The organism is Brachybacterium rhamnosum, assembly GCF_039526185.1.
Classification (GTDB): domain Bacteria; phylum Actinomycetota; class Actinomycetes; order Actinomycetales; family Dermabacteraceae; genus Brachybacterium; species Brachybacterium rhamnosum.
In genome coordinates, this window is sequence record NZ_BAAAIS010000003.1 from 229,431 (window position 1) to 285,918 (window position 56,488).

General features: G+C 73.8%; 50 protein-coding genes (2 of these 50 only partly in view). 26 read left to right on the forward strand and 24 right to left on the reverse strand.

Annotated features, from left to right (window positions below):
* The 3 genes from ABD080_RS11130 to ABD080_RS11140 all read left to right on the forward strand — a co-directional run.
* Positions 1–112, forward strand: partial view of a transglutaminase-like domain-containing protein gene (locus tag ABD080_RS11130; protein ID WP_343904923.1) — the end only. It extends 815 nt beyond the left edge of the window; the window shows 112 of its 927 coding nt (coding positions 816–927); its start codon lies beyond the left edge, outside the window; its stop codon occupies positions 110–112.
* A gap of 31 nt (positions 113–143) precedes the next feature.
* On the forward strand, positions 144–722 hold the full coding sequence (locus ABD080_RS11135) for a CG0192-related protein (RefSeq protein ID WP_343904925.1): 579 nt from the start codon (positions 144–146) through the stop codon (positions 720–722).
* Positions 723–791: 69 nt separating this feature from the next.
* Positions 792–1,406: a GNAT family N-acetyltransferase gene (locus ABD080_RS11140; protein WP_343904927.1), complete on the forward strand. Its 615-nt coding sequence runs from the start codon at positions 792–794 to the stop codon at positions 1,404–1,406.
* Between the two features lie 69 nt (positions 1,407–1,475).
* Here ABD080_RS11140 and ABD080_RS11145 read toward each other — a convergent pair whose 3' ends face one another.
* Positions 1,476–2,207 (reverse strand): DinB family protein, encoded by a 732-nt coding sequence (locus tag ABD080_RS11145; RefSeq protein ID WP_343904929.1) that lies wholly within the window; start codon positions 2,205–2,207, stop codon positions 1,476–1,478.
* Positions 2,208–2,242: 35 nt separating this feature from the next.
* Here ABD080_RS11145 and ABD080_RS11150 point away from each other — a divergent pair, with 35 nt between their 5' ends.
* The 5 genes from ABD080_RS11150 to ABD080_RS11170 all read left to right on the forward strand — a co-directional run bounded on the left by ABD080_RS11150 (position 2,243) and on the right by ABD080_RS11170 (position 7,095).
* Entirely contained in the window at positions 2,243–2,437 is a 195-nt protein-coding gene (locus ABD080_RS11150; RefSeq protein ID WP_343904931.1) for a hypothetical protein, read from the forward strand.
* A gap of 197 nt (positions 2,438–2,634) precedes the next feature.
* Positions 2,635–3,561, forward strand: coding sequence for an endonuclease/exonuclease/phosphatase family protein (locus tag ABD080_RS11155; RefSeq protein ID WP_343904933.1), 927 nt, complete (start codon positions 2,635–2,637; stop codon positions 3,559–3,561).
* 235 nt (positions 3,562–3,796) lie between these two features.
* On the forward strand, positions 3,797–4,723 hold the full coding sequence (locus ABD080_RS11160) for a carbohydrate ABC transporter permease (protein ID WP_343904935.1): 927 nt from the start codon (positions 3,797–3,799) through the stop codon (positions 4,721–4,723).
* Positions 4,720–5,649 carry a carbohydrate ABC transporter permease gene (locus tag ABD080_RS11165; protein WP_343904937.1) on the forward strand — a complete coding sequence of 310 codons (930 nt, stop codon included), beginning with the start codon at positions 4,720–4,722 and terminating at the stop codon, positions 5,647–5,649. The genes ABD080_RS11160 and ABD080_RS11165 overlap by 4 nt, the downstream gene beginning before the upstream one ends.
* A gap of 84 nt (positions 5,650–5,733) precedes the next feature.
* On the forward strand, positions 5,734–7,095 hold the full coding sequence (locus ABD080_RS11170) for an ABC transporter substrate-binding protein (protein ID WP_343904939.1): 1,362 nt from the start codon (positions 5,734–5,736) through the stop codon (positions 7,093–7,095).
* 91 nt (positions 7,096–7,186) lie between these two features.
* Here the strand turns inward: ABD080_RS11170 and ABD080_RS11175 are convergent, their stop codons facing one another.
* The 3 genes from ABD080_RS11175 to ABD080_RS11185 all read right to left on the reverse strand — a co-directional run bounded on the left by ABD080_RS11175 (position 7,187) and on the right by ABD080_RS11185 (position 9,639).
* On the reverse strand, positions 7,187–7,936 hold the full coding sequence (locus tag ABD080_RS11175; RefSeq protein ID WP_343904941.1) for a queuosine precursor transporter: 750 nt from the start codon (positions 7,934–7,936) through the stop codon (positions 7,187–7,189).
* 34 nt (positions 7,937–7,970) lie between these two features.
* Complete coding sequence (locus tag ABD080_RS11180) at positions 7,971–8,777, reverse strand: GH25 family lysozyme (RefSeq protein ID WP_343904943.1); 807 nt, start codon at positions 8,775–8,777, stop codon at positions 7,971–7,973.
* Between the two features lie 205 nt (positions 8,778–8,982).
* Complete coding sequence (locus tag ABD080_RS11185) at positions 8,983–9,639, reverse strand: TetR/AcrR family transcriptional regulator (protein WP_343904945.1); 657 nt, start codon at positions 9,637–9,639, stop codon at positions 8,983–8,985.
* A 185-nt stretch (positions 9,640–9,824) separates the two neighbouring features.
* Here ABD080_RS11185 and ABD080_RS11190 point away from each other — a divergent pair, with 185 nt between their 5' ends.
* Positions 9,825–12,644: an MMPL family transporter gene (locus ABD080_RS11190; protein WP_343904947.1), complete on the forward strand. Its 2,820-nt coding sequence runs from the start codon at positions 9,825–9,827 to the stop codon at positions 12,642–12,644.
* Positions 12,641–15,841, forward strand: coding sequence for a YhgE/Pip family protein (locus ABD080_RS11195; protein WP_343904949.1), 3,201 nt, complete (start codon positions 12,641–12,643; stop codon positions 15,839–15,841). The genes ABD080_RS11190 and ABD080_RS11195 overlap by 4 nt, the downstream gene beginning before the upstream one ends.
* A gap of 13 nt (positions 15,842–15,854) precedes the next feature.
* Here ABD080_RS11195 and ABD080_RS11200 read toward each other — a convergent pair whose 3' ends face one another.
* From ABD080_RS11200 to ABD080_RS11210, 3 genes are read right to left on the reverse strand one after another with little or no spacing between them, the layout of a single operon-like run.
* Positions 15,855–19,301, reverse strand: coding sequence for an error-prone DNA polymerase (locus ABD080_RS11200; protein ID WP_343904951.1), 3,447 nt, complete (start codon positions 19,299–19,301; stop codon positions 15,855–15,857).
* 29 nt (positions 19,302–19,330) lie between these two features.
* A complete protein-coding gene (locus tag ABD080_RS11205) occupies positions 19,331–21,097 on the reverse strand; it encodes a DNA polymerase Y family protein (protein ID WP_343904953.1) in 1,767 nt (588 codons plus the stop codon).
* A complete protein-coding gene (locus tag ABD080_RS11210) occupies positions 21,097–22,158 on the reverse strand; it encodes a hypothetical protein (RefSeq protein ID WP_343904955.1) in 1,062 nt (353 codons plus the stop codon). Before ABD080_RS11210 ends, ABD080_RS11205 begins: the two co-directional genes overlap by 1 nt.
* Before the next feature lie 515 nt (positions 22,159–22,673).
* On the opposite strand from ABD080_RS11210, the gene ABD080_RS11215 reads away from it, so the two are divergent.
* From ABD080_RS11215 to ABD080_RS11235, 5 genes are all read left to right on the forward strand, one after another.
* A complete protein-coding gene (locus tag ABD080_RS11215; RefSeq protein WP_343904957.1) occupies positions 22,674–23,417 on the forward strand; it encodes a methyltransferase domain-containing protein in 744 nt (247 codons plus the stop codon).
* Position 23,418: 1 nt separating this feature from the next.
* Positions 23,419–24,078, forward strand: a complete 660-nt coding sequence (locus tag ABD080_RS11220; protein WP_343904959.1) for an HAD family hydrolase — start codon at positions 23,419–23,421, stop codon at positions 24,076–24,078.
* 95 nt (positions 24,079–24,173) lie between these two features.
* Entirely contained in the window at positions 24,174–25,373 is a 1,200-nt protein-coding gene (locus tag ABD080_RS11225; protein ID WP_343904961.1) for an MFS transporter, read from the forward strand.
* A gap of 43 nt (positions 25,374–25,416) precedes the next feature.
* A complete protein-coding gene (locus tag ABD080_RS11230) occupies positions 25,417–26,832 on the forward strand; it encodes an MFS transporter (protein ID WP_343904963.1) in 1,416 nt (471 codons plus the stop codon).
* Positions 26,829–27,515: a flavodoxin gene (locus tag ABD080_RS11235; protein ID WP_343904965.1), complete on the forward strand. Its 687-nt coding sequence runs from the start codon at positions 26,829–26,831 to the stop codon at positions 27,513–27,515. The genes ABD080_RS11230 and ABD080_RS11235 overlap by 4 nt, the downstream gene beginning before the upstream one ends.
* A 42-nt stretch (positions 27,516–27,557) precedes the next feature.
* Here ABD080_RS11235 and ABD080_RS11240 read toward each other — a convergent pair whose 3' ends face one another.
* Complete coding sequence (locus ABD080_RS11240) at positions 27,558–28,442, reverse strand: helix-turn-helix domain-containing protein (RefSeq protein ID WP_343904967.1); 885 nt, start codon at positions 28,440–28,442, stop codon at positions 27,558–27,560.
* Between the two features lie 140 nt (positions 28,443–28,582).
* Here ABD080_RS11240 and ABD080_RS11245 point away from each other — a divergent pair, with 140 nt between their 5' ends.
* On the forward strand, positions 28,583–29,317 hold the full coding sequence (locus ABD080_RS11245) for an SDR family oxidoreductase (protein ID WP_343904969.1): 735 nt from the start codon (positions 28,583–28,585) through the stop codon (positions 29,315–29,317).
* 31 nt (positions 29,318–29,348) lie between these two features.
* Here the strand turns inward: ABD080_RS11245 and ABD080_RS11250 are convergent, their stop codons facing one another.
* Both ABD080_RS11250 and ABD080_RS11255 read right to left on the reverse strand, forming a co-directional pair.
* The gene (locus tag ABD080_RS11250; RefSeq protein WP_343906086.1) at positions 29,349–30,146 is read right to left on the reverse strand and encodes a TrmH family RNA methyltransferase; all 798 of its coding nucleotides are present in this window, start codon (positions 30,144–30,146) and stop codon (positions 29,349–29,351) included.
* Between the two features lie 82 nt (positions 30,147–30,228).
* Positions 30,229–31,050 carry an ABC transporter ATP-binding protein gene (locus tag ABD080_RS11255; RefSeq protein WP_343904971.1) on the reverse strand — a complete coding sequence of 274 codons (822 nt, stop codon included), beginning with the start codon at positions 31,048–31,050 and terminating at the stop codon, positions 30,229–30,231.
* A gap of 131 nt (positions 31,051–31,181) precedes the next feature.
* Here ABD080_RS11255 and ABD080_RS11260 point away from each other — a divergent pair, with 131 nt between their 5' ends.
* The gene (locus ABD080_RS11260; protein ID WP_343904973.1) at positions 31,182–32,666 is read left to right on the forward strand and encodes an RNB domain-containing ribonuclease; all 1,485 of its coding nucleotides are present in this window, start codon (positions 31,182–31,184) and stop codon (positions 32,664–32,666) included.
* Complete coding sequence (locus ABD080_RS11265) at positions 32,663–33,451, forward strand: hypothetical protein (protein ID WP_343904975.1); 789 nt, start codon at positions 32,663–32,665, stop codon at positions 33,449–33,451. The genes ABD080_RS11260 and ABD080_RS11265 overlap by 4 nt, the downstream gene beginning before the upstream one ends.
* Positions 33,452–33,476: 25 nt before the next feature.
* Here the strand turns inward: ABD080_RS11265 and glgA are convergent, their stop codons facing one another.
* Entirely contained in the window at positions 33,477–34,664 is a 1,188-nt protein-coding gene (gene glgA / locus ABD080_RS11270; RefSeq protein ID WP_343904977.1) for a glycogen synthase, read from the reverse strand.
* A 94-nt stretch (positions 34,665–34,758) separates the two neighbouring features.
* Here glgA and glgC point away from each other — a divergent pair, with 94 nt between their 5' ends.
* Positions 34,759–35,997 (forward strand): glucose-1-phosphate adenylyltransferase, encoded by a 1,239-nt coding sequence (glgC, locus tag ABD080_RS11275; RefSeq protein ID WP_343904979.1) that lies wholly within the window; start codon positions 34,759–34,761, stop codon positions 35,995–35,997.
* Positions 35,994–36,653 carry a phosphoserine phosphatase SerB gene (gene serB, locus ABD080_RS11280; protein WP_343904981.1) on the forward strand — a complete coding sequence of 220 codons (660 nt, stop codon included), beginning with the start codon at positions 35,994–35,996 and terminating at the stop codon, positions 36,651–36,653. The genes glgC and serB overlap by 4 nt, the downstream gene beginning before the upstream one ends.
* Positions 36,654–36,738: 85 nt before the next feature.
* On the opposite strand, the gene ABD080_RS11285 is transcribed toward serB, so the two are convergent.
* Positions 36,739–37,266, reverse strand: a complete 528-nt coding sequence (locus tag ABD080_RS11285; protein WP_343904983.1) for a SixA phosphatase family protein — start codon at positions 37,264–37,266, stop codon at positions 36,739–36,741.
* 66 nt (positions 37,267–37,332) lie between these two features.
* Entirely contained in the window at positions 37,333–38,055 is a 723-nt protein-coding gene (gene fabG, locus ABD080_RS11290) for a 3-oxoacyl-ACP reductase FabG (RefSeq protein WP_264450911.1), read from the reverse strand.
* Positions 38,056–38,201: 146 nt separating this feature from the next.
* Between fabG and ABD080_RS11295 the strand changes: the two genes are divergently transcribed.
* The 5 genes from ABD080_RS11295 to ABD080_RS11315 all read left to right on the forward strand — a co-directional run bounded on the left by ABD080_RS11295 (position 38,202) and on the right by ABD080_RS11315 (position 42,932).
* A complete protein-coding gene (locus ABD080_RS11295) occupies positions 38,202–40,043 on the forward strand; it encodes a hypothetical protein (protein WP_343904985.1) in 1,842 nt (613 codons plus the stop codon).
* Positions 40,040–40,531: a hypothetical protein gene (locus ABD080_RS11300; protein WP_343904987.1), complete on the forward strand. Its 492-nt coding sequence runs from the start codon at positions 40,040–40,042 to the stop codon at positions 40,529–40,531. Before ABD080_RS11295 ends, ABD080_RS11300 begins: the two co-directional genes overlap by 4 nt.
* Positions 40,528–41,562, forward strand: a complete 1,035-nt coding sequence (locus ABD080_RS11305) for an SURF1 family cytochrome oxidase biogenesis protein (protein ID WP_343904989.1) — start codon at positions 40,528–40,530, stop codon at positions 41,560–41,562. Before ABD080_RS11300 ends, ABD080_RS11305 begins: the two co-directional genes overlap by 4 nt.
* Positions 41,537–42,343, forward strand: a complete 807-nt coding sequence (locus ABD080_RS11310) for a glycerophosphodiester phosphodiesterase family protein (RefSeq protein ID WP_343904991.1) — start codon at positions 41,537–41,539, stop codon at positions 42,341–42,343. The genes ABD080_RS11305 and ABD080_RS11310 overlap by 26 nt, the downstream gene beginning before the upstream one ends.
* A gap of 238 nt (positions 42,344–42,581) precedes the next feature.
* The gene (locus tag ABD080_RS11315) at positions 42,582–42,932 is read left to right on the forward strand and encodes an RNA polymerase-binding protein RbpA (RefSeq protein WP_137770789.1); all 351 of its coding nucleotides are present in this window, start codon (positions 42,582–42,584) and stop codon (positions 42,930–42,932) included.
* A gap of 111 nt (positions 42,933–43,043) precedes the next feature.
* Here the strand turns inward: ABD080_RS11315 and ABD080_RS11320 are convergent, their stop codons facing one another.
* From ABD080_RS11320 to ABD080_RS11360, 9 genes are all read right to left on the reverse strand, one after another.
* Entirely contained in the window at positions 43,044–43,616 is a 573-nt protein-coding gene (locus tag ABD080_RS11320; RefSeq protein ID WP_343904994.1) for an FxsA family protein, read from the reverse strand.
* Between the two features lie 39 nt (positions 43,617–43,655).
* Positions 43,656–44,411, reverse strand: coding sequence for a polyprenol monophosphomannose synthase (locus ABD080_RS11325; protein ID WP_343904996.1), 756 nt, complete (start codon positions 44,409–44,411; stop codon positions 43,656–43,658).
* A 1-nt stretch (position 44,412) separates the two neighbouring features.
* Positions 44,413–46,089: an apolipoprotein N-acyltransferase gene (lnt, locus tag ABD080_RS11330; RefSeq protein WP_343904998.1), complete on the reverse strand. Its 1,677-nt coding sequence runs from the start codon at positions 46,087–46,089 to the stop codon at positions 44,413–44,415.
* The gene (locus tag ABD080_RS11335) at positions 46,086–46,877 is read right to left on the reverse strand and encodes a hypothetical protein (protein WP_343905000.1); all 792 of its coding nucleotides are present in this window, start codon (positions 46,875–46,877) and stop codon (positions 46,086–46,088) included. Before ABD080_RS11335 ends, lnt begins: the two co-directional genes overlap by 4 nt.
* Positions 46,878–46,912: 35 nt before the next feature.
* The gene (locus ABD080_RS11340) at positions 46,913–49,885 is read right to left on the reverse strand and encodes a DEAD/DEAH box helicase (protein ID WP_343905002.1); all 2,973 of its coding nucleotides are present in this window, start codon (positions 49,883–49,885) and stop codon (positions 46,913–46,915) included.
* Positions 49,882–50,865 carry a diacylglycerol/lipid kinase family protein gene (locus tag ABD080_RS11345; RefSeq protein WP_343905004.1) on the reverse strand — a complete coding sequence of 328 codons (984 nt, stop codon included), beginning with the start codon at positions 50,863–50,865 and terminating at the stop codon, positions 49,882–49,884. The genes ABD080_RS11340 and ABD080_RS11345 overlap by 4 nt, the downstream gene beginning before the upstream one ends.
* Positions 50,862–51,734, reverse strand: coding sequence for a twin-arginine translocase subunit TatC (tatC, locus tag ABD080_RS11350; protein WP_343905006.1), 873 nt, complete (start codon positions 51,732–51,734; stop codon positions 50,862–50,864). Before tatC ends, ABD080_RS11345 begins: the two co-directional genes overlap by 4 nt.
* Before the next feature lie 77 nt (positions 51,735–51,811).
* The gene (gene tatA, locus ABD080_RS11355; protein WP_264450900.1) at positions 51,812–52,123 is read right to left on the reverse strand and encodes a Sec-independent protein translocase subunit TatA; all 312 of its coding nucleotides are present in this window, start codon (positions 52,121–52,123) and stop codon (positions 51,812–51,814) included.
* A 135-nt stretch (positions 52,124–52,258) separates the two neighbouring features.
* Positions 52,259–54,322, reverse strand: coding sequence for a WYL domain-containing transcriptional regulator (locus tag ABD080_RS11360; RefSeq protein ID WP_343905009.1), 2,064 nt, complete (start codon positions 54,320–54,322; stop codon positions 52,259–52,261).
* 57 nt (positions 54,323–54,379) lie between these two features.
* Here ABD080_RS11360 and ABD080_RS11365 point away from each other — a divergent pair, with 57 nt between their 5' ends.
* Positions 54,380–55,510: a DUF3866 family protein gene (locus tag ABD080_RS11365; RefSeq protein WP_343905011.1), complete on the forward strand. Its 1,131-nt coding sequence runs from the start codon at positions 54,380–54,382 to the stop codon at positions 55,508–55,510.
* A gap of 36 nt (positions 55,511–55,546) precedes the next feature.
* On the opposite strand, the gene ABD080_RS11370 is transcribed toward ABD080_RS11365, so the two are convergent.
* Positions 55,547–55,996, reverse strand: a complete 450-nt coding sequence (locus ABD080_RS11370; RefSeq protein WP_343905013.1) for a PH domain-containing protein — start codon at positions 55,994–55,996, stop codon at positions 55,547–55,549.
* Positions 55,997–56,014: 18 nt separating this feature from the next.
* Positions 56,015–56,488: the 3' portion of an ATP phosphoribosyltransferase gene (gene hisG, locus ABD080_RS11375; protein ID WP_343905015.1), read on the reverse strand. Its footprint extends 384 nt past the window's final position; 474 of the gene's 858 nt are visible here — the last part of the coding sequence; its start codon lies beyond the right edge, outside the window — the gene reads right to left on this strand; it ends in the stop codon at positions 56,015–56,017.

A 56,488-nucleotide genomic window follows, 5' to 3' on the forward strand; every position in this document is an offset into this window, starting at 1 on the left:
GGAGGCGGAGCTCCATGCGCTCTACTCCTCCGACGCCCGTCTCCACCCGGGGGCCGAGGTGGTCCGCCACTCTCCCGTCACCGACGAGGCCGTGACGGTGCGCCTGCGGTGACGGCGCGCCGCGCGCCCCGTACCGTGGGGGCATGGCGATCATCCATCGGGCCGATCTGAGCCCCACCAAGCCCGAGATCCTGCACTCCTTCCTCTCCGACCGCAGCTGGGGCGACGGCGGCGAGATCACCGTGCTGGGCGCCTACCGCTTCGACGATCCGACGGGCGAGGTGGGCGTCGAGTGCCATCTCGTGCAGGCCGGGGACTCGGTGTTCCACCTGCCGCTCACCTACCGCGCCGCGCCCCTCGACGACGCCGAGGACGCCTTCGTGGGCACCATGCAGCATTCGGTGCTGGGGGAGAGGTTCGTCTACGACGGCCTCGGCGACGAGGTCGCGATCGACTGCTTCGCCCGCGCGCTCGCCGGGGAGCAGCAGCAGGCAGAGCTCGACGTGTACGACGGCGAGACCCTCGTCGAGCACCGTCCCCAGTCCGTGCTGCTGCACCTCGAGACCGACGAGGGCGAGGAGGCGCCGAGCCTCACCGCGCTCATGGAGGACGGCGAGCCCTTCACCGTGGCGCGCACGGTGGGTGGCCTCGACGGCGCGGTGCGGCTGGTCGCCACCTGGAGCGGCGAGCACGCCGGCAGCGGCGTCGTCGCCTCCTGCTGAGCGGGCCCCCGGACGCCGTGATCCCCGGACCCTGGAACGCAGGGTCCGGGACGGAGTAGCGTCGCCCGCATGGCCACCGTCGACCCGGGTCCGACGACGATCCGCCCGCTCTCCGTCGAGAGCTGGGAGCTGTTCGACGCCCTCGTGGAGCGGCACGGTGGGATCTTCGGGGGCTGCTGGTGCACGTACTTCCATCCCGATGACGGGGAGCGTGCACCGGGCGCCGAGGGGAACCGGGAGTTCAAGCGCAGGCTCGTCGAGGAGGGTGTCGCACGTGCCGCGCTCGTGATCCGTGAGGACGCGGGCGGTGAGGAGGCAGTCGCCTGGGCCGAGTACGGGACGCCGGGGCAGCTCCCCGGCCTGCATCATCGCCAGCAGTACCTCACCGACCTCGAGAATGCGGGGGAGTCCGAGCCTGACTATCGCGTGACCTGCATCTTCGTTGATCGACGCTTCCGACGGCACGGACTCGTGACCCGGGCGCTGGACGGGGCGCTCGCCCTCATCGCCCAGGACGGCGGAGGGGTGGTCGAGGGGTACCCGCACGTGCCGCGGGAGAAGAAGGTCTCCGCCTCGTTCCTCTACAACGGCACGCAGAGCGTCTACGAGCGCGCCGGCTTCGACTTCGTGAGGCCCAAGGGGAAGTTCAACACGGTCATGCGGCGGGTCGTCGCCCCGGCCTGAGGGCGGGATCGGGCACGCGCTGCGTCGAGGTGCGCCGGCCCGGGTGCGGGATCAGGCCAGGTCGCAGCATCAGGACAGGAGCGCGAGGTCGCGGCGCACGTAACGCAGGTGCGCCCACTCCTCCTCGAGGATCGTCCGCAGGCAGTCGCCGACGGTGGGTCGCCAGAGGGTCGAGCCCCACGGGTCCGCCCGCTCCTCGTCGAGCTGAGCGGGGGAGACGCTCTCGAGGAAGCGGGTGACCCGCCGCTGGTGCTCGGCCCGCACGGCGAGGATCTCCTCGAAGGAGGGGGTGTCGGCGCGGAACATGGAGGTGCCCACGCCCATCTCGGAGGCGCCCGTGAAGAGCAGGCCGATCTCGTGGAACGGCTGCTCCTCGCCAAGGATCCCGCCGCCCAGCCAGGCGTCGGTCGCGAGGATGAGGTGCCGCAGGGTCTGGGCGAGGGACCATTCGTCCGGGACGTGCGCGTCGACGAGCTCCGGGGGAGTGGCCTCGAGCGTCGCCTGCCAGGCGTCCTGCACCGCGGCCCAGCCCTCGCGCAGCCCGTCCGGCGTGCGGGATCGGGACAGGGCGCGGCCGGGGAACAGTCGGTCCAGCTCCGCCTCGACGAACGGCACGACGTCGACGCCGTTGACGAGCAGCGTGCCGAGCGCGAGGTCGTGGCTGTCGAGGTCGAGCCCGTTCAGCTCGGTGCCGCGCACGGTGACGTCGCTGATGTCGCACCCGCGCAGCGTCGCCCCGCGGAAGCTCGTGCGGAGGAATCGCGCGCCCGTGAACTCGCGGCTGTTCTCGATGGTGCTCATGGTGCCGCCTCGTGTGGTGCCGGGCAGGATCCTGCGTGGTCGCGTCCAGCCTCGTCACGCGCCGTGGGAAGGTCAAGGGACGGAGGATGATCCGTCGTGGCGTCGTGGCGTCGTGGCGTCGTGGCGTCGTGGCGTCGTGGCGTCGTGGCGTCGTGGCGTCGGCGAGGGGAGCCCTCTTCTTCACTCAACTTTACATAACGTACATTATCGGCGTTACTCACGAGGGGTGAGAAGCGGTGAACGGGCTGCGGCGGCTCCCGGGGTGGCACGGCTCCTTACGCCGGATCCTGCGGAACTCGCCGTCCCGTCGTCCCACGTGGGACATGATCGGTGCACGCCCCGTTCACCACCGCTCGTCAGGGTCGACGGGCTCGGCGTCGCGACCGACCGTGACGCGCACCCGCTCTGACGGAACCGGAGACCAAGGATGACCACCCTCATGCGCCGCACCCTGCTCACCACCGCGACCGCCGCCGGCCTCGCCGCCGTCGCCGTCCCCGCCGAGGCCGCGCCGTCGGGCTCCGGCAAGGCGCTGATCGGCAAGGCCCGCAAGGACCAGCTCCACGTGATGACCTTCAACATCCGCATGGACAACTCCTCGAACACCCAGTCGGGCGACGCCGACCACTGGCCCGAGCGTCGGCCGCTGCTCGTGGAGCTCCTCGAGCGCGAGCAGCCCACCCTGCTCGGCGTCCAGGAGGCGAAGTTCTCCCAGCTCGGCGCCCTCGAGGAGGCGCTGCCGAAGCACCGCATGATCGGCTACGGCCGCCAGGGCGGCAGCCGCGACGAGTACTCCGCGATCCTCTACGACGCCACGCGACTCGAGGTGCTCGCCTGGGACCAGTTCTGGCTCTCCGACACGCCGGACGTCATCGGCTCCGCCACCTGGGGCAACACCGTGACCCGCATCGTCACCTGGGCGCACCTGCGCGATCTGCGCAGCGGCACCGAGCTCGTGCACGTCAACACCCATTTCGACCACCGATCCGAGGAGGCGCGGATCCGCAGCGGCGAGGCGATCTCGGCGCTGCTGGAGGACGAGGAGCTCGCCGGGCTTCCGCTGATCCTCACGGGCGACTTCAACTCCCCCGCCCAGGACTCCGGCGCGTACACGACTCTCGTGACCGACGGTCCGCTGCTGGACACCTGGGACAGCGCCGAGGAGCGGCTCACCCCGGCCTGGGGCACGTTCCCCGGCTACGAGGACCCGGTCGAGGGCAACGACCGCATCGACTGGATCTGCACGAGCGACGGCGTGCGCGCCCTGCGCACGGCGATCAACGTGTGGCGGGACGCCGACGGCCGCTACCCCTCCGACCATGCGCCCGTGCAGACGCTGATCGCCCTCCCCTGATCCTCGCCCGCCGCTCCTCTGCCCGCCGTGACCTGTCCGTGACCTGCAATTTCTCAGACACCCGCCCTCGAAGCGGGGCATGGTGTCAGACTCCTCACAGGTGGACGGCGTGGTTCATCGGACGTTCCCGTCCCGGTCCCTTCCCGGTCGACAGGCCGTCCCGATCCGGTCATTCCCGTCACCTGTGATGGCGAACGGCCGCCGATCGGGCGGCCCCGGACGGAACGAGGAGCGGATGTCGAGCACGACCACCGGTCAGGGGGCGCCACCGCGGCGCCGGGGACTCACGGCCCGAGGACGCCGCGACGCGATCTGGTTCCTCGCCCTCGCCCTGCCCAACATCGTGCTCATCGCACTGTTCACCTACCGGCCGCTGCTGACGAACGTGTACTACTCGATGCTGGACTGGACGCTCGGCTCCGCGAACGCGACCTTCATCGGGCTGGGCAACTACGTCGAGTTCTTCACCTCGCCGGCGGGCCATGCGAGCATCCGCATCACCGTGGTCTTCACGCTCGTCACCGTGGGCGGGTCGATGGTGCTCGGGCTGCTGCTGGCGCTCGCGCTGAACGCGCGGATCCCGGGCACCGCGATCGCCCGCTCCGCGGCCTTCGCGCCCTACGTGCTCTCCGGCGTGGGCGTGGGCCTGGTCTGGCTGTTCATCTTCGATCCCGACTTCGGCGTGCTCGCGTGGTTCCTCCGCCAGCTCGGCCTGAGCAGCCCCGAGTGGATGAACGATCCGACGATGGCGCTGGTCATGGTCATGGTCGTGTACATCTGGAAGAACCTCGGCTACTGCGCGATCGTCTACCTCGGCGGCCTGCAGTCGCTCCCGCAGGACGTGCTCCAGGCCGCCGCGCTCGACGGCGCCGGCCCCCTGCGACGGTTCTGGTCGATCAGCCTGCCGCTGCTCTCCCCCACCACCTTCTTCCTGCTCATCACGACGATGCTCAGCAGCCTCCAGGCCTTCGACATCCTCCGGATCATGACGCCCACGGGACGCGGCACCAACGCCCTCATCTTCGAGAGCTACCTGCAGGCCTTCGGCGGCTACTCGCGCGCCGGGTACTCCGCGGCGATCTCCGTGGTCCTGTTCCTCATGCTCATCGTCATCACGGTGGTGCAGGTCCGGTTCGTCGAGAAGAAGGTGCACTACGCATGAGCGCCCCCGCCACCACCTCCCCCGGCGCCGTGACCCCGCCCGTCGGCGATCCGCCGCCCAGACCGATCCGCCGCCGCGGCGGCCCCTTCTCCCGCGAGAACCTCGCCGCGACGATCCTCACCGGCTACGTCCCGCTGATCCTCGCGACCGCCGTGGTGGTGCTGCCGCTGCTGTGGATGATGATCAGCTCGTTCAAGTCCCCGTCGGAGATCCTCACGACGGACCTCGTGGTGCTCCCCTCGGATCCGACGCTGCACAACTACCGGGTCGCGATGACCTCCGTGCCGATCCCCCGGTTCTTCCTGAACTCCGTGATCGTCACCGTCATCGGGGCGACCCTCAAGGTCACCCTCGCGATCATGACGGCCTATGCGCTCGTGTTCGTGCGCTTCCCCGCCAAGCGGATCATCTTCGTGGGCATCCTCGTGGCGCTCATGGTGCCGCCGCAGGTCGCGATCCTGCCCAACTACGTGCTCATCGCCGGATGGGGCGGGGTCAACACCTACTGGGGCATCATCCTCCCGGGCCTCGGCACCGCCTTCGGCACCTTCCTGCTGCGCCAGCACTTCCTCACGATCCCGCCCTCGATCCTCGAGGCCGCGAGCCTCGACGGCGCGGGCCACTGGGGCAGCATCTGGCGGATCGTCGTGCCGATCTCCCTGCCCTCGATCGCGACGGTCGCCCTCGTGACCGTGGTCAGCGAGTGGAACGACTACATCTGGCCGCTGATCATCACCACCGACTCCTCGATGATGACCCTCCCCGTGGGCCTCACCGCCCTGCAGAACTCCGAGGGGAACACGGGGTCCGGCTGGGGGATCCTCATGGCCGGCACCGTCGTCGTCATCATCCCCGTGCTGCTCGTCTTCGCCGCGCTCCAGCGGTACATCGTCTCGGGGCTCACCCAGGGCAGCGTCACCGGCTGACCGTCCCCCGCGCGCCCTCTCGCACGTCTCCCTCCGTCGTCACCCCTGCAGGTCACCACCTCCCGTCCCGAAAGGACACCCACCATGACCGGACTCCCCCGCCCCCTCACCGCCTCCACGACGCGGCGCTCCCTGATCGGGCTCGGCGCCGCGGGCGCCGGCGCCCTCGCGCTCGCCGCCTGCGGCGGGCCCTCCGTGGGCGGCGGCTCCGGGGGCAGCGACGGCGGCTCGGCCGCCGAGGAGACCGACTTCTCCTCCGTCGAGCCCGCGACGGAGATCGCCTTCTGGACCAGTCACCCCGGCGGCTCCAAGGACGTCGAGGCCGAGCTCATCAAGAAGTTCACCGAGGAGACCGGCATCACCGTCAAGCACGTGACCGCGGGCTCGAACTACGAGGAGATCGCGCAGCGCTTCCAGACGGCCCAGGCCGCCAAGGACGACCTCCCCGCCGTCGTCGTGCTCTCCGACGTGTGGTGGTTCCGCTACTTCCTCGAGGGCAACATCGCCGCCCTGGACCCGATGATCGAGAAGATCGGGATCGACATCGCGGACTACCGCGACTCCCTCGTCGCGGACTACCAGTACGACGACAAGCAGTGGGCGCTCCCCTACGGCCGCTCCACGCCGCTCTTCTACTACAACAAGGACCACTTCGCCGCGGCGGGCCTTCCCGACCGCGCCCCGAAGACCTGGCAGGAGTTCGAGGAGTGGGCCCCGAAGCTCACCCAGGGGGACGTCGCCTACATGTACCCCGACCTCGCGGGCTACGCCGGCTGGACCCTGCAGAACGTGCTCTGGGGCCAGGGCACCGCGTGGTCCGACGACTGGACCCTGACGGTCTCCGACCCGAAGACGATCGAGGCCATGACCTGGGTGCAGGACACGGTCCACTCCGCCGGCTGGGCGCAGGTCGCCTCGAGCGACTCGGCGGACACCTTCGCCGCGGGCGTCTGCTCGACGACGATCGCCTCGACGGGTTCGCTCGTGGGCGTGCTCGAGGCGGCGAGCTTCGACGTGGGCGTCGGCTTCCTCCCCGCCGGCCCGGTCGACGGCCCCGTCTGCCCGACCGGTGGCGCGGGCCTCGGCGTCCCCTCCGCGATCACGCCCGAACAGCAGCTCGCCGGCGCGATGCTCATCGAGTTCATGGGCCGCCCGGAGTCCACCGTCGCGTTCTCCGGGGCGACCGGCTACATGCCGATCCGCAAGAGCGCCGACGTCTCCGCCCTGCTCGAGAAGACGCCGCAGATCCAGACCGCGATCGACCAGCTCGAGGTCACCCGCACCCAGGACTACGCCCGCGTGTTCCTCCCCGGTGCGGATCAGGAGATGGCGACCGCGGTGGGCTCGATCCTCACCGAGGAGGGCGACGTCGAGAAGGCCATGACGGACCTCCAGACGAAGCTCCAGGACATCTACACCAAGCAGGTCGAGCCGAAGCTCTCCTGACCTCCCGCCCGCCGCGAGCGGCGGCACCGCGCGAGCAGGGACGGCGCCCCCGGCCACGGCCGGGGGCGCCGTCGCGTCAGGTGAGGGGCGCTCAGGCCGCGGCGGCGTCGCGCAGGCGCGCCTGGTAGGTGGGGTCGGTGCGCTTGAGCCAGCGGATCACCGCGGAGGTCACCGGGATCATCGCGTACTGGACGAGGACCTTGTAGAGGAAGCCGAGCACCGTGTACTGGGCCCACTGCTCGAGGGTCGTGATGCCGATCGCCGCGGAGGCGATGGTGCAGAAGATGATCGTGTCCACGAGCTCGCCGAGCCCGGAGGAGGTGAAGAGCCGGCCGATCAGCCCGCGCTCGCCGAGGCGCTGCTTCATGCGGCCCACGACGAAGGAGTTCAGGCTCTGCCCGCAGGCGAAGCCGGCCAGACCGGCGAGGACGACGATCCACACCGGTCCGAGCGCGAGCTCGAGGGCCTCCTGCTTCGCGAGGCCGTAGTCGTCGGGGAACGGCGGCAGGGCGATGATCGCCCAGTAGCTGAGGGAGGCGAGGATGCTCGCGGCGAAGGAGACGATGATCGCGCGGCGTGCGGTGCGGGGGCCGTACAGCTCGGTGACGATGTCGCCGAGCACGTAGGCGAGGGGGAAGAGGATGAACCCGCCGTCGGTGATGATCTCGAGCCCGGTCCCCGGGACCGTGCCGAAGCTGACCCCCTTGGCGGCGCCGATGCCGGAGAGGATCACCACCGCCACCATGGCGGCGAGGAGGATGTCGAAGTGGGAGGACCCCCGGTCGGCGTAGACGGCGCCGGCCGGGCGTCCAGTGGTCGTGGATGCGTCTGTCGTGGTCACCGGGGAAGGCTACACAGCCCGCTCCCCCGCGACGTCAGATGCCCCGGGCCGTGTAGTCGACGTCGCTCACGAAGGACTCGAAGGAGCTCTCTCCCCCGTGCCACTTCACGGAGTCGCCCGCGAAGGGGCCGGACTCGGAGTACTGCCACAGCTCCCACGCCCACCAGTTGCCGGGCAGGTTCGTCGGCTCGGAGGACTGGTAGGCGGCGAGGAAGAGCGGGGTGTTCGACGGGGTCCAGATGCCCACGTTGTCGTCCCACCAGTGGGCGTTGGTGTAGATGACGGGGCGGCGGCCGACGGCGTCCTTGTAGGCGCTGAGGAAGCCGATGATCCACTGGCGCAGCTCCTGCTGGCTGAGCCCGTAGTCCGAGGGGAGACCCGAGTAGCCCTCGAAGTCGACCATGCCGGGGAGCGTGATGCCGTCGTCGGTCCAGCCGCCGCCGGCGCCGAGGAAGTTCTCGACCTGCTTCTCCGGTCCGCTGCGGTCCGGCCGGGCGAAGTGGTAGCCGCCGCGCACGAGACCGGCGCGGCCGGCGCCGGTGTACTGCTCGTTGAACGTCGAGCTGCGGTAGGTGACGCCCTCGGAGGCCTTCACGTAGGCGAAGCGGGAGCCGGCGGAGGCCTGCGCCTCCCAGTCCACGGAGGACTGCCAGCCGGAGACGTCCTGTCCGTAGATGCCGGCGGCCTGGGCGGCGGGGGCGGCGAGGGCGGTCGCGCCGACCCCGAGGGCGGCGGCGCCGACGACGCCCCCTCGGAGGAGCGAGCGCCGGCCGGCGTCGGCGCCGGAGGAGGCGGCGGGCGGCGCGGGGGCGGTGAGGTGCTTGGGGCGGTAGGGAGCCATCGGTGTCTCCTGGGGAAGCGGGGACGCGGGGGAAGGGCGGATGCGACATGCGTCGCACCTGTGGTCGACCCTAGGGGCCGCTCCCTCGTCCCGCCCGTGTCAGGCTCCCGCCCCGGCGTGTCGGTCGCTGATCTCCGGGAGGTTCGGGGCGAACCGGGCGGGCCCTGCCGGACGTCCGCGATGCCGGGCGCGCGTGCCCCGGGCCTCAGGCGGGCTCGAGGAAGGCGTGCAGCGTGCCGAGGATCGTCGTCGCGGCGAGCTCGGTGACGTCCTCCCGGCCGTCCAGCAGCTCCCGCAGCATGAGGTCCAGGAAGATCCCGACCAGGAGCTGGGCGAGATCCGGCAGCGGGAGCCGGCTGCGCTCGCCGTTCTGCTCCATGCCGCGCGCGAGCAGGCGGGCCACGGCGTCGCGGAGCCGGCCAAGCTCCGAGGACAGGGCCGCCCTCATCTCCGCCTCGCGCAGGGAGTGCGTCACCGCGTCGGTGTAGAGGAGGTACCACTGGCGCGAGTAGGGGCGCAGCGCTTCGAAGGCGGCGACGAGGACGGCCGCGTCGGGGTCCTCGCGCAGGCACGGGTCCGGGGCGGCGACGGGGATCGCGCCCTCGACCTCGGTGCGCAGGATCGTGAGCAGCTCGTCCGTGACCGAGGAGAACAGGGCGAGGAAGACCTCCTCCTTGTTGGAGAAGTTCGAGTAGAACGCCCCGCGGGTGAAGCCGGCGGCCTTGACGATGTCGTCGACCGTGACGCCGTCCACACCCTTGTCGACGAAGACGTCGAGGGAGGCCTGCACCAGGCGCTGGCGGGTGTTCTCCTTCCGGCGCGTGCCCGCGGAGGAGGGCAGCGGCTCGAAGAGGTCGGTCATGGGGGTGGAGGCTCCTCGTGGGGAGGCCCCCTCGACGTCGAGGAGACCGGTGATCGTGTTCCTCCGCAGTCTAGACCATCGATACATTTGTGTATCGAATGTGCGTACACTCGTGCATCGAGTGCGCCGCCGGCTGAGCTGAGACGTGCCCGTGCCCATCGCCCTGCCCCCGCCCCGGAGGTCCCGTGTCCTCGTCGCTCTACCGCCTCGGCCGCGCCATGGCCGCCGCCCGCTGGAAGGTCGTCGCCGTCTGGGCGGTCCTGATGATCGCCGTGGGCGGTCTCGCCGTCGGCCTCGGGGGCGCCTTCTCCACCGAGTTCCAGATCCCCGGCACCGACGCCCAGCGCGGCATCGACCAGCTCTCCACCCGGTTCCCCGAGATGAGCGGTGTAGCCGGCGAGGTCGTCTTCGTCGCCGAGGACGGTTCCACGGTCGACGACCACGAGGCGCGCATCCAGCGCGTCATGGAGCAGATCGGCGACGTCGAGGGGGTCGCCGTCTCCTCCGACCCCTTCGACGAGGACTCCCCCGGCACCCGGAACGACGACGACACCGCGCTCATGGGCCAGTTCCAGATGGACGGCCTGGTGGGCGACTTCCCCGAGTCCTCCGTCGAGAAGATCACCGACATCGTCGAGAGCGGCGGGGAGACCGGCCTCGAGGCCCACGTGGGCGGTCAGTTCCTGCAGAGCTCGGAGATCCCCTTCGGCGCCGGGGAGATCATCGGGCTGGTCATCGCACTGATCATCCTCGCGATCGTCTTCCGCTCACTCGTCCCCGCCGTCATCCCCATCGTCACGGCCGTCACGGGCGTCGGCATCTCGATGATGGCCGTCATGGCGCTCGCCGCGGGCATCGAGATCCCCTCGGTCACGACCTCCCTCGGCGCGATGCTCGGCCTCGCGGTCGGCATCGACTACGCCCTGTTCATCCTCTCCCGCCACCGCGACCAGCTCTCCCGCGGCGACGACGTGCGCGAGTCCGTGGGCGCCGCGATCGCGACCTCCGGCAGCGCCGTGATCTTCGCGGGCCTCACCGTCATCGTCGCCCTCGTGGGCCTCTTCGTCACCGGCATCCCCTTCCTCACCGTCATGGGCATCGCGGCCGCCGGCACCGTCGCCCTGAGCGTCGTCGTCGCCCTGACCCTGCTGCCCGCGATCATGGGCATCCTCGGCGAGCGGCTCCGCCCGCGCCGCGTGCGACGGCTCATGGCGGATCACGGCGGCGTGCTGCCCGAGGAGGAGATCGCCCGGCACGACGCCCCCAAGCGCGGGATCGGCCTCGCCTGGGTGCGCCTGGCGACACGCGTCCCCGCCCTCACGATCGTCGTCGTCGTGCTCGGCATCGGCGCGCTCGCCATCCCCGCGAAGGACCTCGCGCTCGCCCTGCCGGACCTCGGCACCGAGCAGCCCGGCACCGACGCCCGCGACACTTACGACCTCGTCGCGGAGACCTTCGGTCCCGGCTACAACGGCCCGCTGCTCGTCACCGCCGACATCATCAACACCACCGACCCGCTCGCCACCGTCGACTCCCTCGAGAAGGACATCGAAGCCCTCCCCCACGTCGAGTCGATCCAGATCGCCACCCCCAACCGCGGCGCCGACCTCGCCGTCGTCACGGTCATCCCCGAGGGCGGTCCGACGGACGACAGCACCAAGGAGCTCGTCGCCGACCTGCGCGACCACGCCGCCGGCTGGGAGGACGAGCTCGGCGTCTCCGACGTCATCGTCACCGGCGCGACCGCCGTCGGCATCGACATCACCGAGAAGCTCTCCGGGGCGCTGATCCCCTTCGCGATCTTCGTCGTCGGCTTCTCGCTGATCCTGCTCGCGCTCGTGTTCCGCTCCGTGTGGGTCCCGATCAAGGCATCGCTGGGCTACCTGCTCTCGGTGGGCGCGGCCTTCGGCGTGACCGCGATGGTCTTCGAGTACGGCTGGTTCAACGGGCCGCTGAACGTCTCCGTCAACGGCCCCGTCGTCGCCTTCATGCCGATCATGGTGATGGGCGTGCTCTTCGGCCTCGCCATGGACTACGAGATGTTCCTCGTGACCCGCATGCGCGAGGAGTTCGTGCACTCCGGCGACGCCCGCCGCTCCATCGAGCGCGGCTTCACCGGCAGCGCCCCCGTCGTCGTCGCGGCGGCGCTCATCATGACCGCCGTGTTCTCGGGCTTCGTGACCGCGGGCTGGTTCATGCTGCAGCCCATCGCGATCGGGCTCGCCGTGGGCGTGCTCGTCGATGCCTTCGTGGTGCGCATGACCCTCGTCCCCGCCGTGCTCGCCCTGCTGGGCCGCCACGCCTGGTGGCTTCCGCGGTGGCTGGACCGGATCCTGCCCACCGTCGACGTCGAGGGCGAGGGCCTCGCGGCCGTCCTCGAGCACCGCCGCTGGACCGCGGAGCACGGCGAGGCCGCCCTCCGCCTCCAGGACGCCGTCGCCCCGCTCATCGGTGCGCGCGGGGAGCTGGGCCCGCTCACCGGCTCCGTGCTCCCCGGCCGGCTGCTCGTGGTGCGCTCCCAGGGCGCACCCGCCCGCGACACCTTCCTCGCGCTCGCCGCCGGCCGCGCCGTGCCGAGCACGGGCATCCTCGCGGTGCACGACCGCCTCGCTCCGGACGACCTCGGCGCGATCCAGTCCCGCGTCCACCATCTCGCCGCGGGCGCCGACGTCACGGCCCGCCTCGCCGAGGTCTCCGGCCGCCATCTCGACCAGCGGCTCGTGGTCCTCGAGGACGCGACCGACCTCGAGCGGGCCCTCGACCGTGACCCCGAGGCCGTCGCGGCCCGGATCGACACGCTGCTCGACGCGGGCGTGACGTTCCTCGTGGGCGCCGAGGGCGAGGACGCGGTGCCGATCGAGCACCACCTCCACGACATGCTCCGCGACCCCGGCCGGCTGCTCGCCCTCACCGTCCGCCCCACCGCCGCACCGGGTCGGAGCGCCGACACCGGCACCCACCGCACCGACACCACCGCCCCCGCCGCCGAAGGAGCCCTCGCATGAACCGGCTGCGCCACCCCCGCACCCTCATCGTGATCCTGCTGCTGCCCGTGCTCGTCGCCGGCGTGGGCCTGTGGGCCCTCAGCGGGCGCGTGGACCGCATCGACACCGTCCCCGCCGCCGTCGTCAACCTCGACGAGGGCGCGGAGATGACCGTCGACGGGAAGACCCAGACCGTGCCGCTCGGCCGCTCCCTCGCCGGGGCGCTCACCCAGCCCGGCACCGCAGAGTCGGACGACGACGCGGCCGCCTCCGGGCTCGGCACCACCGGCTTCGACTGGCAGCTCACCGACGCCGACGACGCCGAGGCGGGCCTGCGCTCGGGCGAGTACGCGGCCGTGATCACCCTCCCGAAGGACTTCTCGAAGAAGCTCACCTCGATCGGCACCACCGACGCGGTCCCCGCGATCGTCGAGGTCACCACCAACGACGCGAACACCGCGCTGAACTCCCTCATCGCGACCGCCGTCTCCTCGGCCGCCGCGAGCTCGATGGGCGGCGAGATGACGAGCCAGTACCTCGACGGCCTCTACGTGGGCTTCGGCGACCTCAAGAGCGGATTCCAGGAGTCCGCGGACGGCGCCTCCGAGCTCTCCGACGGCGCCTCCCAGCTCGACGACGGCGTGCAGCAGACCGCCGACGGCGCCGGGCAGCTCGCCGAGGGCGCCCAGCAGGCGGCGGACGGCTCCCAGCAGTTCGCGGGAGGCGTGTGGAGCCTCGCCGACGGCGCCCAGCAGGCCGCCGACGGCAACGCGCAGCTCGCGAGCGGCCTCGACCAGCTCGCCACCGGCGCGGACGGCGCCGCCCAGGGCGGCTCCGATCTCGCCGTGGGCCTGGACCAGCTCGCGACCGGCAGCGCGGGCGTCGCCGACGGCAACTCCGATCTCGCGACCGGCCTCGGCAGCCTGGCCGACGGCAGCGACGGCCTCGCCACCGGCTCCTCCGATCTCGCGACCGGGCTGGATCAGCTTGCCGACGGCAGCGACTCCGTCGCCGACGGCACCTCCGACCTCGCCACGGGCCTCGACCAGCTCGCGACCGGCAGCAGCGACCTCTCCGACGGCGCCGCCGCGCTGAAGGCCGGCATGCACGGCACCGACGACTCCCCCGGACTGCTCGACGGCGCCGATCAGCTCGCCGCGGGCGTCACGGGCGACGGCACGGCCGAGAATCCCGGTCTCGCCTCCGGCGCGGACCAGCTCGCAACCGGCCTCGAGGACTACGCGGACGGTGTGAAGAAGGCCGAGGGTGCCCTCACGGGCGACGGCAGCGACGCGAACCCGGGCCTGTCCACCACCGCGCAGGGCGTCGCCGACGGCGCCCAGGAGCTCGGCGACGGAGCCCAGGAGCTCGCCGACGGCGTCACCGGATCGGGTGACGAGCCGGGCCTCGTCGACGGCTCCGGCCAGGTCGCGGACGGCGCCGAGCAGGTCGCCGACGGCGCGTCGCAGCTCGCCGGCTCGATCGGCGGCGGCGACGGATCGCCCGGCATGGTCGAGAACGCCCAGGCCCTCCGCGACGCGGTGTGCGAGGGCGATCAGGTCGACGAGACCCTGTGCTCGCAGGCCGAGGGGAACCTCGCCTACGCGCAGGGCGTGGACCAGGGCCTGAACGGCGGCGACGGGGAGGACGGCCTCGTCGACGGCACCGCCCAGGTGGCCGAGGGTGCCCGCGGCGTCTCCGACGGCACCACGGGCCTCGCCGACGGCGCGCAGCAGCTCGCCGACGGCCTCACCGGCACCGACGAGCAGCCCGGCCTCGTGCAGGGCGCCGAGGGCGTCCAGCAGTACGCCGACGGCCTCGCCACCGCCTTCGACGGCGACGGGACGCAGGAGAACCCGGGCCTCGTCGGCGGCGCGGACTCCCTCGCCGAGGGGGCCCGCGCGAGCGCGGACGGCGCCACCCAGCTCGAGGAAGGCGTCACCTCCCTCGCCTCCGGCCTGCACGACTACGCCGACGGCGTGGACCAGCTCGCCGGCGGCGCCTCCGATCTCGCCGACGGCACCCGGCAGTCCGCCGACGGCGCCTCCGACCTCGCCGACGGCGCCTCCCAGGTGGCCGACGGCACCCGCTCGAGCGCCGACGGCGCGACCCAGCTCGCCGACGGCTCCTCGCAGCTCGCCGACGGCGCCCGCTCGAGCGCGGACGGGGCGACCCAGCTCGCGGACGGCTCCTCGCAGCTGGCCGACGGCACCCGGCAGTCCGCCGACGGCGCCGGCCAGCTCTCCGGCGGCCTCACCGAGCTCGCCGACGGCACCCGGTCCAGCGCGGCCGGTGCCGGCCGGCTCGCGGACGGCTCCTCGCAGCTGGCCGACGGCGCGACGGAGCTCGGGACCGGCGCGGACCAGCTCGCGGACGGCTCCTCCCAGCTGGCCGACGGCACCGGGGACCTCGCCGACGGCACGGACCAGCTCGCCGACGGCTCCTCCCAGCTGGCGGACGGCTCCTCGCAGCTGGCCGACGGCCTCCAGGAGGGCGCCGACCAGGTCCCCTCCTACAGTCAGGCGGAGCGGGACCGGATGAGCGCCCAGGGCTCGGAGCCGGTCACCACGGACGTGACCCGCTGGAACGAGGCGGACGGCGCGGAGACCGCGATCTTCCCCTTCGTCGTGGCGCTCGCGCTGTGGCTCGGCGCCTTCGCGGCCTTCCTGCTCCTGCCCGCGCTGCAGAAGCGCCTGCTGGATCGGGCGATGCCCATGTGGCGGGTGGCCCTGCGCTCCCTCGCCCCGGCCGTCGCCCTCGGCGTCGCCCAGGCGGTCGCCGTGCTCGCGGTGCTCACCGCGATCGGCATCGCCCCGGTCTCCCCGCTCGCCGTGGGGCTCGTGGCGCTCGGCGCGGCGGTCATGTACGCCGCCCTGCACCAGGCGCTGCTGACGCTGCTCGGGGACCGCATGGGCCGCATCGTCTCGGTGCTGCTGCTCGTGCTGCAGGTCGTCGCGCTCGTGGGGATCCTGCCGCTGCAGACCGCTCCCCCGCTGCTGCAGGCCGTCAGCGGCGGCCTGCCGATGACGATCGTCGCCCAGGGCCTCGTGCACGCGGCTCTCGGCGGGTCGCTCGTCTCGACGAGCGGCACGCTCGGCCTGACCCTCGTGGTGACCGCCGCGTCCCTCGTGGTGACCCTGCTCGCCTCCCGCGGGGCGCGCCGGGCCGACGGCCGCCACCCGCGCGAGGTGGTGGGCGCGGAGCCGCTGCCCGCCTGAGCGGCGGGCCCGCTCAGCGGAAGTCGCGGGAGGGGGTCGCTGCGGAGACCTGCAGCGGCTGGGCGTCGTCGGCCACGAGGTCGACGGCGCCCGTCGCGTTCTCGACGATGCCGCGCAGCACGACCGCGCGGGAGCTGCGCAGCAGCGCCCGGTGCCGGGTCCAGAACCCCACCGAGCAGACGACGTTGAGGATCCCGGTCTCGTCCTCGAGGCTGAGGAAGGTGACGCCGCTCGCGGTCATCGGGCGCTGCTTGTGGGTGATGACTCCGCCCACCCGGATGCGGCTGCCGTCGGCCGCGTCCCGGGTCCCGCGGATCGTGAGCACCCCCGCCTCCTCGAGGCCCGCGCGCACGAGCGCCATCGGATGCTCCCCCGGCGTGATGCCGGTGGCCCAGGCGTCCGCCGCGGCGAGCTCCGCGTCGCTCATCCCCGGCAGCATCGGCGCCTCCGCGCCCACCGCGAGGTGCGGCAGCGTGCCCGGCGTCTCCTGGGCGGCGGCGCCCGCGGACCACAGGGCCTGCCGACGGGACGGGGCGAGCCCGTCGAGCGCCCCGGCCGTCGCGAGCGCCTCGAGCTGGCGGGCCGTGAGCCGCACCCGCCGGGCGAGGTCCGGGACGGAGGTGAAGGCGCCGTCCCGCTCCCGCGCCTCGACGATCCGCTGGGCCGTCGTGGTGGAGATCGTGCGCACCTGGTCCAGGCCCAGGCGGATCGCCGGCCCCTGCGCCGCTCCCTCACCCTGCACCTGCGGGCGGGCCGCTCCCGCGGCGAGCTCCTCGTCCGAGGGGACGCGGTAGCCGTGATGCCCCTCCCCCGTCTCCAGGTCGGTGAGGGCGCCGGAGACCTGCACGTCCGGGCCGAGCGTGAGCACGCCGTGGCGGCGGGCGTCGGCGACGAGCGACTGCGGGGAGTAGAAGCCCATCGGCTGGGAGCGCAGCAGCGCCGCCGTGAACGCCGCCGGGTAGTGGCACTTGAGGTAGCAGCTCGCGTAGACGAGGTACGCGAAGGAGTAGGCGTGGGACTCCGGGAAGCCGTAGTTCGCGAAGGCGAGCAGCTTGCGGTGCACGGCGTCCGCGTCCTCCCCCGTGATGCCGTGCCGGGCCATGCCGGCGTACAGGGCGTCGGAGAGCTCCATCATCCTCTGCGTGGAGCGCTTGGAGCCCATGGCGCGGCGCAGCTGGTCCGCCTGGGCGGGGGTGAAGTCCGCGACGTCGACGACCATCTGCATGAGCTGCTCCTGGAACAGGGGGATGCCGAGGGTGCGTCCGAGCGACTTCTCCAGCAGCGGGTGCAGGAAGGTGACCTCCTCCTCCCCGGTGCGGCGGCGCAGGTAGGGGTGGACGCTGCCGCCCTGGATGGGGCCGGGCCGGATCAGCGCGACCTCGACGACGAGGTCGTAGAACTCCCGCGGTCGCAGCCGCGGCAGGGTCGAGATCTGGGCGCGGGACTCGACCTGGAAGACGCCCACGCTGTCCCCCGCGCACAGCATGTCGTAGACGGCCGGGTCCTCCTGCGGCAGGGTGCGCAGCTCGAAGTGCTGGTCGTGGTGCTCGGCGACGATCCTCAGGGCGTGGTCGATCGCGGTGAGCATGCCGAGGCCCAGCAGGTCGAACTTCACGAGCCCGGCGTCGGCGCAGTCGTCCTTGTCCCACTGCAGCACCGAGCGGTCCGCCATCGCCGCCCACTGCACGGGGCACACCTCGATCACCGGCCGGTCGCACAGGACCATGCCGCCGGAGTGGATGCCGAGGTGGCGGGGCGCGTCCCGCAGCTGCTGGGCGAGGGAGACGACGTCCTCGGGGATCTCCGCCTCCGCGAGCGAGGAGAAGGAGCGCTCGATGCGGCGTGCGAAGGCGTCCTGCGCGCCGGGGTCGTGGCCGAGCGCCCGCGCCGCGTCCCGCACCGCGAGCTTCGCCCGGTAGGTGATGACGTTGGCGACCTGGGCGGCGTTCTCCCGCCCGTAGCGGCCGTAGACGTACTGGATGACCTCCTCGCGGCGGTCCGAGGCGATGTCGATGTCGATGTCCGGCGGGCCGTCCCGCTCGGGTGCGAGGAAGCGCTCGAACAGCAGGTGGTGGCCGACGGGCTCGACCGCCGTGATCCCGAGCGCGTAGCAGACGGCGCTGTTCGCGGCGGATCCGCGGCCCTGGCAGAGGATCCCCTCGCGGCGGCAGAAGGCGACGAGGTCGTGGACGATGAGGAAGTAGCCGGGGAAGGTGAGGTCGGTGATGACCTTCAGCTCGTGGTCGATCTGCGCCCACGCGCCGGGCACCCGCTCGGGGCGGCCCGCGGCGGGGCGCGGCCCGTACCGCTCGCGGCCCTCCTGCTCCACGAGCTCCACGAGCCAGCTCGCCTCGTCGTGCCCCGCGGGCACCGGGAACGGCGGCAGCGACGGGGCGATCAGCCGCAGGTCCAGCGCCTGGTCCCGGCCGATCCGTGCGGCCGCCTCGATCGCGTCGGGGTAGCGGGGCAGCAGCTGCGCCATCTCCTCACCGCTGCGCAGGTGGCGCAGGTGCCCGGGGAGGTGCGGATCCGCGCGGGACAGCGGCATCGCGGCGCGGAGGGCGGCGTGGGCGTCGGCGAGGCGCTTGTCCGACGGGGTCGCGTAGTGCGCGTTCGAGGTCGCCACGAGCGGCAGGCTCACCGTGTCCAGGCCGTGGGACTCGCGGACCATCCGCGCTCCCTGGGCGAGCGCGTCGTGCAGCTCGTCCGCCTCTCCCCCGCCGCCCGCCACGAGCTCGACGGCGACGTTCCCCGCGCCGAAGAGGTCCACGAGCCGGCCGATCCCGTCCGCGGCGGCGTGCGCGGCCGCCTCGAGGTCCCCGGCCGCGAGGTGCGGGGCGACGGCGCGCGTCACGGCGCCCTTGCGGCAGCCGGTGAGGATCAGCCAGTGCCCCTCCCGGGCGGTGCGGGAGAGGTCGGCGAGGCGGTAGCGGGGCACGCCCTTCTCCCCCGAGTCGAGGTGGGCGCGGGCGATCGCCGCGGAGAGCTGCGCGTAGCCCTCCGCGTCCCGCACGAGCACGAGCACGTGCTCGCCGTCCGGGTCCGGCACCCCGGTGCGCGGCGCCGAGCGCACGGGGGTGGCCGTGGCGACCTCCGCCCCGGGCTCGAGGCCGAGGGTCAGCTCCGCGCCGATCACGGTCGCCACGCCCTCCTCCGCGGCGGCCTTCGCGAAGCGGACCACCCCGTAGAGGCCGTCGTGGTCCACGAGTCCGATCGCCTCGAGGCCGAGCGCCGCGGCGTGGCGCGCCATGTCCTCCGGGGCGGAGGCGCCGTCGAGGAAGCTGAAGTGCGAGTGGGCGTGCAGCTCCGCGTAGGGGACGATCGTCGCCGGCCGGTGCGGCGTGCTGCGCCTGCCCGTGTGCTCCACGGTGATCGGCGGGGACACCACCGCCGCGGGGCGGTCCGAGAGGATCGCCTCGAGGTCCTTCCACGCGGGCGGCCCCAGGAACCATCGCGCCATCGGAGCCCTCCTCCCTGATCGTCCTGCTGCTAGTCGTAGATGCCCTCGACCCCCCACTGCCCCGTGCGGGACAGGGTGAGCAGGGCCGTCTCCTCGTCCTGCGTGCCGCGCACCACGAGCGGCAGGCGGGCGGCGCGGTCGCCGTCGGTCGCCCACCAGCGCTCGTCGAGCACCGTCGGCGCGCCGTGGGCGAGCACCGTGAGGGCCGTCCCCGCCCGCAGCCCCATCCGGTCCAGGGCGGGCACGCCGGGCGCGACCACGCGCAGCTGCGCGGGGGCGGCGCTGAGCAGCCCGCGCGCGGTGACGACGACGGGCGCGCCGCCGGCGTCCAGCAGCGCCACCGGCGGCGGGTGGCGGAACACGGTCGCCGGCACCGGGCGCGGCAGGGCCCCGGGCCACGGGCCGGGCTGCGGGTCGGGGCGCTCGCTGCGCCACGGCACCGCGGTCAGCTCGCGGGCCAGCAGGCGCCCGCCCACGAGCGCCGGCACGAGCACCGCGTCCTCCCCCGCGAGGCCCTGGGCGCGGGCCAGGGCCCGGGCCGCCCGCTGCGCGGACTCCCCCGCGCCGCCCCACAGCGCCGGGGCGCTCTCCCCCGCCGGGGCGAGCTGCGCGGGGTGCAGTCCGATCCGCACGATCGCGCCGGTCGCGGGACCGCCCAGGCGGGCCCGGGTGATCCAGCCGTCGCACTGCCAGCGGATGCGGTCCACGACGTCCGCGACGGTCAGCGCGCCGTCGTGCCGCCAGGTGCGCTCCATCTCCTCGCCGCCCTCGGTGCGGGCCACGATCCGCAGGCGCGTGCACACCAGCCCGCGGCTCACGAGCTGCTCGTGCAGCTGCTCGGCGAGCGGGCGGGCGACGAAGGCCGCCTGGTCGGTGCGCACCAGCGGCGGGTCCAGCACCGTCTCGGCGAGCACCGGCTGGGCGGGATGGTGCGCCGCCGGGGGCGCGGGCTCCTCGCCGCGGGCCAGCAGGTGCAGCTCCGCGACGTCGGGGCCGAACCGGTCCGCCACGGAGGCGGAGGGCAGCGCGGCGAGGTCGCCGAGGGTCGCGATGCCCAGGCGCTGGAGCAGGTCCACCGTCTCGGCGAGGTCGAGCTTCTTCTCGGGGCGGGTCGCGGAGGGCTGACCGCGGTGCCCCCAGCCGGGGCCGACGGGGGCGTGGCGGAGGGCGGCGACCGGGTGCGGGGCGAGGTAGTCGGCGCTGCGGCCGGGGCGCACGATCCGTCCGGCCCCGGCGGCGAGCAGGGCCGCGAAGGGGCCGTCGGCCACACCCACGGCGGCCTCCCAGCCGGTGTGGTCCGCGACGGCGTCGAGGATCCGCTCGGCGAGCTGCTCCTCCCCGCCGTGGTGGCGGGCCGGGCCGCGGGCGGCCATGAGCAGCGTGCCCGGGCGCAGCACGTCCACGCCCGCGGCGACCGTGTCCACGGCGGCGGCGACGAGCTCGAACAGGCCGGACTCGCTCTCGCGGTCGGCCTCGAGCACGAGCGCCTCGGGGCAGGCGGCGCGGGCCGCGCGGCGGGTCTGGCCGGGCCGGGCCCCCGCCTGCAGGGCGGCGGCGGTGACCTCGACGACGCGGTGGTTCTCCAGCAGCAGCACCGGGTCCTGCAGCGGGTCCACGGGGGCGGAGGGCTCCGCGCCCCGGGTGTCGCGTCCTCCCCCGCCCTCGCCGCCGCCGTCCCGGGAGCCGGGGGCCTGGGCGCGGGCGTCGGCCTCCGCGCGCCGCTGGTGGCGGTCCAGCGCGGCCATGAGCGGCCACTGCGGGACGCGGACGGCGACGGTGCGGGTGGGTGCGCCCATCAGCCGGCCCTCCGCGCGGCGTGCAGCGGTCGGGGCGCGGGCGCCTCCGTCGGGGGCACTGCCGTCGTGGGCACCGCGGTGGCGGCGACCTCCGCGGGGACCGTCCCGAGGACGCCCTGCTCCCGGAGGGCGGCCTGCTCCCGGCGCGCCGGTGGGGCCACGCCGATCATCCCGCCCACCTCGGGCAGCAGCACCTCGACGCGGTGCTCCCCCGCGAGGCCCCGCCCGGCGGAGGTCACCGCGAGGCGCCGCCGGCGCAGGCGGCCGGTGCCGGCACCGAGGCCCTGCCAGCCGAGCGTCGCGGCGGTGAGGGCGAGGTCGGCGCGGCCCGGCGGGCGGGCCGCGAGCACGAGCGTGTCCGCCGCCCGGGCGCGGCCCAGGAGGCTCCGCCAGAGGGCCGGGGCGAGGACGAGGTCGGGGCCCAGCACGAGCACTCCGATGCCGTCGGCCAGGGCGGAGAGCACCTGCGGGGCCTGCTCGCCGGGGGTCGGGGCGAGCGCGAGGCGGGCGGGGTCCAGGCCGGCGTCGATCGCGGCGCGCAGGCCGAGGTCCGGCATACCGGCGATCGCGCACCAGGCATCCTGGCCGGCGGCGGCGACCGCGAGGGAGAGCAGGAGCGAGGTCGTCGCCGCGCCGTCCACCGCGACCGCACTGCCGGCGCGCAGGCCGGTGCGGGGGAACAGGCCCGCGAGCGGGGCCGGGACCGGGAGGCGGGTGCCGTCGGCGAGCGGCTCGAGGGCCGGCTCCGTGGCGGGGGCGGTCCGGTCGGGATCCGCGGTGCGCTCCGGGCCGGCGGGCACGGCTCGCATGCGCGGGGCGCCGGCGGGGTCGCCGCCGATGCTGCGCAGGGCCGTGCGGTCCAGCCGGCCGCCCCAGCGGGCGGCGCTGCGCTCGGCCGCGCCGAGGGCAGCGCGGGCCCGGGCCAGCCGGTCCTCGTGCGGGGTGCCGGCATCACGCTCGGCCTCCGCCGCGCGCTCCGTGCCGGACGCCGATCCGGAGACTGCGCCGGACACCGATCCGGAGACCGTGCCGGACGCCGGGCGCCGGACCACCAGGGACATGACCACCTCCGTCTCCTGCCTTCCTCTCGGCGCCGACCACGACGCGACTCGAACTGATGTTCGAACGATACGCGCGTCGGATGGGGGTCTCAAGGTGTGCAGGGTGATGCTTCGAACAACCGTGCGAAGCCTCGCAGGAGGGTGCGACGGATGGAGCGGAGGAGGTGCGGAGCCGACCGGTCGTCGGACGGACGGGCAGCCGGGCGGACGGCATCCGGGCCGGCGTGCGGACGGCATCCGGGCGGACGGGCAGCCGGGCACTGATGCTGTTCAGAGAACGGCGCACATCATGTACATGATGTGCCGAAAAATTCGCACAGGCCCTTCGCCTCGAGCGGTCTCAGCCCTCGCGCCGGTCGACGACCGCGGCCCGTCCGAGCGGCACGGGACTCGCGGTGAGCACGTGCGGGGTGCGATGGGACCAGGCCCCGCGGCGCCCCGGTGCCGCGGCGCCTTCCGGCCCTCGGCACGGAAACCCGCTCGCGCCGGCTCGCGGCATGGACGAGGATCAGGGCATGAGCACGTACGAGGACACCCGCCACGCCTGGGAGCAGGCCTCGCAGAAGCATGTGCGGGAGTACGCGGAGCTGCTCGACGAGGCCCGCACCGCGCGCCTGCTCCCGCTCGAGGAGCAGCTGCTCGCGCCCCTCGTGGACGGTGCCCGCGTGCTGCACCCGCAGAGCGGCCACGGCATCGACGACCACGGCCTCGTCGCGCTCGGCGCGCAGGAGGTGCTGGGCCTGGACTACAGCCCCACCGCGGTCTCCGCGGCGCGCCGACGGGCGGAGGAGCTGGACCGGCCCTGCCGCTACGAGGAGGTCGAGCTGCCGGCCACCGGGCTCGCGGAGGGCACGCAGGACCTCGTCTACACCGGCAAGGGCGCGCTCATCTGGATCGAGGACCTCGCCGCCTGGGCCGCCGAGATGCACCGGGTGCTGCGGCCCGGAGGGCACCTCTTCGTCTACGAGGCACACCCGCTGGTGCCGCTGTGGGAGTGGGACGCCCACGACGCCCGCGTGCGGCGCGACCGCGGCTACTTCGCCCGCAGTCACGTCAACGACAGCTTCCCCGCCCTCGGGGCGACCGAGCATCAGCGCACCCTCGCCGAGCTCGTCATGACGATCACCGGGGCCGGCTTCGAGCTGCTGCATCTCGCCGAGCATCCCGAGCCGTTCTGGATGCCGCAGGACGAGGAGCCCGCCGCCGCCTGGGACGGGCGCCTGCCCAACGCGATCAGCCTGCTCGCCCGGCGCCGCTGACGTGCACCTGCTGCTCGACCTCGACAACACCCTCGTGGACCGCGAGCGGGCCTTCGCCAGCTGGGCCGCGGGACTGGTCGCCGAGGCCGGCGGCGGTCCCGAGGACCTCGCCTGGCTGCTCCGCGCCGACGCCGACGGCCTCACCCCGCGCCGTGAGCTCGCCACGCGGATCGCGGAGCGCCTGCTCCCCCGCGCCGCACCGGGTGACCTCGAGCAGCGCCTCCTGATGGAGCACGTCGAGCACGTGACCTGCTCCCCCGCGGTGCTCGCCCACCTGCGACGGCTGCAGGGGCAGGGGGTGCGGCTGACGGTGCTCAGCAACGGGACAGGGCGGCAGCAGCGGGCGAAGCTCGAGCGCACCGGGCTCGCGGCGCTGCTCGACGCGGTCGTGATCTCCGAGGAGGTCGGCGCGGCGAAGCCGGACCCGGCGATCTTCGCCGCCGCGCTCGCGCAGGCGCCGTCGGACCCCGACACCTGGATGATCGGCGACCATCCCGAGGCCGACATCCGCGGCGGCGCCGCGGCAGGGCTGCGCACCGGATGGGTGAGCCGCGGCCGCCCCTGGCCGCACGCCGCGCCGCCCACCCTCCAGGCGCCGACCCTCGCCGCGCTGCTCGACCTGCTGCCGGCCGGCGCGCACCGGCCCGGAACGGTGCACTGACAGTTCCTCCCTCCCCGTGCGCCCCTCTCCTAGCGTGGCGGGGCGCACGGACGCGCCGTGCACCCCGCACGAGAGCACCACGGAGGAAGCGCCCGATGACCGGAGCCCCCGCCCGCCCCTCACGGCTCCTGATCCCCGCCTCGGCCCTGCTCTGGGGCCTGCAGATCGCCCTCCTGAGCCCCGCCCTCGCCCTCATCCTGTCCACGCTCTACGGGGCCTCGACCACGGACATCGGCTGGAGCCTCGCGATCTACAACACCGGCGGGTTCCTCGCCTCGCTGCTGATCCCCGCCTGGGCGGACAGGCACCGCTCCTACCTGCAGGTGCTGCTCGCCTGCGGCGTGCTCACCATCGCCCTGGCCGGCGCGCTCGCCGCGGTGACCTCCCTGCCCTGGGCGACGGTCGCGCTCGTGGTGCTCGGCGGGCCCGCGGGCCTGGGCACGACGATGCTCTTCGCCCACCTGCGCTCCGCCGGCACCGCCACCTCGAGCATCGTCGACACCCGCGCGATCATCTCCGCCGCCTGGATGGGCGGGCCGCCGCTCGCCACCGCGATCATCGGCTGGGCCGGCGGCCGCGGCATCCTCGCCGCGATCGTCGTCATCGCGCTGCTGAACATCGCCACGACCGCCGCGATGATGTCGCGCCACCGCCGCGCCGCGTCGGAGCGGCCCGAGGCCGCGCGCCCCCGCGAGTCCCTGCCGCCCGGGAGCCGGACCGGGACGGTGCTCGTCGTCGCCGCCTTCGTGCTGTTCCAGGCCACCAACGCGACCGCGATGACGTTCATGGCGATCTACGTGACACAGACGATCGGCCTCGCGGTGCTCTGGGGCGGGATCGTCCTCGGCGTCGCCGCCGCGCTCGAGGTGCCGGCGCTCATGATCATCGGGCGCCTGGGCGACAAGGTCCCCCACCTCACCCTCGTGGCAGTCGGCGCCGTCGCCGGCATCGCCTACTACCTGGGCCTCGCCCTCGCCACCGGCCCCGTCGCCCTGCTGCTCCTGCAGGTCCTCAACGCCGTGTGCTTCGCGGCGATCGGCGGGATCGGGCTGGCACTCTTCCAGGACCTCATCCCCGGGGCGGGACTGTCCACCGGACTGTTCATGAACACACGGCGCCTCGGCGCGATCGTCTCCGGTCCGATCATCGCCCTGGGCGCGCTCTCGCCGCTCGGCCAGCGGGGCATCTTCCTCGGCTGCGCCGTGCTCACCCTGCTGGGGCTCGCCCTGGTGCACCTCGCGCGGCGTTCCGCGGGACGGCGCGCCGCGAAGGACCAACTGCCAGTAGGTGGATGAGCGGGTCCTCCCGCCGCGCCGCGGAACGCGGTCCGATGGGACCATGACATCGCTCCGCACCGCCCCGGCAGACGCCGGGAGCACCCCGCGCCACACCGGCATGATCCTCGCCATCGTGCTGGTCAGCTACTTCATGATCGTCCTGGACAACTCGATCATCTTCACCGGCCTGCCCCAGATCCGGGCCGAGCTGCAGCTCTCCCCCGCGGGCCTCGCCTGGGCGCAGAACGCCTACACACTCGTCTTCGGCGGGCTGCTCCTGCTCGGCGCGCGCACCGGTGACCTGCTGGGCCGGCGCCGGGTCTTCAGCGTGGGCCTCGTGGTCTTCGGCGTGGCCTCCCTGCTGGTGGGCACCGCCCCGAACGGCGCCTGGATCATCGCCGCCCGTGCCCTCCAGGGCATCGGCGCGGCGATCGTCGCCCCGACCTCCCTCGCCCTGCTCACCTCCTCCTTCCCTGCCGGTCCGGAGCGCACCCGCGCCACGGCCGCCTACGGCACCACGGCGGGTCTGGGGGCGAGCCTGGGGCTCGTGGTGGGCGGCGCGCTGGCGTCCTGGGTGTCCTGGCGCGCCGGGTTCTTCATCAACGTCCCGATCGCCCTGGTGATGCTCCTCCTCGCCCTGCGGTACCTGCCCGCCACCCGCCCCGCGAGCGGACGCTTCGACCTCGTGGGCGCGTTCGCCTCGACCCTCGGCATGGGGGCCTTCGTCTACGGGATCATCCAGGGCGGTGAGCGCGGCTGGGGCGATCCGCTGACGATCTGGCCGATCGTCGTCGGCGTCCTCGTCATCGCGCTCTTCGTGGTCGACCAGCGTCGGGCCGCCCAGCCGATCATGCCGCTGCGGCTGTTCGCGAGCGCGGAGCGCAGCGGCGCCGCCGTCGCCCGGCTGCTGTTCGCCGGCACGATGATCGCGTTCTTCTTCTTCACGACGCAGTTCTTCCAGGAGGTCTACGGCTGGACGCCGCTGCAGGCCGGGCTCGGCTTCCTGCCGATGACGGTCGTGCAGTTCGCCGTCTCCCTGCTCGTGCCGACCCTGAGCCGCCGGATCGGCGGGGCACCGCTGATCGGAGCCGGTCTGGGCCTGGTGCTCGCGGGGATGATCTGGATCAGCCTGATCTCGGCCGACGTCCCCTTCGTGGTCGGCGTCGTGGGTCCGCTGGTGCTGCTGGGGGCCGGGCAGGGGCTGACCTTCGGCCCGCTCACCTCCGCCGGTGTCGCCGGCGCCCTGCCCGAGGACGCCGGCGCCGCCTCCGGCCTCGTCAACACCGCCCACCAGCTGGGCAGCACGCTCGGTGTCGCCGTGCTCACCGCGGTCGCCGCCGGGGCGAGCACACCGACGCAGCGGGTCGTGGACGCCTACCGGGGCGGCGCGGTCATGCTCGCCGTCGCGGTGGTCGTGGTCCTCGTGGCCGTCATCCCCGCCCAGATCCGTGCCCGCCGGGCGACGGCGGAGTCATGAGCGGGCTCGCGCGCCGGGGGCTGCTCGGCGCCATGGGACGGGCCGGAGCGATCGCCCTGGCCGCCGGCCCGGCCCTCGCCGCCTGCTCGCGTCCCGACCCCGGATCGACGTCGACCCCCACCACCCCGGAGGAGCAGACCGTGCCCGTGACCACCGGACCCGCCACCGCCCCCACCACCCTGCTGGTGTACTTCTCGAGGGCCGGGGAGAACTACTGGGAGGGCGGGAGACGGGACCTCGAGATCGGCAACACCCAGGTCATCGCCGAGATGATCGCGGAACGCCTCCCCTGCCGGGTCCACGAGATCCTCGCCGCCGATCCCTATCCGGACTCCTACGACGAGACCGTGCGCCGCAACCAGCAGGAGCAGCAGGAGGACGCGCGCCCCGCGATCGACGGGGACCTGCCCTCCCTGGAGGGCATCGACACGATCCTTCTCGGCAGCCCCGTGTGGAACACCCGGGCCCCGATGATCATGCGGACCTTCCTCGAGCAGACCGGCGGCCTCCCCGGTATGACGATCCGTCCCTTCCTCACGTATGCGGTGGGTGAGGGATCCGTGGTCGCGGACTACGAGGAGCTGTGCCCCGAGGCGCGGGTGGAGGACGGCCTCGCGCTCCGCGGCGAGGAGGCGCGCGACAGCGCTGATGCCGTCGCCGACTGGCTGGCGACCTTCGCTTGAGCCCGTCCGGTGCCGGCCGAGCGGGCCGACGGGCGGCGCGGCTCAGCGAGCGGCGCGGTGCGGGTCCTCGCCGAGGAGGTGCGCGGGGAGGGCGACGCTGCCCAGCATGCTCAGCCTCTCCGCGGAGACCGAACCCGGCTCGGCGGAGTACGCGAACATGAACCAGTCGGGCTGGGCGGTGAACTCCATCGCCTGGTAGGTCAGGTCGAGATCGCCGACGACGGGATGGTGGAGGCGCTTGTCCCCCGCCCGGTGGTGGCGCACGTCGTGCCTCGCCCAGCGGACCCGGAACTCGTCGCTGCGGGTGACGAGCTCCCCGATGAGATCGGTGAGCCCCTTGTCCAGGGGGTTCTGCCCGGCGTAGGTGCGCAGCGTCGCCACGATGCCGTCCGCGTTCTTCTCCCAGTCCGGGAAGAACACCCGCGAGGCGGGGCTGAGGAAGGTGAAGCGGGCGGTGTTGCCGCGCACGGACTCGTCCTCGAGCAGCGGGGAGTACAGCGCCCTGCCCAGGGCGTTCGCGGCGACGAAGTCCAGGCGCCGGTCCCGCACCCACATCGGCGCCCCGGTGACGGCGTCGAGGAAGCGCTGGAGCTGGGGCAGCGCGGCGGCCTGCGAGGGACGGCCGCCGCGTCGCCGCGGTGGCCTCGGCCCGGCGGCCGCGGCCAGGTCGTTCAGATGATCAGTCTCCGCCTCGTCGAGCTGGAGCGCGCGGGCGAGCGCGTCGAGCACCTCGGCGGAGACCCCGCGGAGGTCGCCGCGCTCCATCCGCGCGTAGTACTCGACGCTCACCCCGGTGAGCATGGCGAGCTCCTCGCGGCGCAGCCCGGGCACCCGGCGTCGTGCCCCGCCGATGATCCCGGCCTGGTCCGGGGTGATCCGGCCCCGCCTGGTGCGCAGGAAGTCCGATACCTCGTCGCGATGCTCCATGCCCTCACGGTATGCCCGCGCGATCGGATGAAGGAGGAACTGCCAGTGCCTTCTTCCGTGCACGGGGCGGTGGTCGCATGGAGATCGTGCACGGTGCCACCGCCTCGGCGCCGTGATCCGAGAGAAGAAGGAACCCACCCATGGCCGAGAAGCAGAGCACCTCCCGCGTCGCCGTGATCACCGGCGCGTCCTCCGGCATCGGCGCGGCGACCGCGCGTGCCCTCGCCGCGCAGGGATACCGCATCGCGCTGCTGGCACGGCGCCTGGACCGTATCGAGGCGCTCGCCGCCGAGCTCGACAACGGGTCGATCGCCGTCCAGGCGGACGTCACCGACCGCGACGCCCTCGTCGCCGCCGCGGCGCGCGTGCAGGAGGAGCTGGGCGGGGCCGACGTCCTCATGAACAACGCGGGCACCATGCTGCTGGGCCCCTTCTCCTCGGAGCGGCGCGAGGACTACCGCGCCATGATCGAGGCCAACCTGCTCGGCGCGATCACCGCGACCGAGGTGTTCCTCGAGCAGCTCCGTGACGGCGGCGGCGACCTCGTCAACATCTCCTCCGTCGCCGGTCGCACCGCGCGCGCCACCAACGGCGTCTACGCGGCGACGAAGTGGGGCATCAACGGATGGTCGGAGTCGCTGCGCCAGGAGCTGCTGCCGGACGTGCGCGTCACCCTCATCGAGCCCGGCGTCGTCGACACGGACCTCGCCTCGCACATCACCGACGACGCCACGCGCGAGGCCGTGCAGAAGGGCTACGACGCGGCCACGGTCACCCCGGCGGAGGTCGCCGAGATCATCGCCTTCGTGCTCGCCCGGCCCCGGCACCTCGTGATCAACGAGGTCCTCCTGCGCCCCGCCGACCAGCTCGGCTGAGCGCTGGATGCCGCCTCGTCGACCCGGGCGATCAGCCCGCGCCGAGCATCGCCCGTCGCTGCCAGAGCACCACGGCGCTCGCCGCGGCGACGTTGAGGGAGTCCACTCCCCCGGCCATCGGGATGATGACGTGCTGGTCGACGGCGGCGAGGGTCGAGGGCTGCAGGCCGTGCCCCTCGGTGCCGAGCACGAAGGCGACCTTGCGGTCCGGGCCGAGATCCACCTCGTCCAGCGGCACCGCCTGATCGGTCAGCGCGAGGGCGAGCACGTCGAAGCCGGACTCGTGCAGCAGGTCCACGCCGGCCGCGGGGGCGGGCACGCCCGGCGGGTGCGGGGCGTGGGGCCAGGCCTCGAGCCGGGTCCACGGGACCTGGAAGACGGTGCCCATGGAGACGCGGATCGAGCGGCGGTACAGGGGGTCCGCGCAGCGCGGGGTCACGAGCACCGCGTCGACGCCGAGCGCGGCTGCGGAGCGGAACATGGCGCCCACGTTCGTGTGGTCCACGATGTCCTCGAGCACCGCGACGGTGCGCGCGCCCTCGAGCAGCTCCGCCGCGGAGGGCAGCACGGGCCGCTGCATGGCGGCGAGGGCCCCGCGGTGCAGGTGGAAGCCGGTGAGCTGCTCGATCAGCGGCTCCTCCCCCACGAACACGGGGACGCGGGGGAAGCGGGCGTACAGCGGGGCGAAGCGCTCGATCCACTTCTCGCTCATGAGGAAGGAGCGGGGCACGGCGCCGGCGTCGAGCGCCCGGGAGATGACCTCGAAGCTCTCGGCCATGAACAGGCCGCGCTCGACCTCGACGCGCGAGCGCAGGCGCACGTCCGTCATCCGCACGTAGTCCTCGAGGGCGGGGTCCTCGAGATCGGTGATGGTGACGAGCTGCGCGGCGGCTCCGTCGGGCGTCACGCGCTCAGCCAAGGGCCAGGGAGCGCGCGAAGTAGCGCTCGCCCACCCGGTCCACGACGAGCGGCAGGCCGAAGGTCGCGGTGAGGTTCTGGGAGGTGAGGGTCTGCTCGATGGGCCCGGCGGCGACGACGCCGCCCTTGCGCAGCAGCAGCACGTGCGTGTAGCCCGGCGGGATCTCCTCGACGTGGTGGGTGACGAGCACGGTCACCGGGGTCGCGGGGTCCTTCGCGAGCCGGCCCAGGGTGCGCACGAGCGCCTCGCGGCCACCGAGGTCCAGGCCCGCGGCGGGCTCGTCGAGCAGGAGCAGCTCGGGGTCCGTCATGAGCGCGCGGGCGGCGAGCACGCGCTTGCGCTCGCCGGTGGAGAGGGTGCCGAAGTGGGCCCTCTCGAGGTGGCCCACGCCGAAGGCGGCGAGCAGCGTCGAGGCGCGCTCGAGGTCGAGGTCGTCGTACTGCTCGCGCCAGCGGCCCACCACGGAGTAGCCGGCGGTGACGACGACGTCCAGCGCGGTCTCGTCCGCGGGGATCGTGTCCGCGAGCTCCTGGGAGGCGAGGCCGATCAGGGTGCGCAGCTCGAACACGTCGACCCGGCCCAGGCGCTCGCCGAGGATGTCGACGGTGCCGGAGGTGGGGTGCAGGCGCGTCGAGAGCAGGCGGATCATCGTGGACTTGCCGGCGCCGTTGGGCCCGAGCACCGCCCAGCGGTCCCCCTCGGAGATCTGCAGGGACACGTCGTCGAGGATGTTGCGCCCCGCCCGGCGGACGACGACGTCCGTGAACGCGGCGGCGGTGGCGGTGTCGGCTGTGTCAGCGGAGGGGAAAGCCATGGCCGCAAGCCTATCGTCCGGTGGTGCACCGACGGCCCACGACCCGCCCGTGCCGGGCGCCCGCCTCACCCTGCTCCCCGCCCGCCCCGCCATAGACTGGCGCGGCCCGGAACCGACCCCGAGGAGTCCCCGTGCCGCACCGACCGCTCACCCTCCGCGCCCCGCGCGGCTCCGTCGCCGCCGAGGAGATCCGCGCGGGCATCGACGCCCTGCTCGCCGACGCCGCCGACGACCTCCCGATCGCGTTCCCGCCCGAGGTCCTCGCGGCCGCGGAGGCCGCCGCGGCCCGGACGGGCCGCGGCGACCGTGCGGACCGCACCGACGTGCCCTTCGTGACGCTCGACCCCGCGTCCTCCACGGACCTGGACCAGGCGATGCACCTCAGCCGCGACGGCGAGGGCTTCCGCGTGCTCTACGCGATCGCCGACGTCCCCTGGTTCGTCGACCTCGACGGCCCGATCGACCACGAGGCCCGTCGACGCGGGGCGACCGTCTACCTCCCCGACCGCCGGATCCCCCTGCACCCCGAGGTGCTCTCCGAGGGGGCGGCGTCCCTGCTGCCCGGGCAGACGACCCCGGCGTTCGTGTGGACCCTCGACCTCGACGCGAGCGGCGCCGTCACCGGCGTGGACCTCGAGCGCGCGCTCGTGCGCTCCACCGAGAAGCTCGACTACGCGGGCGTGCAGGAGCAGCTCGACGCCGGCACGGGACATCCGCAGATGCTGCTGCTCCAGGAGATCGGTGCGCTGCGCGCCCGCCAGGAGCTCGAGCGCGGCGGCGCGAGCCTGAACGTGCCCGAGCAGGAGATCGTCGAGGACGGCGACCAGGTGCGGCTCGTGTGGCGCCGCCCCGCCCCGATCGAGGACGCCAATGCCCAGATCTCGCTGATGACCGGTATGGCCGCGGCCGATCTCATGCTGCGCGGCGGGTCCGGGATCCTGCGCACCATGCCGCCCGCGGAGCCGGCCGCGGTGGAGCGCTTCCGTCGCCAGGCGGAGGCGCTCGGCGTCCCCTGGGAGGAGGGCGTGAGCTACGGGGCCTTCCTGCGCACGCTGGACTGGCAGGAGGGCCGGCACCTGGCCCTGCTGAACCAGGCGACGGCCCTGTTCCGCGGTGCGTCCTACGCGGCCTTCACGAGCGCGGCGGAGGTCCCCGAGGATCCGGCGCAGGCAGCGATCGCCGCCCCCTACGCGCACACCACCGCGCCCCTGCGCCGCCTCGTGGACCGCTTCGTGCTGCTCGTGTGCCACGCCCACGCCCGCGGTGAGGCGCCGGCCCCGGAGCTGCTCGCCGCGCTCGGCGAGATCCCCGAGGCGATGCGGAGCGCCGGCGGCCGGGCCGGGGACCTCGAGCGGCGCGGCATCGCGCTCGTCGAGAGCGCCGCTCTGCGCGCCTGGACCGGTGAGGAGCTCGACGCGACCGTGATCGACAGCCGCGAGGCCTCCCCCGCAAAGGACGGCAACGAGGGCACGCCCGCCCGGGTCGAGGTCCAGCTCCTCGACCCGCCGGTCACCGCCTGGGTCCCGGCCCGGGCCGAGGTGGGCTCCGCCCTGCGGGTGCGGATCGTCTCCGCGGATGCGGCCGACAGCCTCGTGCTCGAGGCGGTGCAGGGATGACCGACTCCCCGCTCGCGGGCAGGGACCTGCTCGCCCTCCCCCGCGGCGCCGTGCTCATGCTCTGGGCGGCGGCGTACCTGCGCGGCGACGTCGGCCCCGACGACGCCGCGGAGCTCGCCCACGGCGCCTCCGGCGGCACCGCCGTCCCCGGCGGCGAGGACCTCTTCGCCTGGCTCACCGGGCTGCGACGGCTCCCGCTCGCGCAGCTGCGGCTCGTGCTGCCCGTCCCCGGTCGCCTCGCGGGGCTCGTGGGGCCGCCGCCGGCGATCGCGGCGGCGCTCGCCGCGGAGCAGGCCGTCGTCGTCACGGCCGCCGGGATAGCCGACCACACCCTCGTACCGGGCATCGACGTGGACCGCGCCGAGGGACCGCGCGGGCCCCGGGTGACCTGGCAGCGCTTCGCGGCGCCGATGGGAGCGCAGGTCCCGCCGCCGGCGAGCTCCGGTCGCGCCCGCACGGAGCTGCTCACCGCCCTCCAGGAGGCGGCCCGCAGCACCGTGGACCTCGACATCGTGCCGGACGAGCCCGTCCCCCCGGACCGCATCCCCGCCGGCTGGACGGCGACCGGCCTGCCGCGGCACCTCGAGGGGGCGCAGGCGCACCTGCTCGTCCTCGCCGGTCGCACGCTGCTGCTCGCGCAGGGCGAGCTCGCCGATCCGGATCCGGGGGCGCGTCAGCTCTCCGACGCCCTCGCGCGGCGCGAGATCCTCGCCCGCCTGCAGGAGACGGCGCGGGCCGCGCTCGTCGAGACCGTCGAGCGGGTCGTCCACACCGAGATGGGCTGATCCGGCGGGACGGGCGCGGACTCGCTCAGCCCTCGAGGACCGCCCGGTACACGTCCAGGGTGCGCTCCGCGATCGAGGTCCACGCGAAGTGCTCCGCGGCGCGGCGCCGGGAGGCCTCCCCCATCGCCCGGGCGCGCTGCGGATCGGAGACCATGCGCTCGAGGGCGGCGGCGAGGTCCGCGACGAACTCCTCGGGACGCAGCGGGGTGCCGGTGCCGTCCTCGGCCTGGTCGAGCGGGACGAGGTAGCCGGTCTCGCCGTCCACGACGACCTCGGGGATGCCGCCGGTCGCGGAGGCGACGACGGGGATCCCGCAGGCCATCGCCTCGAGGTTCACGATGCCGAGCGGCTCGTAGATGCTGGGGCACACGAAGGTCGTCGCATGCGTGAGGATCTGCGTGAGCTCGTGACGGGGCAGCATCTCGCTGATGAGGTGCACGTTGCCGCGCTCCGCGGCGAGCTCCTCGACGAGGCCGGAGACCTCGGCGGCGATCTCGGGGGTGTCCGGGGCGCCGGCGCACAGCACCAGCTGGATCTCGCGGGGCAGCTCGCGCACGGCCCGCAGGAAGTACGGCAGGCCCTTCTGCCGGGTGATCCGGCCGACGAACACGATCGTCGGCGCCTCCGGGTCGATCCCCCGCGAGGTGAGCGCCGAGGTCTCCGGGTTCGGGGACCAGGTGTCGATGTCGATGCCGTTGTGCACGACGTGCACGCGGGCCGGGTCGACCGAGGGGTAGGCCCGCAGGATGTCGGCGCGCATCCCGCCGGAGACCGCGATGATCCCGGCGGCCGCCTCGTAGGCGGTGCGCTCGGCGAAGGAGCTCAGGCGGTAGCCGCCGCCGAGCTGCTCCGCCTTCCACGGCCGCAGCGGCTCCAGCGAATGGGCGGAGAGCACATGCGGCATGCCGTGCAGCAGCGATGCGAGGTGGCCGGCGAAGTTCGCGTACCAGGTGTGGGAGTGCACGAGGTCCGCCCCCTCGCAGTCCTGCGCGATCAGCAGGTCCGTGCCCATCGTGGAGAGCGCGGCATTGGCCCGGGCGAGCTCCGCGGGGGCGCGGTAGGAGTGGGTGCCGGGCTCGTCCCGGTCCTCCCCGAAGGCGCGCACCTGCACGTCGATCTGGGGCCGGAGCACCCGGGTCAGCTCGGCGACGTGCACACCGGCGCCGCCGTAGATCTCCGGCGGGTACTCCTTGGTCAGCAGATCCACGCGCACGGGGTCCTCCTTCTTCCGCTTCCTACGCTTCGGGTTTCGTCCGGGTGGCGACCGATCGGCGTGATCGGGCCCACTCCTGCATTATCCTCGCAGCATGTCCACGAAGGTCCTCGCGATCGTCCTCGCCGGTGGCGAGGGGAAGCGCCTCATGCCCCTCACGCTCGACCGCGCCAAGCCGGCCGTCCCCTTCGGCGGGATCTACCGGCTCATCGACTTCGCGCTGTCGAACATCGTCAACTCGGGCTACCTGCGGGTGGTCGTGCTGACCCAGTACAAGTCCCACTCCCTCGACAAGCACATCGCGCAGACCTGGCGGATGAGCTCGCTGCTGGGCAACTACGTCGCGCCGGTCCCCGCGCAGCAGCGCCTGGGCAAGCACTGGTTCCGCGGCTCCGCGGACGCCATCGCCCAGTCCCTCAACCTCATCCGCGACGAGAAGCCCGACCACGTGCTCGTCGTCGGCGCGGACAACATCTACCGCATGGACTTCTCCCAGATGCTCGACGCGCACATCGCGTCCGGGAAGTCGTGCACGGTCGCCGCGATCCGGCAGCCCATCGAGCTCTCCGACCAGTTCGGTGTGATCGAGACGGACCCGTCGGACCCGACGACGATCCAGGCCTTCGTCGAGAAGCCGAAGCAGACCGAGGGGCTCGCCGACGACCCCACGCAGATCCTCGCCTCGATGGGCAACTACATCTTCGACGCGGATGCCCTCGTCGAGGCCGTCACGCGCGACGCGGAGGACGACGACTCCGCGCACGACATGGGCGGCAACATCGTCCCGGAGTTCGTGGGCAAGGGCGACGCCGCCGTCTACGACTTCATCCGCAACGACGTCCCCGGCTCCACGGACCGCGACCGGGACTACTGGCGGGACGTCGGCACGCTCGACGCGTTCTACGACGCGCACATGGACCTCATCGCGGTCCATCCCGTCTTCAACCTGTACAACAACGACTGGCCCACCTTCACCGGCCATCGCAACGAGGCGCCGGCGAAGTTCGTGCACGCGGGCCCCGGCCGCGTGGGCACCGCGGTGGACTCGGTCATCTCCCCCGGCGTCGTCATCTCCGGCGCGCAGGTCTCCAACTCGGTGCTCTCGCCCGGGGTGCGTCTGAACTCGTGGTCCACCGTCTCCGACTCGGTGCTGATGGACAACGTGACGGTGGGCCGGCACTGCCAGATCCACCGCGCGATCATCGACAAGGACGTCGTCGTCCCGCCGCGCACCCAGATCGGCCTGGACCGGGAGAAGGACCTCGCCCGCGGCTGGGTCGTCACCGAGTCCGGCATCACCGTGATCGGCAAGGGCACGGTCATCGAGCCGTGAGCGCCGCCGCTCCCGCCCGTGGCCTGCTCGTCTCCGACGTCGACTCGACCTTCCTCACCCAGGAGGTGATCGAGCTCGTCGCGGAGCACGCGGGGGTCCGCGACCGCGTCGAGGAGATCACCACCGCCGCCATGCGCGGCGAGCTCGACTTCGCGGGCTCCCTGCGCGCCCGGGTCGCGCTTCTGGCCGGGCTCGACGCCTCCGTGCTCGCCGCGGTGCGCGAGGTGCTGGTCCCCACCGACGGCGCGATCGAGCTCATGCGGCGCGCCCATGACGCGGGCTGGGTCACCGCCCTCGTCTCCGGCGGCTTCCACGAGGTCATCGACCCGCTCGCCGCGGAGGTCGGCATCGACCACGTCGTCGCGAACCGCTTCGCGGTGCAGGACGGGAAGCTGACCGGCGAGGTCTCCGGCCCGATCATCGACGGCGAGGCCAAGCGGGCGACCCTCGAGGAGCTCGCGGAGCGCCACGGCGTGGACCGGGCGCGCACGGTCGCCGTGGGCGACGGCGCGAACGACGCCGCCATGGTGCGCGCGGCGGGCACGGGCGTCGCCTTCCGTGCGAAGCCCGCGTTGCGTGAGGTCGCCGACGTCGTGCTCGACGGGCCCTCGATGCTGGACCTCTGGCCGTACCTGGAGGGGGCGCCGGTCGCCTGACCCGTCCCGCCGCCTGACCCTGACGCGTCGAAAGGGCCCGGGACCTCGCCGCGCGAGGTGCCGGGCACGTTCGGGTGCCGCCTGCTCAGGGGCGGACGATGGTGTGCAGCGTGAGGCTCTCCTCGCCGAGCTCCGCCCAGGTGGGCAGCGCGCCGGAGAGGACGGCCGTGCCGCCGGTCGGCATGCCGATCCGGGCCTGTGCGGCGGAGGAGGGGTCGGAGTCGTCGTCCGCGAGGCCGGTGACCAGGTGGGCCATCGTCGGCTCGTGCCCGACGACGAGGACCACGGCGTGCTTCGCCTTGATGTCGCGGATCAGCTCGAGCACCTCGCCGGTGCCGCCGGAGTAGATCTCCTCGTGGAAGGTGACCTTGCCGTCGAATCCGGGCATGGACGCCTGCACGCCCTCCCAGGTCTCCCGGGTGCGCTCGGCGTCGGAGACGAGGACCCGCGTGGGCCGCACGCCCTGGGACTCGAGGTACTCGCCGACGAGACGGGCCTGCGCCCAGCCCTTCTCGACGAGGGTGCGCTCCTGATCGGGCTGACCGCCGCCGCTCTCCGCCTTGCCGTGGCGCATGATGAGGAGGAGGCGACTGTCGGGGTCGGAAGCTGACATGGGGGCGCGATCACACCTTGTCGTGGTCGAGGGCTGCGGGTGGGCGGGATCGCCCGGTGTCGGTGCTCAGTGTCCCATGCCGAGGCCGCCGTCGACGGGGATCACGGCACCGGAGATGTAGGCCGCGTCGTCGCTCGCGAGGAAGCTCACCACACGGGCGACCTCGACCGGGTCCGCGAAGCGCCCGGCGGGGATCGCCGCCCGGTAGGAGGCCTGGACGTCCTCGGGGAGGGCGGCGGTCATCTCGGTGTCGATGTAGCCGGGGGCGACGACGTTCGCGGTGATGCCGCGGGAGCCGAGCTCGCGGGTGAGCGCGCGCGCGATGCCGATGAGTCCGGACTTCGAGGCCGCGTAGTTGACCTGGCCGGGCGAGCCGTAGAGGCCCACGACGGAGGAGATCAGGACGATGCGGCCCTTCTTCTTGCGCATCATCGAGCGGATCACGCGCTTGACGGTGCGGAAGGAGCCGGTGAGGTTCGTGTCGAGCACGGATTCGAAGGAGTCGTCGCTCATGCGCAGCAGGAGCTGGTCGTCGGTGATGCCGGCGTTGGCGACGAGCACCTCGATCGGGCCGTGGGCCTCCTCCGCGGCGGCGATCGCCGCGTCGAGCGAGGCGCCGTCGGTGACGTCCGCGGCGAGGGTGAGGGCGCCCTCGGGCCCGCCCTGACCGGAGCGGCTGGTCACGGCGACCGCGTCGCCGCGCCGCAGGAACTCCTCGGCGATGGCGCGGCCGATGCCGCGGTTGCCGCCCGTGACGAGGACGCTGCGGGGGGTGGTGGGCTCGGTCATGCGTGCTCCTCGGAGGATCGGGGCGCGACCCGCTGTGACGGACGCCGCGCCGTGGTGTGGCGGTGCACTACGATACGTGGCGGAACAGTGTCGGGATCCTCGGGGGAAACTCGACGTCGACTCACCTCTGGAAGGTGCTCCTCCTCATGGCATATCGCTTCAACCCGCCGCCGAACTGGCCCGTCGAGGATGCCGATTGGACGCCTCCGCCCGGCTGGCAGCCGGATCCCTCGTGGGGCCCCGCGCCCGAGGGCTGGAACTTCTGGGTCGAGGGCGACGCCGCTCCGGCCGCTCCGGTCTCCAGCGCCCCCTCGTCCTCCGACCAGGACGCCGCCGCCTCCCCGCAGGGTGACCTCGGTGAGCAGCAGGACACTCCGGTCGAGGAGCCCGCGCCCGCGGGTGCGCCGGTCTCCTCGGACGAGCCGACGGTGCTCGGCTCCTCCTCCGACGTGGCGGTGCCTGCCGAGGGCGCCTCGACCTCCGGGGATGCCGTCCCCGCCGGGGGCGTCGCGCCCACCGAGGGCGAACCTGTCACCGGTGACGAGGCGCCCGCCGAGCCACTTGCTTCCGGGCACAGCCACCTCGACGACGACGCCACCCACGTCGCGGGCAGCGATCAGCGCGCCGCCCTGGGTGACGAGCGCTCGTCCGCTCCCGACGCCGACGCCACCCACGTGGCCGGCAGCGGCGAGCGCGACGCCCTCGGCGGTGGCGCCGCGGGCGATGCCGCCTCCGAGACGGCCGAGTACACCGGACCCGATCGAGAGGCCGGGCTCGCCGAGCGCGCCCCGTACGAGGAGAGCACCGGGGCGGCTCCCGCCGCCGACCAGGGCTTCGGCTCCTCCGCCCCCGCCGCGGGCGCCGGTGCTGCCGCGGGCGCCGCCGGTGCGCACGCCGCCACGCAGGGGCCCGGCGCCGATCAGGCCCCCTCCGCCCCCGCTTACGGTCAGCAGGATCAGGCGCAGGGCTACGGCCAGGCGTCCCCGGCGGCCGGCTACGGTCAGGACTCGGCCGCCCCGGCCTACGGTCAGCAGGATCAGGGCCAGGGCTATGGCCAGGCGTCGCCGGCCGCGGGTAACGGCCAGGATTCCGCGGCTCCTGCCTACGGTCAGCAGGATCAGGCGCAGGGCTACGGTCAGGCCTCCCCCGCCGGGTACGGTCAGAATTCCGCGGCTCCGGCCTATGGTCAGCAGGATCAGGGCTACGGACAGGGATACGGGCAGGCCTCCCCCGCCTACGGACAGTCCTCGCCCGCTCAGGGCTTCGGGACCTCCTCCGCCTCCGACGGCGCGGCCTGGACCGCCTCGACCGGCGCCGGTGAGCCCCCGAAGAAGGGCATCATCGCGCGGTTCTGGTGGATCGGCTGCATCGCCCTGTTCCTCGTCGCCGCGCTCATCGCCGCGATCATCGCGGTGGTCGTGATCTCCTCGAACAGCGGTGACGACCAGGCCGGCGGTGATCCCACCACCGAGGTCGCCACCACGGACGAGGCGACCCCGACCGAGGAGGAGACCACCGACGAGGCCTCCGACGGCGGCGACGAGACCATCACGCCGTCCGTGCTGCCCACGCTCGGCGCGGACCCGCAGTCCCAGGACGTCGTCTCCTCCGACGGCAGCGGCAAGATCACCGTCACCCAGGAGTGGATCGCCCCGGACAAGCTCGAGAGCAGCTACGGCGGCACCGTCACCCCGGGTGAGCAGGGGGACGAGTACCTCGTCGTCACCGCCCAGGTCGAGGTCACCGAGGGCACGCTCATGCTGGCCTCGTACAACTTCAACCTCACCACCCCCTACGGCGGTGACATCTCGCCGGCGACCGCGACCTACGAGCTCAAGGACGCGGGTCTGGACTACCAGGCGCCGGACGAGTTCACGAAGGGCGAGACGTACACGATCCGCGTGCTCTTCGACGCGAAGAAGGCCAAGGGCATCAAGCTCGTCTACGACACCTACTCCGATCAGTACACCTGGGACGTCCCTGCGTGACCGACCGCTTCAACCCTCCGCCGAGCTGGCCGGAGCCGCCCCAGGACGGGTGGCTGCCGCCGGACGGCTTCCGACCGGGCCCCGCATGGGGCCCGGTCCCGGCGGGATGGCGTCTCTGGTTCACCGGCACGGATGAGGCGACCGCCGAGGACGGCCCGCTGCAGCGCTCCGAGGACGTCCCCGCGAGCGGGGTCCGGCCCCGCCCGCGGGTGGAGACCTACCCGGTCTCCGTGCTGAACCCCGGGATGTGGTCCCAGAACCACCTCGAGGACGAGGACTACGGCTTCCCGCCCGCAGCGCCCGTGAAGCGCCGACCCGGACGCCGGCTCGCCGCGCACATCACCGTCACCGCCCTCGGATTCGTGATCGCCGCGCTCGTCGCGATCGGCTTCGTGCGGCTCACCGACTTCGCGGTGGAGGACCTGCCCGGCATGCTCAGCTCCTCCGGGAACCTGGGGGACGCGAGATCCCCCGGGGGCGAGACATGAGCGGCCGCTCCCTCCGCTCCCGGATCATCCTCAGCCGCGACACCCTGGTGGGCCTGCTGATCGTGCTCCTCTGCGCGGCGATCTGCGTGGGCCTCGGCCTGTGGCAGTACGGCCGCTTCGAGACCAAGCGGGACACGGCCGCGGTGATCGCGGAGAACTACGCGGCCGATCCCGTCCCGCTCGCCGAGGCGCTGCCGGACCCCGCTCAGCCGCTCGCCGCGAACGAGCGCTGGCGCGTCGTGGAGATGACCGGCAGCTACTGCACCGATCCCGAGTGCGTGCTGTACGTGCGCAACCGGCCCCTGAACAGCCAGGTCGGCTTCTGGCAGCTCGTCCCCTTCACCGCCGAGGACGGCACCACCCTGCTCGTCGTGCGCGGCTGGGTGCCGGCGCAGGAGACCGCCTCGCAGCCCCTGGACCCGCCCGCCGTCCCCACCGGGACGACCACGGTGACGGTTCGCATGCGCCCCGCGGAGGGGACCGTCGACCGACAGGACCCGCCCGGGCAGGTCCAGACCGTCACGCCCGACGTGATCGCCGCGAAGCTCCCCGCCGACGTCGGGGACTCGGTCGTGACCGGTGCCTACGGCGAGCTGGCCGCGGAGGACCCGGAGGCGGCGAGGCCCCAGGCGCTCGAGTCCCCGGACACCTCCCTCGGCCCCCACCTCTCCTACGCCTTCCAGTGGTGGATCTTCGCGCTGTTCTTCCCGGCCGCGCTCGTGTATCGCACCCGCAAGCTGATCCAGGACGCGGAGTCGGAGGAGGCGGTCCCCGCCGACGGCGCCCGGGCCGGGAGCAGGGGCGCACACGAGGGCGAGGACGGCGATCGTGCCGAGCCCGCCGCGCCGCTGGACGGATCCGACGGCGGCGCCGGGAGCTCGGAGGCCGTCGGGGAGGTCGGCTCCCCCGCTCCGCCGGCCCCACGCCGGGAGCACCGCCCGGTCACCGCGGAGCACGACCGCCGGCGGCGTGCCCGCCGGCGCAGCCACGACGAGGAGGAAGAGGATGCCCTCATCGACCAGCAGCGCTGACCGCGCACGGTTCCTGCCCGGACCCCGGCCGCGGCGCATCGCGCACCGGGGCCTGGCCACCGACGGCGCCGAGAACACGATGCGGGCCTTCGCCGATGCCCTCGCCGCCGGCGCGACGATGCTCGAGACGGACACCCGGGCGACGCGGGACGGGCTCGCCCTCGCCGTCCACGACGAGGACCTCTCGCGGATCGCGGGCGACCCCCGCCGGATCGACGCGATCGACGCCGCCGAGGCCGGTGCCGTGCGCCTCGCGGGCGGCGAGCGGCTCGCCCTGCTCGAGGACGTGCTCGACACCTTCCGGGACGTGCCCGTGAACATCGACGTGAAGAGCGCGGACGCGGTCCTCCCCGCCGTCACCGCGATCGCGCGCACCCGCAGCGCCGACCGCGTGTGCATCGCCGGTTTCGACGGCCTCGTCGCCCGCAGCGCGGCGAACGGCGTGCGCCGGGCGACCAACCGGCTCCCGACGCGCAGCCCGTCCCGCGCGGTGATCGCCGCCTTCCTCGCGGCGCGGGCCGTCGAGGCGCCGGATGCCGTGATCCGGCGGCTCCTGCGGCCCTACGGCGCGCTCCAGGTCCCCGAGCGCGTCGACGGGATCCCCGTCGTCACCGCGGCGAACGTCGCGGCGGCTCACCGGGCCGGGTGCGAGGTGCACGTGTGGACGGTCGACGACCCTGTGACCATGGCGGATCTTCTCTCGAAGGGCGTGGATGGTATCATCACCAATCGCGTCGATCTGCTGTCAGCACTGCTCGAGACCGACCGCGGTCGTCACTGACCGAGGCCGTTCCCGTCGGGGCCCCGGCACCGCTGAGGTGTCCGTCGGCGATCCCGCTCCATCCGTCCCATCCGTCTCATCCGTCAGAGGGTGCCTCCCCTCGACGTCCCCGGCGCACCACGCGCCTCCCGATCGTCCGTGACCGGGAATGACCTCGCCCTCCGGGGCGTTGATCCCGGGGCAGAACTCCGGGCGTGCCGCCGCCCGCACCGAAACACCGGCAGGAAGCGAGAACCGCATGAGCAGCCGAAGCCTGCGAGGCACCCGCCTCGGATCCCTCTCCATGGAGACCGACGAGGGCGTGCTCGCCGCCCCGCGTCAGGAGACCGTCTACGACTGCCCGAACGGGCACACGATCGTGCTGCCCTTCTCCGTCGAGGCCGACGTCCCGGCCGTGTGGGAGTGCCGCTGCGGCGCGACCGCCGTGCGCCGTGACCACGAGAAGCCCGACGAGAAGCCGGGCAAGCCCCAGCGCACCCACTGGGACATGCTGCTGGAGCGCCGCAGCGAGGAGGAGCTGCAGGTCCTGCTGGACCAGCGGCTCGCGCTGCTCCGCGCCGGCAAGCTGCACCAGCGCCGCAACCTCTGATCCCGACCGGATCAGCACGAGGCCCCCGCACCGGGAACGGTGCGGGGGCCTCGTCGCATACGGGGTCCGTCCTGCCGCGCCGGTCACCGGGCGCGCGAAGGTCTCAGGGAGTCATTGCTGGATCGTGGGCGGGGTGCGCTCCTCGCCCTGCGGGGGCGTGCGGGCGTCGATGACGATCTCGCCGTCCACGACCCCGCCGCCGCTGCGCCGGTAGAGCACGCGGCGCGCGGAGGGCGACCCGCCGGAGAGCCCCATCGCCCGCACGGTGCGCTTCTGCACCGGCGTCACCAGGAGCACGAGCCCGATCACGTCGGTGATGAGACCCGGGAAGAAGAAGAGCAGCGCCGCGATGACGGTGAACGCGGGCCGCGAGAGGTGGTCCTTCACGTCCCCGCTCCCCCGCAGCGCCCGCACGAGCGAGCGCAGGCGCACGAACGACTGCTGGCCGGCGGCGACGAGCAGGGCGACGCCCACCACCCAGCCGATCACGACGATCAGCACGGACCACCACAGGCTCGTCCGCACACCGATGAGGACGAGGATCGCGATCTCCAGCACGCCGAGCACGACGATGCCCACGGGGATCAGTGAGGCGAGGCGTCCCCTGCGCTCGCCCGGGGCGCCCTGACCTCCGGCTCGCGGAGCGGCGCCGGGGCGCGGGGTCGGATGGGGGGTGGAGCTCATGGCGGGTCCTTCCCGGGAGTCCTCGTGACCCGTGCCAGCCTAGCGGAGCAGTCCGAGGAGCTGCTGGGTGCGGTGCGTGAGTCCCCAGAGCGTCACCTTGACGAGCGCCTCGCGCACGATGCCGGAGCTCATCTTGCTCACGCCCTCGGCGCGCTCGTCGAAGTCGATGGGCACCTCGGAGATCGCGGCGCCGGCCGCCCGGGCCCGGCGCGTCATGTCCACCTGGAAGCAGTAGCCCTGGGAGGCGACGTCCCCACGGACGAGCGTCGTCAGGAGCTCCGCGCGGTAGGCCCGGAACCCCGCCGTCGCGTCGGCGACGCCCAGGCCCAGCACGGCGCGCACGTACAGGTTCGCACCGCGGGAGAGCAGCAGCCGTCGCAGCGGCCAGTCGTGGACGCGCCCGCCGGGCACCCAGCGGGAGCCGATCGCGAGGTCCGCCCCGCGGCGCACGGCCTCGAGCAGCCCCGGCAGCTGCTCCGGGCGGTGGGAGGCGTCGGCGTCCATCTCGCAGAGCACCTCGTAGCCCTCCCCGAGCCCCCAGGCGAAGCCCGCGAGATAGGCCGGACCGAGGCCCTCCTTGCCGGCGCGGTGCAGCACGTGCACGTGCGGGTCCTGCGCGGCGCGCTCCTCCGCCCAGGCGCCCGTGCCGTCGGGCGAGTTGTCGTCGACCACGAGGACGTGCGCGGCGGGCACCGCGGCCCTCAGCCGGGCGAGGGTCCCCGGGAGCGCCGCCCGCTCGTCGTAGGTGGGGACGACGACGAGGGTCGGCGGGGCCGGGGCGTTCGAGGCGGTCACGTCAGCTCCTGGTGCGAGGTCGGTCGCGGTCGCGGCGGCGAGCGGTGGGCAGGGCGCGGCGGCGCGTGCCGAGAGCGCCGAGCAGTCCGATCAGCCCGATCGCGGAGATGCCGATGCCGATCCAGGGACCGGCGGCGACGGCGGGCGTGATGCCGGTGCGCAGGGGCACCTCGGCGAGCAGCGCGCCCTGCTCCCAATGGCCCACGGAGGAGAGCCGGCGGCCCTCGGGGCTGAAGATGGCCGACTCGCCGACGGTGGCCACGTGGACCACGCTGCGGCCCGAGACGACGGCCATCACCTTCGCCTGGGCGAGCTGCTGGATCGACTCGTCGGAGTCGCCGAAGAGCGCGGTGTTGGACTGCACGACGATCACCTCGGCGCCGTCCCGCACCGTGTCCTGAACGAGGTTGTCGTAGGCGATCTCGAAGCAGATGAGCACGCCGACCTTCGCGGAGTCCTCGTCGCCGGTGATGCTCGCGAGGTCCATGACGCCGACCTCCTTGCCGGGCAGCATGTCGTAGCCGATCAGGTCCACCTTGTCGGTGAGCATGCGGAAGAAGGACCGTGCGGGGATGTACTCGCCGAAGGGCACGGGATGGCGCTTGGCGTAGGTGTATGGCACGTCGCCGTCCGCGGAGTCCGCGGTGTACAGCAGCGAGTTGTTGAGACGGTTTCGATCGCCCACGAGAGTCTGGGTGCCCACGAGGAGCGGGGCCCCGGCATCGGCGGAGGCCTGGGCGAGCTGCGCGGAGCGCACCGGGTCCTGCCGGGGGTCGTACTCGGTGGAGTCCTCGGGCCACACCACGAGCTCGAGCTGCTCGCCCTTGTCCTCCGCCGTGGTGATCACGTCCCGGGTGACGTCCAGGTGGTTCTCGTAGACGCCGTCCGGCATGCTGAGGGCGGCGGGGGCGATCGGGTCCATGTTGCCCTGGATCCCCGCGATCGTCATGCTCGAGCGACCCTCCGGCGCGCGGTTCTGCGGAAGCGGCACCACGACGGTGACGAGCACGAGTCCGACGGCCAGCGACAGCGGCCAGACCCCGGCGACCCCGCGGACGCCCCGCCGGGTGCGGCCGGTGAGGGCCAGCACACCGTACAGGAGGAGCATGCCGAGGATCCCGACGACGAGGGCGAGGCCCGCGGTGCCGATCCAGGGACCGAGGTTCAGCAGCGGCGACTCGGAGAGGGCGTAGGCGCTCGTCCCCCACGGCAGACCGCCCCACGGGGCGTGGCTGCGCAGCAGCTCGACGCCCGTCCACAGCGCGGCGACGACGAGGCAGCTCGAGGCCCGCAGCCCCCGGCGCACGATGACCGTGCGGGCCAGGAGCCCGAAGAGCACCGCGGAGAGCGACTCGAAGACCCCGAGCGCGATCCATGGCATCGCGCCCGCGTAGGTGTTCGCCCAGACGGTCAGCGGGACGAAGAAGGCGAGTCCCCAGAGAAGTGACACGAGCACCGCGAGCACCGCCGAGCGCACCATCACCCCGGCGACGAGCAGGGCGACGGAGACGGGCAGCAGCGCCCAGAGGCCGTACGGCGGGAAGGCGACAAGGCAGGCGAACCCTCCTGCGACGCCGCACAGCAGCGCGATCGGCCACGGGGTCGGGAGGAGCTCGGCGGCATGCTCCGCGTCATGCCGACGCGCCGGGGATCGCACGCCGCTCCGGGTGGCCGTCATGCGCCGCTCTGCGGCAGGGCGTCGTGGACGATCGCCCCGCCGATCACGGTGCGCAGCGCGCGCGGCGCCCCCTGCTCGAGGTCCGGCAGCAGGGGGGTCCGCGAGCGAGGGTCCGTCGACCAGGTCTCGATGAGGTCCCCGTGGCCCCTCACGGTCAGGTCCCACGGCTCCCAGACCACGAAGGTCGCCTCGATGCCGGTGCGCAGGGAGCCGGGATGGCGACGCCCCGCGACCCGCTGCCCGCCGCGGCTCGCGGCGAGGAAGGCGGCGCGGTCGCTGATGCGCTGCGAGGGCTCGCCCTGCTGGGCGGCGGCCCGCACCCAGCTCCACGGGTCCGCGGCGCCCTCCTCCCCCGCGGAGGCGAGGGCGAGTGGGGTGCCGTCGGCGACGAGGTCGAGGTACGGGGCGCTCTCGGTGAGCGGCGCGACGACGCGGACCCCCTCGCGCGTGCCCGTCGGGCCGGGGAGCCGCAGCACGATGCCGGCGGCGGCCACCGCGGCGTCACCGGCGGGATCCGGCGCGGAGCCGTCGGCGGTCGCGGCTGCGTCGACGAAGCCGGGGGTGATCAGGCAGCCGGTGACGTCCACGCGCCGGGCGTCGGGGTGCAGGACGGCCGCGGAGTCCTCCGTGCCGACCCAGGCGACGAGGCCGTCCGCGACGAGCATCGCGGTCGCCTCGGGCTCGTCCGTGCTGTACAGGACCATGCCCGTGTACAGGGTGGGGAGGCGGTCGTCGTCGGGCGTGGGAGCGTCGGTGCTCGAGGAGGGCGCTGAGGGTGCGGTGGACATGGGCTGTAGGCTCTCCTGCCCGCCTGGGAGAACGCTCATCGATCGATCTCCTGGGCGACGAGGCCCCGGCGCACGGCGAGGATCGCGGAGCGCGCCACGTCCCCGAGCTGCTCGTCGACGGTGAGCTGGTCGAGCAGGTCGATCACCTGGCGGCAGTGCCGCACGAAGTCGCCGGCCGGCATGCCGGTGCCCTCGAGCGCGCCTGCGAGGTGCACGCCGCGCGCCCAGCGGTGCACGGTCGCGGCGACGGCCGGGTCCGGGGGCGGCGTCGCGTCGATGCCGTGACGGGTCTGCGCGGCCTGCAGCTGCTGCGCCGTGCGCGCCGTGGCCTCGAGGGCGGCGTCCACGGCGGCGTCGACGATGATCTCCGGGGCGCCGCCGTCGTCCCGTCGCGACTCGTGCACCGCCGCGGAGACCACGGCCGCGAGACCCGCGGCGTCCAGCCCGGCCCAGGCGCCGTGCTCGATGCACTCGGCGATCATGAGGTCGCGGTCGGAGAAGATCCGGCGCAGGCGCAGCCCGCGCTCGGTGGGGACGAGCTGCCCGTCCGCACCCTCGAGGTAGCCGAGCTCCTCGAGCAGCGCCGTGAGGCGGTCGAGCTCGCGGGCGAGGGAGCTCGTACGGCCCTCGATGCGGCGGTGCACGGAGGCGAGCTCCTTGCGGGTGCTCTCGTGTCGGTGCACCCAGCGCAGGTGCGCCTCGAGATCCGGGCACTGCGCGCACGGGTGCTCGGCGAGCTCCGCCTTCAGCGCGATCAGCGTCTCGTCCGTCGCGGCGGTCGAGGGTACGCGGCCGGCCCGCCGGCGTACGTCCGCCCGGGCGTCGTCGTGGCCGGCGAGGTGCTGGCGCAGCGCGGCGGCGGTGTCCCGCCGCACCTTCGCCGCGGAGAGGGTCTCCGCCCGGGGCAGCTTCATCGCGTCGATGACGGCCGGCGAGGAGGGGAGGTCCGACGGGCGGATCGTGCGGCGACGGCCCTCGGTGTCCAGCAGCTGCACCTGGGGCCCGCCGAGCACGGCGGTGTCCACGTCGAGCACGACCGCGTAGCCGCGTCGCTTCCCGCCGGGCAGTGCGAGGATCTCGCCGCGCCGCAGCCCCTTCAGGATGCCCGCGGTCCGGTCGCGGTCGCGCTCGGCGCGGTGGCGGGAGAGCACCTTCTCGCGGTCCGCGATGCGGTCCCGCAGCGCGGCGTAGCCCAGCAGGTCGCCGCGGTCGCAGTCGAGCGCCTCGCGGTAGGAGGCGGCGGTGTCCTCGAGCTCGCGGGCGCGCCGGGCGAGGCCCACGACGGAGCGGTCCGCCTGGAACTGCGCGAAGCTCGTCTCGAGGGTCTCCCGGGCGCGGGAGAGGTCGAAGCGCTCGAGCAGGTTCACGGCCATGTTCGCGGTGGGGCGGAAGGCCGAGCGCAGCGGGTAGGTGCGCCGGGAGGCGAGGGCGGCGACCCCGGAGGCGTCGAAGCGGGGCCCGGCGAGCACGACGGCGTGGCCCTCGGTGTCGATGCCGCGGCGGCCCGCTCGCCCCGTCAGCTGGGTGTACTCCCCCGGGGTGAGATCGGCGTGCTCGACGCCGTTGAACTTCACGAGCTTCTCGAGCACCACGGAGCGGGCGGGCATGTTGATGCCCAGCGCGAGGGTCTCCGTCGCGAAGACGACCTTCACGAGGCCGGCGGCGAAGAGCTCCTCGACGACGGTCTTCAGGAGCGGCAGGATCCCGGCGTGGTGGGCGGCGTAGCCGTCGAGGGCCGCACGGCGGAAGGCATGGATGCCCAGCACTTCCTCGTCCTCGATCCCGATCGTGGAGAGGCGCTCGTCGAGCACGCGACGGATCCGGAGCCGCTCGTCCTCGCTCGTGAGGCGGAGCCGTCCCTGGGCGCACTGCCGCACCGCGGCCTCGCATCCCGCGCGGGAGAAGATGAAGACGATCGCGGGGAGCAGGGCGGCGTCGTCGAGCATCGAGATGACCTCGGTGCGGCGCGCGGGGCGCGGCAGCCCACCGCGATGGTCGCGATGGTCCCGGCCGTCCCTGCTGTACCGGTCGCGATCACCGCCGCGGTGCTCGCCACCCCGGGGATCCCCGCCGCGGTGGTCACCGCCACGATGGTCGCTCCCCCGATGATCGCCGCGTCCGCCCCGACCGGCACCGCGACCCCGGCCGCCGCCGTGCCGCTGGCCGCTGCCGCGAGGGCGATGGCGACCGCTCGTGCCGCGACGGCCCGAGTAACCGCGGCCGCCGCCGTCGGCCGGGAGGGAGACCGAGGCGATCTGCTGGATCTGCGGGTTCACGAGGCGGTCGCTGCGCGCCCCCGGGCCATGGGAGACGACCGGTTCCCCGGCGTCGTCGACGAAGAGGTCCAGGAGCTCGTCGCCCACGACGACGTGCTGCCACAGCGGCACGGGCCGCGTCTCGGAGACCACGATCCCGGTGTCGCCCCGGACCTCCTGCAGCCAGGCGCCGAACTCCTCCGCGTTGGAGACCGTCGCGGAGAGCGCCACGAGCTGCACGGCGCGGTCGAGGTGGATGATGACCTCCTCCCAGACCGGCCCGCGGAGCCGGTCGGCGAGGTAGTGCACCTCGTCCATGACCACGAAGCCGAGGCCCTCGAGCAGCGGGGAGTCCGCGTAGAGCATGTTGCGCAGCACCTCGGTGGTCATGACGACCACCTCGGCGTCCGGCCGCACGGAGGTGTCCCCCGTCAGCAGTCCCACGCGCTCCGCACCCAGCCACTCGGACAGCTCGCCGTGCTTCTGGTTCGAGAGCGCCTTGATGGGCGCCGTGTAGAACACCTTGCGGCCCTGGGCGAGCGCGAGGTGCACCGCGAACTCCCCCACGACCGTCTTGCCGGCGCCCGTGGGCGCGGCGACGAGCACGGAGCGGCCGGACTCGAGCTCCTGGCAGCCCTCGAGCTGGAAGGGGTCCAGCGCGAAGGGGAAGCGGCCGGTGAACCTCCCGAGCTCGGAGGCGTCGAGGCGTCGCTGCGCGGCCCAGGCCGCGTACTGCTCGGACGGGGAGGTCATGGCTGCTCCTTGCGGTCGTGCCCCTCCGGTGCGGCGGCCTCGGCGGGGCGCAGGGCGTCGGGATCCACGAGCAGTCGGACGGCGCCGGGCAGCACGCGGACGGTGAGCGGGAGCTGCGCGGCGGCCTCGCCGTCCGCGTAGGCGCGCTGGCCCTCCCCCGTGCGCAGACCGACGGTGACCTCGTGGACGGGACGCACGGCGAAGCCGGGCACGCCCGTGTGGGTGCCGCGGAACACCCGCGGGAAGAAGCGCAGCAGCTTCGCCCGGCCGACGCCGGTGAGCGTGACGAGGTCCGCCGCGCCGTCGTCCATCCGGGCGTTCGGCACGAGGTGCATGCCGCCGCCGTACCAGCCGGTCGAGCAGATCGAGAGCAGGGACGTCTCGATCTCCTCGCGGGGACCGCCGTCCACCTCCATCCAGAAGGGGCGGTCGCGCAGGGTGAGCAGCTCGCGCAGGACGGCGGCGGTGTAGCGGGTCGAGCGGCCCCGACGGTAGCTGTTCGCCCGCGCGTTCACCTGGGCGTCGAAGCCGATGTTCACCGTGCCCAGGGCGACGGAGCGGTGGTGGGGCACCTGGTCCCCGGCGGAGACCACCTCGAGCGCGTCGACGCTCACCGCAGGGCGCGAGAGGGCGTGGAGGAGGGAACGGGTGGAGGCCTCCGGATCGTCCACCGGGAGGTCCAGCGCGCGGGCGACGTCGTTGCCGCTGCCGGCGGGGACGATGCCGAGGCGCACGGGGGTCCCGGCGACGATCTCCGCCCCGAGGGCGACGGTGCCGTCACCGCCCACGACGACGAGCGCGGTGAGCGAGTCGCGGACCTCGAGCGCGCGGGCCCGGGCGACGTGCATCGTGGGACCGGAGAGGTCCACCACGGACACGCCGGCGAGGCGCAGCAGCTGGCCCACCTGGCGACCGACGCGGTGGGAGGCGCCGAAGGCGGCGGCGGGATTGGCGAGCAGGCCGACCCGGAGACGGCTCACCGGCCCTCACCGTCGTCGTCGAGGTCCGAGGGTCCGTCGATGCTGCTCGCGACCTCGTCGTCGAGCTCCTCGTCCTCGACCCGGGGGTGGCGGCGGTCGTGGATGAGCGCGATCCCGACGGCGGCGAAGAAGAGCGAGGAGATCGCGAGGGACATGCCGATGAGGGTGATGGGCTCCGGGGTGGGGACCATGACCGCGGTGAAGGCGAAGCAGAGGAAGATCACCCAGCGCCAGGCCCGCAGCATCGTCTTCCCGCGGAGGATCCCGAGGAAGTTCAGCAGCACGAGCACGACCGGCATGACGAAGGCGATGCCGAAGGCGAGCATGGTCTTCACGAGCAGGGCGAGGTACTCGTTGTAGGTGATGTACTGGACGACGGTGTCGCTGTCCGGAGTGAAGCTCAGCATCACGGGGACCAGCTGGTTCACGGCCCAGTAGCCGGCGACGCAGCCCAGGAAGAACAGCGGGATCGCGCTGCCGAAGAAGCCGATCGCGTACTTGCGCTCGTTCCTGTGCAGGCCGGGCATGACGAACAGCCAGATCTGCAGCATGATCATCGGGCTCGCGAGGATGATGCCCACGTAGGCGGACATCTGGAGCCGCACGTTCAGGCCCGTGCCCACGCCCTGGAAGTTGAGATCCGCCTTCAGCCCCTGGGCGGCGGCCTCGGTGAAGGGACGCTGCAGGGCGTCGAAGACCCAGGGATAGCTGAGCCAGCCGATGATCGAGAGCAGCACGATCGTGATCGCGGAGATCACGAGCCGGTTGCGCAGCTCGATGAGGTGCTCGCCGAGGGACATGCGTCCCTCGGGATCCTTGGGGTGGCGACCCTTCTTGGGGGTCCCCTGGGCCTGGGTGTCACTGGCCACGGACGTGCTTCCTCCCGGCAGTCGCGGTCCGGGCCGTCACCGGCCCGGACCCCTGACCTCGTCGGGCGACGAGGTGATCAGTCGCGGCGGTACGAGTCGTCCTCGTCGCGCGGGGCGCGGACGGGGGTCGTCTCGTCGGCGGTGTCGCGGGGGTCGTACTCGCGGCTGCGCTCGGAGGTGCGCTCCGTGCTGCGTCGCACGGGGCGGTCGTCCTCGTCGTCCTCGTCGGAGGACCTGTCGTCGCCGCGCATCTCCTCGACCTCGCTCTTGAAGATGCGCATCGACTTGCCGACGTTGCGCGCGAGGCTCGGCAGCTTGCCGGCGCCGAAGAGCAGGACGACCAGGATCAGAAGCACCACGATCGCGACCGGGCTCTTGAAGAAGCTCATGGGGGTTACCTTTCAACATCGCCGTGGTCGTCACGGCTCGGGCCATGGTCCCACATCGGACCGGGTGCAGCCCGGGAGGCTCCGGAGGGGGCTCCGCCCACCGCTCGGCGGGCGGTCCCAGGGTAGTCCCTGGACCTAGGAATGGTGTGCCATGGCGGTGCGCGCCACGGTCACGATCGTGTCTCTCAGCGAAGGAGGCGAGAGCACCGTCGCCGCGCCCGCGGTCTCGAGGACCGCGTCCACGAGCGGGGCCCGCAGCGGGTCGTCGAGCCGTGCGTAGACCACGGCGCCCTCGCCGTCACGCAGCGCGGTGGCCTCGAAGGACTCCGCGATCCAGCGGGCCGGCGGCTCGAGCCGCAGCCAGGTCCCCTCGAGCGCGCTCTCGGGGTCGCTCCCGACCACGCCCCGCAGATCGGAGGCGTCCTCGCCGGGCAGCGCCGGATGCTGCTCCGCCCCCGGTTCGGGGAGCTCGACGATCCTGTCCAGGCGGAAGCGCCGCTCGGCGCCTGCGAGCTCGCAGTGGGCGAGCAGGTAGGAGCGGGCGCCGTCCGTCTCGAGCCGCAGCGGGCGGATCCGGCGCACGCTCGTGCCGGGACGGTCGGAGGCGGAGTAGCGGATCATCAGCAGGGAGCCGGGGTCGTCGTCGGTCGCCCGCAGCGCGGACTGCACCTCGGCCAGCACGGCGTCGGCGCGATGGGCGGTCCGCTCCTCGGGGCGCTCCTGGAGCTCGGCGTGCGACGGCGGCTCGGCGCCCGCGCCCTCGGCCCCCGGGGCGTCCGCCTCCTTCGCGAGGGCCCCGCCCCCCGCAGGCGCCGCGACGGCGGGACGGTCCAGTCCCGCCGCGGCGAGCAGCGTGGCGCGTGCGGAGGCGATCGCCTCGGCCGCCTCCCCCGCCGTGGCCTCGAGCGCCGCGAGGCCGGCGAGCAGCGCCGTGACCTCGACCGCGCTCAGGCGCAGGGCGCGACGCAGCGGCTCCGCGTTGCGCACGCGCACCACCCCGTGCTCCCACTCCGCCTCGATGAGGTCCTCCCAGCCCGTGCCGAGGTCGCCGCACAGGAAGAGCACCTGGAGATCGGCGGTCACCTGCTTCTCGGTGACCCCGAGCGCCTCGGCGAGCTCGACGAGCTCGACCTCGCCGCGCTGCATGACGTAGGAGGCCACGGCGATGAGCCGGGAGACGTCGTCGTTGCTCGAGCTCGAGACGCGGATCCGGGAGGCCGTGCGCTCGGCGGCGGCCTCGAGGGGGGCGAGATCGGCCGGTCCCTCGTGAGCCTCCGCGATCTGCGCGAGCACCTCGCGGATCTCCTGGCGCCACTCCTGCGGCGCGGTGACCTCGGTCCAGCGGATCTCGCCGAGCAGCAGCCGGCGCGCGGCGGCGCGGGGCAGCTCGGGCAGGGTCAGCTCGGGGGCGGCGAGATCGGCGCCCGCGCGATCGCGCAGGGCGAGCGCCTTGAAGGGCTCGGCGCGCAGCACGGCGCGGTCGCGGTCGTCCCCCGTGTGCATGCGGGAGAGGACCTCCTCGAGGTCCACCTGCTCCGGCCGGGGCCGGGCGGCCTCGCCGGCGGCGCGGGGGAAGGACTCGATGCGGGAGGCGCGGAACATCCGGACGTCCTCGCGACCGGTGTCCCATCCGTAGACGTACCAGTGGCCGTCGTGCACGCCCACCACCCAGGGCTCGACGGTGCGCTCGGCGACGGATCCGGTCGCGGCGCGATAGGAGAAGCGCACGCGGGTGCCGGCGGTGACGGCCTCGAGCAGCGGGCTCAGCACGGGGAGGGACTCGACCGCGCCGCGGGGCGTGCGGCGCAGCAGATCAGGATCGGCGTCGTGGCCGAGGCTCAGCAGCTTCGCCCTCACCCGCCGGGCGGCGCCGCCGGCGGCGGCCTGGTCCCAGGCCCGGCTCGCGGCGAGCAGCACGGTGTACTCCGCGGTGCTCAGATCCAGCACGGCGTCCTCGCGCGGCGAGGCGATGCGGTAGTAGACGGTGTTGTCGTCCAGGACGTCCGACTCGGTGACGAGCGGGAGACCGAGCTCGAGGATCGCTGCCTTGTCGCGCTCGAACATGCGCTCCGCCGCCTGGTCGCTCACCGCCTCCTTGTACTCGGGGATGACGGCGAACAGCTTCGCGCGGTCGATCCGACGGCGCGAGCCGATCGTCATGATGACGTTGAGCAGTCTTTCCACACCTCGTGCAGCCACCCGCCCAGGATAGTGGTCGCGGGCGCCCGCCCTGCGGATCTCCGTAGGATGGCGCGCATGCTGCGCTGGGAACGAGGAACCGTCGTCACGATCCTTCCCGCCTGGTCGGGGGTCGTGCGCTGCGAGGTGGAACTCGAGGGCGGCGAGCGGGTGCCGGCGCTCGCCTACCCGGAGCTCACGGGCGCCCCCTCCCCCGGCGAGGTGGTCCTCCTGAACACCAACGCGCTGCGGCGCGGCCTGGGAACCGGAGGGCAGGCCTTCGTCGTCGCCCGACCGGACTCCGTCGCCGCGACGGGCGAGTCCGCTGCCCAGCCGGACCCCGCCGGCCACATGGTCAAGGCGCGCTACACCCCGATGCAGACGGTGCTCGACGCGATCGACGACCCCGCGAGCCCGCATCATGCGCTGCTCCAGGACGCCGAGGACCTCGGCGGCATGCCCGTGGTCGTCACAGACCTCCACTCCGCGCTGCCCGCCGTCGTCGCCGGCATCCGGGAGACGGACCCGGACGCCCGGATCGTGCACGTGCACACCGACGCCGCGGCCCTGCCCGCGGCGTTCTCGCGCACCGCCGCCGAGCTCCGGGAGCGGGACCTCGTGCAGGGGGTCATCAGCTGCGGCCAGGCGTTCGGCGGCGAGCACGAGGCCGTGACCGTGCACTCGGCGCTGCTGGGCGCGCGCCACGTGCTGGACGCCGACGTCGTGATCGCGGTCCAGGGCCCGGGCACTCTCGGCTCGGGGACGCCGTGGGGTTTCTCCGGCCTCCAGCTCGTGGAGTCCCTGCATGCCGCCCATGTGCTGGGCGGGACCGTGCTCGCCGCGCTGCGGGTCTCCGAGGGCGACGCGCGGGAGCGCCATCATGGACTGTCCCACCATGCGTCGACGACGCTCGGCCGTGCGGCGCTCGCCCCGGCGCTGCTGCCTCTGCTCGCGCCCACCGATCCCCAGTACAGCGCTTTCCATGCGTCAGTCGCGGAACAGGTGGATTCGATGATCGTCGCACCGGCCCGTCGGCGCGGGGTCGAGCACCGGCGCCTCGAGGTGCCCGGTGACGGTCTGCGGGCGGCGCTCGAGCGGATCCCGGTGCGGCTGTCCACGATGGGGCGCTCGCTCGCCGAGGATCCCGCCGCGTTCCTCCACGGCGCCCTCGCGGGGCGCGCCGCGGCGCAGCGGATCACCCGCAGCTGAGCGCCGTCGCCCTGCGACGGGCGGTGGCGCGCCGGATCAGCCCAGGGTGCCGGGACGTGCCTCCCCGCGCTCGCGCACGAGCGCCGCGAGCCGGTGCGCGGCGGCGACGGCGCGACGGCCGTCCGCGCGCTGCAGGGCCATGGTGTCGAGGGTGGTGCCGTCCGCGAGGTCGAGGTGGGCCCACGGATCGCCCATCGGGAAGCTCACGCCCACGACCTCCGCCCACTCGACGGTGCGGGTGCGCAGGTGGTTCACGACGACGAGCGTGTCCGGGCGGGCGATCAGCCGCACCCGCGCCTCGAGGTGGCAGATGGCGAGCGCGACCACCCCGGCGCCCATCAGCACGGCGCGGCCGCCCGGGGTGAAGCCGGGGATGACGAGCGCCCAGAAGACGACGCCGGCGAGGGTGAGCACCCCCGTCGCGTAGCCCGCGACCCGGACCAGGCGGGGTCGCAGGACGATCGTCGGCAGCTCCTCATCGGTCATCGTGACCGCCCGGCCTCCTCAGATGCGGCAGGACTGGATCGCCGTCGCGAGGATCGCCCGCGCGCCGACGTCGTACAGCTCGTCCATCATGCGATGGGCGCCGCTCTTGTCCACCATGACACGGACGGCGGACCACTCGCCGCCGTGCAGCGGCGAGACCGTGGGCGACTGGAAGCCCGGCGAGACCGCGACGGCCCGCTCGAGCTGCGCGGTGGGGATGTCGTAGTCGAGCATGACGTAGCGGTGCGCGACGAGCACGCCGCGGATCCGCCGCTCGAGCACCTCGAGGGAGCGCGCGGCGGCGTCCTCGAGCTCGAGCTCCGGGCGGGAGAAGAGCACCGCCTGGCTCGTCATGATCGGGTCGCCGAAGGGCTCCAGGCCCGCCTGGCGCAGCGTCGTGCCGGTCTCGACGACGTCCGCGATCACATCGGCCACGCCGAGCCGGATCGAGGACTCGACGGCCCCGTCGAGGTGGACGACCTCGGCGTACAC

What these genes read in the sequence shown, in the direction of transcription:
- ABD080_RS11135 (WP_343904925.1), top strand. Translation starts at nt 144, where the DNA reads ATGGCGATCATCCATCGGGCCGATCTGAGCCCCACCAAGCCCGAGATC.
- ABD080_RS11140 (WP_343904927.1), top strand. Translation starts at nt 792, where the DNA reads ATGGCCACCGTCGACCCGGGTCCGACGACGATCCGCCCGCTCTCCGTC.
- ABD080_RS11145 (WP_343904929.1), bottom strand. Translation starts at nt 2,207, where the DNA reads ATGAGCACCATCGAGAACAGCCGCGAGTTCACGGGCGCGCGATTCCTC.
- ABD080_RS11155 (WP_343904933.1), top strand. Translation starts at nt 2,635, where the DNA reads ATGACCACCCTCATGCGCCGCACCCTGCTCACCACCGCGACCGCCGCC.
- ABD080_RS11160 (WP_343904935.1), top strand. Translation starts at nt 3,797, where the DNA reads ATGTCGAGCACGACCACCGGTCAGGGGGCGCCACCGCGGCGCCGGGGA.
- ABD080_RS11165 (WP_343904937.1), top strand. Translation starts at nt 4,720, where the DNA reads ATGAGCGCCCCCGCCACCACCTCCCCCGGCGCCGTGACCCCGCCCGTC.
- ABD080_RS11170 (WP_343904939.1), top strand. Translation starts at nt 5,734, where the DNA reads ATGACCGGACTCCCCCGCCCCCTCACCGCCTCCACGACGCGGCGCTCC.
- ABD080_RS11180 (WP_343904943.1), bottom strand. Translation starts at nt 8,777, where the DNA reads ATGGCTCCCTACCGCCCCAAGCACCTCACCGCCCCCGCGCCGCCCGCC.
- ABD080_RS11185 (WP_343904945.1), bottom strand. Translation starts at nt 9,639, where the DNA reads ATGACCGACCTCTTCGAGCCGCTGCCCTCCTCCGCGGGCACGCGCCGG.
- ABD080_RS11195 (WP_343904949.1), top strand. Translation starts at nt 12,641, where the DNA reads ATGAACCGGCTGCGCCACCCCCGCACCCTCATCGTGATCCTGCTGCTG.
- ABD080_RS11200 (WP_343904951.1), bottom strand. Translation starts at nt 19,301, where the DNA reads ATGGCGCGATGGTTCCTGGGGCCGCCCGCGTGGAAGGACCTCGAGGCG.
- ABD080_RS11205 (WP_343904953.1), bottom strand. Translation starts at nt 21,097, where the DNA reads ATGGGCGCACCCACCCGCACCGTCGCCGTCCGCGTCCCGCAGTGGCCG.
- ABD080_RS11210 (WP_343904955.1), bottom strand. Translation starts at nt 22,158, where the DNA reads ATGTCCCTGGTGGTCCGGCGCCCGGCGTCCGGCACGGTCTCCGGATCG.
- ABD080_RS11215 (WP_343904957.1), top strand. Translation starts at nt 22,674, where the DNA reads ATGAGCACGTACGAGGACACCCGCCACGCCTGGGAGCAGGCCTCGCAG.
- ABD080_RS11225 (WP_343904961.1), top strand. Translation starts at nt 24,174, where the DNA reads ATGACCGGAGCCCCCGCCCGCCCCTCACGGCTCCTGATCCCCGCCTCG.
- ABD080_RS11230 (WP_343904963.1), top strand. Translation starts at nt 25,417, where the DNA reads ATGACATCGCTCCGCACCGCCCCGGCAGACGCCGGGAGCACCCCGCGC.
- ABD080_RS11235 (WP_343904965.1), top strand. Translation starts at nt 26,829, where the DNA reads ATGAGCGGGCTCGCGCGCCGGGGGCTGCTCGGCGCCATGGGACGGGCC.
- ABD080_RS11240 (WP_343904967.1), bottom strand. Translation starts at nt 28,442, where the DNA reads ATGGAGCATCGCGACGAGGTATCGGACTTCCTGCGCACCAGGCGGGGC.
- ABD080_RS11245 (WP_343904969.1), top strand. Translation starts at nt 28,583, where the DNA reads ATGGCCGAGAAGCAGAGCACCTCCCGCGTCGCCGTGATCACCGGCGCG.
- ABD080_RS11250 (WP_343906086.1), bottom strand. Translation starts at nt 30,146, where the DNA reads ATGACGGACGTGCGCCTGCGCTCGCGCGTCGAGGTCGAGCGCGGCCTG.
- ABD080_RS11255 (WP_343904971.1), bottom strand. Translation starts at nt 31,050, where the DNA reads ATGGCTTTCCCCTCCGCTGACACAGCCGACACCGCCACCGCCGCCGCG.
- ABD080_RS11265 (WP_343904975.1), top strand. Translation starts at nt 32,663, where the DNA reads ATGACCGACTCCCCGCTCGCGGGCAGGGACCTGCTCGCCCTCCCCCGC.
- glgC (WP_343904979.1), top strand. Translation starts at nt 34,759, where the DNA reads ATGTCCACGAAGGTCCTCGCGATCGTCCTCGCCGGTGGCGAGGGGAAG.
- ABD080_RS11285 (WP_343904983.1), bottom strand. Translation starts at nt 37,266, where the DNA reads ATGTCAGCTTCCGACCCCGACAGTCGCCTCCTCCTCATCATGCGCCAC.
- fabG (WP_264450911.1), bottom strand. Translation starts at nt 38,055, where the DNA reads ATGACCGAGCCCACCACCCCCCGCAGCGTCCTCGTCACGGGCGGCAAC.
- ABD080_RS11295 (WP_343904985.1), top strand. Translation starts at nt 38,202, where the DNA reads ATGGCATATCGCTTCAACCCGCCGCCGAACTGGCCCGTCGAGGATGCC.
- ABD080_RS11305 (WP_343904989.1), top strand. Translation starts at nt 40,528, where the DNA reads ATGAGCGGCCGCTCCCTCCGCTCCCGGATCATCCTCAGCCGCGACACC.
- ABD080_RS11310 (WP_343904991.1), top strand. Translation starts at nt 41,537, where the DNA reads ATGCCCTCATCGACCAGCAGCGCTGACCGCGCACGGTTCCTGCCCGGA.
- ABD080_RS11315 (WP_137770789.1), top strand. Translation starts at nt 42,582, where the DNA reads ATGAGCAGCCGAAGCCTGCGAGGCACCCGCCTCGGATCCCTCTCCATG.
- ABD080_RS11320 (WP_343904994.1), bottom strand. Translation starts at nt 43,616, where the DNA reads ATGAGCTCCACCCCCCATCCGACCCCGCGCCCCGGCGCCGCTCCGCGA.
- lnt (WP_343904998.1), bottom strand. Translation starts at nt 46,089, where the DNA reads ATGACGGCCACCCGGAGCGGCGTGCGATCCCCGGCGCGTCGGCATGAC.
- ABD080_RS11335 (WP_343905000.1), bottom strand. Translation starts at nt 46,877, where the DNA reads ATGTCCACCGCACCCTCAGCGCCCTCCTCGAGCACCGACGCTCCCACG.
- ABD080_RS11340 (WP_343905002.1), bottom strand. Translation starts at nt 49,885, where the DNA reads ATGACCTCCCCGTCCGAGCAGTACGCGGCCTGGGCCGCGCAGCGACGC.
- tatA (WP_264450900.1), bottom strand. Translation starts at nt 52,123, where the DNA reads ATGAGCTTCTTCAAGAGCCCGGTCGCGATCGTGGTGCTTCTGATCCTG.
- ABD080_RS11365 (WP_343905011.1), top strand. Translation starts at nt 54,380, where the DNA reads ATGCTGCGCTGGGAACGAGGAACCGTCGTCACGATCCTTCCCGCCTGG.
- ABD080_RS11370 (WP_343905013.1), bottom strand. Translation starts at nt 55,996, where the DNA reads ATGACCGATGAGGAGCTGCCGACGATCGTCCTGCGACCCCGCCTGGTC.